This is a genomic window from Pseudofrankia sp. DC12 (assembly GCF_000966285.1).
Classification (GTDB): Bacteria; Actinomycetota; Actinomycetes; order Frankiales; family Frankiaceae; genus Pseudofrankia.
Genome location: NZ_KQ031391.1, coordinates 5,717,032 through 5,774,702, shown reverse-complemented (window position 1 = coordinate 5,774,702; position 57,671 = coordinate 5,717,032). Strand labels below are relative to the sequence as shown.

Annotated in this window: 50 protein-coding genes (2 of these 50 only partly in view); 17 read left to right on the top strand and 33 right to left on the bottom strand. The window is 73.1% G+C overall.

Annotated features, from left to right (window positions below):
• Together FRADC12_RS23265 and FRADC12_RS23260 are read left to right on the top strand one after the other, a co-directional pair.
• On the top strand, positions 1-185 hold the end of the coding sequence (locus FRADC12_RS23265) for a heparinase II/III family protein (RefSeq protein WP_045878223.1). It extends 1,852 nt beyond the left edge of the window; 185 of the gene's 2,037 nt are visible here — the last part of the coding sequence; its start codon lies off the left edge, out of view; it ends in the stop codon at positions 183-185.
• 46 nt (positions 186-231) lie between these two features.
• Positions 232-1,335, top strand: coding sequence for an FkbM family methyltransferase (locus tag FRADC12_RS23260; protein WP_232303992.1), 1,104 nt, complete (start codon positions 232-234; stop codon positions 1,333-1,335).
• Positions 1,336-1,389: 54 nt separating this feature from the next.
• Here the strand turns inward: FRADC12_RS23260 and FRADC12_RS23255 are convergent, their stop codons facing one another.
• Entirely contained in the window at positions 1,390-2,316 is a 927-nt protein-coding gene (locus tag FRADC12_RS23255; protein WP_232303991.1) for an FkbM family methyltransferase, read from the bottom strand.
• Between the two features lie 202 nt (positions 2,317-2,518).
• Between FRADC12_RS23255 and FRADC12_RS23250 the strand changes: the two genes are divergently transcribed.
• Both FRADC12_RS23250 and FRADC12_RS23245 read left to right on the top strand, forming a co-directional pair.
• Positions 2,519-4,264, top strand: coding sequence for a class I adenylate-forming enzyme family protein (locus tag FRADC12_RS23250; protein WP_045878221.1), 1,746 nt, complete (start codon positions 2,519-2,521; stop codon positions 4,262-4,264).
• Between the two features lie 244 nt (positions 4,265-4,508).
• Positions 4,509-6,038: a glycosyltransferase gene (locus tag FRADC12_RS23245; RefSeq protein WP_045878220.1), complete on the top strand. Its 1,530-nt coding sequence runs from the start codon at positions 4,509-4,511 to the stop codon at positions 6,036-6,038.
• Positions 6,039-6,063: 25 nt separating this feature from the next.
• Here the strand turns inward: FRADC12_RS23245 and FRADC12_RS23240 are convergent, their stop codons facing one another.
• The 3 genes from FRADC12_RS23240 to FRADC12_RS23235 form a co-directional block, all read right to left on the bottom strand.
• Positions 6,064-8,736, bottom strand: coding sequence for a putative bifunctional diguanylate cyclase/phosphodiesterase (locus tag FRADC12_RS23240; protein ID WP_045878219.1), 2,673 nt, complete (start codon positions 8,734-8,736; stop codon positions 6,064-6,066).
• 591 nt (positions 8,737-9,327) lie between these two features.
• Positions 9,328-9,486 carry a hypothetical protein gene (locus tag FRADC12_RS32490; protein WP_198153015.1) on the bottom strand — a complete coding sequence of 53 codons (159 nt, stop codon included), beginning with the start codon at positions 9,484-9,486 and terminating at the stop codon, positions 9,328-9,330.
• Between the two features lie 3 nt (positions 9,487-9,489).
• Positions 9,490-10,464, bottom strand: a complete 975-nt coding sequence (locus tag FRADC12_RS23235; RefSeq protein ID WP_052711110.1) for a class E sortase — start codon at positions 10,462-10,464, stop codon at positions 9,490-9,492.
• 262 nt (positions 10,465-10,726) lie between these two features.
• On the opposite strand from FRADC12_RS23235, the gene FRADC12_RS23230 reads away from it, so the two are divergent.
• Positions 10,727-12,058, top strand: coding sequence for a glycosyltransferase family 4 protein (locus FRADC12_RS23230; protein ID WP_045878218.1), 1,332 nt, complete (start codon positions 10,727-10,729; stop codon positions 12,056-12,058).
• Positions 12,059-12,217: 159 nt separating this feature from the next.
• Here FRADC12_RS23230 and FRADC12_RS23225 read toward each other — a convergent pair whose 3' ends face one another.
• From FRADC12_RS23225 to FRADC12_RS23215, 3 genes are all read right to left on the bottom strand, one after another.
• On the bottom strand, positions 12,218-13,399 hold the full coding sequence (locus FRADC12_RS23225) for an RNA polymerase sigma factor (RefSeq protein WP_045878217.1): 1,182 nt from the start codon (positions 13,397-13,399) through the stop codon (positions 12,218-12,220).
• A 73-nt stretch (positions 13,400-13,472) separates the two neighbouring features.
• On the bottom strand, positions 13,473-15,401 hold the full coding sequence (dnaG, locus tag FRADC12_RS23220) for a DNA primase (RefSeq protein WP_045878216.1): 1,929 nt from the start codon (positions 15,399-15,401) through the stop codon (positions 13,473-13,475).
• 384 nt (positions 15,402-15,785) lie between these two features.
• Positions 15,786-17,099, bottom strand: coding sequence for a deoxyguanosinetriphosphate triphosphohydrolase (locus tag FRADC12_RS23215; protein ID WP_045880099.1), 1,314 nt, complete (start codon positions 17,097-17,099; stop codon positions 15,786-15,788).
• Positions 17,100-17,208: 109 nt separating this feature from the next.
• Between FRADC12_RS23215 and FRADC12_RS32485 the strand changes: the two genes are divergently transcribed.
• Together FRADC12_RS32485 and FRADC12_RS23210 are read left to right on the top strand one after the other, a co-directional pair.
• The gene (locus FRADC12_RS32485) at positions 17,209-17,364 is read left to right on the top strand and encodes a hypothetical protein (RefSeq protein ID WP_013423378.1); all 156 of its coding nucleotides are present in this window, start codon (positions 17,209-17,211) and stop codon (positions 17,362-17,364) included.
• 40 nt (positions 17,365-17,404) lie between these two features.
• A complete protein-coding gene (locus FRADC12_RS23210; protein WP_013423377.1) occupies positions 17,405-17,941 on the top strand; it encodes a PH domain-containing protein in 537 nt (178 codons plus the stop codon).
• A gap of 716 nt (positions 17,942-18,657) precedes the next feature.
• On the opposite strand, the gene FRADC12_RS23205 is transcribed toward FRADC12_RS23210, so the two are convergent.
• Positions 18,658-20,529: a transketolase gene (locus tag FRADC12_RS23205; RefSeq protein WP_045880098.1), complete on the bottom strand. Its 1,872-nt coding sequence runs from the start codon at positions 20,527-20,529 to the stop codon at positions 18,658-18,660.
• 367 nt (positions 20,530-20,896) lie between these two features.
• Complete coding sequence (locus tag FRADC12_RS23200) at positions 20,897-21,514, bottom strand: YdcF family protein (protein ID WP_084011408.1); 618 nt, start codon at positions 21,512-21,514, stop codon at positions 20,897-20,899.
• 546 nt (positions 21,515-22,060) lie between these two features.
• Between FRADC12_RS23200 and FRADC12_RS23195 the strand changes: the two genes are divergently transcribed.
• From FRADC12_RS23195 to FRADC12_RS23185, 3 genes are read left to right on the top strand one after another with little or no spacing between them, the layout of a single operon-like run.
• Positions 22,061-23,197, top strand: coding sequence for a hypothetical protein (locus tag FRADC12_RS23195; RefSeq protein ID WP_052711109.1), 1,137 nt, complete (start codon positions 22,061-22,063; stop codon positions 23,195-23,197).
• Positions 23,194-24,882 (top strand): substrate-binding domain-containing protein, encoded by a 1,689-nt coding sequence (locus FRADC12_RS23190; protein ID WP_045878214.1) that lies wholly within the window; start codon positions 23,194-23,196, stop codon positions 24,880-24,882. Before FRADC12_RS23195 ends, FRADC12_RS23190 begins: the two co-directional genes overlap by 4 nt.
• A complete protein-coding gene (locus tag FRADC12_RS23185) occupies positions 24,869-25,630 on the top strand; it encodes a hypothetical protein (RefSeq protein ID WP_045878213.1) in 762 nt (253 codons plus the stop codon). Before FRADC12_RS23190 ends, FRADC12_RS23185 begins: the two co-directional genes overlap by 14 nt.
• A gap of 184 nt (positions 25,631-25,814) precedes the next feature.
• On the opposite strand, the gene FRADC12_RS23180 is transcribed toward FRADC12_RS23185, so the two are convergent.
• From FRADC12_RS23180 to hemW, 15 genes are all read right to left on the bottom strand, one after another.
• On the bottom strand, positions 25,815-27,200 hold the full coding sequence (locus FRADC12_RS23180; protein WP_045878212.1) for a glycine--tRNA ligase: 1,386 nt from the start codon (positions 27,198-27,200) through the stop codon (positions 25,815-25,817).
• An 84-nt stretch (positions 27,201-27,284) separates the two neighbouring features.
• Positions 27,285-27,839, bottom strand: coding sequence for an N-6 DNA methylase (locus FRADC12_RS33425; protein WP_232304191.1), 555 nt, complete (start codon positions 27,837-27,839; stop codon positions 27,285-27,287).
• 527 nt (positions 27,840-28,366) lie between these two features.
• Positions 28,367-29,719, bottom strand: a complete 1,353-nt coding sequence (locus FRADC12_RS23170; protein ID WP_045878211.1) for a restriction endonuclease — start codon at positions 29,717-29,719, stop codon at positions 28,367-28,369.
• Between the two features lie 246 nt (positions 29,720-29,965).
• Positions 29,966-30,385 (bottom strand): antibiotic biosynthesis monooxygenase family protein, encoded by a 420-nt coding sequence (locus FRADC12_RS23165; RefSeq protein WP_232303989.1) that lies wholly within the window; start codon positions 30,383-30,385, stop codon positions 29,966-29,968.
• A 4-nt stretch (positions 30,386-30,389) separates the two neighbouring features.
• Positions 30,390-31,184 carry an isoprenyl transferase gene (locus FRADC12_RS23160; protein ID WP_045880095.1) on the bottom strand — a complete coding sequence of 265 codons (795 nt, stop codon included), beginning with the start codon at positions 31,182-31,184 and terminating at the stop codon, positions 30,390-30,392.
• Positions 31,185-31,307: 123 nt separating this feature from the next.
• A complete protein-coding gene (gene recO / locus FRADC12_RS23155) occupies positions 31,308-32,039 on the bottom strand; it encodes a DNA repair protein RecO (protein ID WP_045878210.1) in 732 nt (243 codons plus the stop codon).
• A 78-nt stretch (positions 32,040-32,117) separates the two neighbouring features.
• Positions 32,118-33,146 carry a GTPase Era gene (era, locus tag FRADC12_RS23150; RefSeq protein ID WP_045878209.1) on the bottom strand — a complete coding sequence of 343 codons (1,029 nt, stop codon included), beginning with the start codon at positions 33,144-33,146 and terminating at the stop codon, positions 32,118-32,120.
• 1 nt (position 33,147) lies between these two features.
• Positions 33,148-33,597, bottom strand: a complete 450-nt coding sequence (locus FRADC12_RS23145) for a cytidine deaminase-like protein (RefSeq protein WP_232303988.1) — start codon at positions 33,595-33,597, stop codon at positions 33,148-33,150.
• Entirely contained in the window at positions 33,560-35,005 is a 1,446-nt protein-coding gene (locus tag FRADC12_RS23140; protein WP_045878208.1) for a hemolysin family protein, read from the bottom strand. Before FRADC12_RS23140 ends, FRADC12_RS23145 begins: the two co-directional genes overlap by 38 nt.
• Positions 35,006-35,028: 23 nt before the next feature.
• Positions 35,029-35,550, bottom strand: coding sequence for an rRNA maturation RNase YbeY (gene ybeY, locus FRADC12_RS23135; protein ID WP_045878207.1), 522 nt, complete (start codon positions 35,548-35,550; stop codon positions 35,029-35,031).
• Between the two features lie 46 nt (positions 35,551-35,596).
• Positions 35,597-36,700, bottom strand: coding sequence for a PhoH family protein (locus FRADC12_RS23130; RefSeq protein ID WP_232303987.1), 1,104 nt, complete (start codon positions 36,698-36,700; stop codon positions 35,597-35,599).
• Positions 36,701-36,887: 187 nt separating this feature from the next.
• Positions 36,888-37,643: a 16S rRNA (uracil(1498)-N(3))-methyltransferase gene (locus FRADC12_RS23125; protein WP_084011132.1), complete on the bottom strand. Its 756-nt coding sequence runs from the start codon at positions 37,641-37,643 to the stop codon at positions 36,888-36,890.
• A 10-nt stretch (positions 37,644-37,653) separates the two neighbouring features.
• On the bottom strand, positions 37,654-38,790 hold the full coding sequence (gene dnaJ / locus FRADC12_RS23120; RefSeq protein WP_045878206.1) for a molecular chaperone DnaJ: 1,137 nt from the start codon (positions 38,788-38,790) through the stop codon (positions 37,654-37,656).
• Positions 38,791-38,854: 64 nt separating this feature from the next.
• The gene (gene hrcA / locus FRADC12_RS23115; protein WP_045880091.1) at positions 38,855-39,874 is read right to left on the bottom strand and encodes a heat-inducible transcriptional repressor HrcA; all 1,020 of its coding nucleotides are present in this window, start codon (positions 39,872-39,874) and stop codon (positions 38,855-38,857) included.
• Between the two features lie 581 nt (positions 39,875-40,455).
• Positions 40,456-41,682 carry a radical SAM family heme chaperone HemW gene (hemW, locus tag FRADC12_RS23110; RefSeq protein ID WP_045880090.1) on the bottom strand — a complete coding sequence of 409 codons (1,227 nt, stop codon included), beginning with the start codon at positions 41,680-41,682 and terminating at the stop codon, positions 40,456-40,458.
• 273 nt (positions 41,683-41,955) lie between these two features.
• Between hemW and FRADC12_RS23105 the strand changes: the two genes are divergently transcribed.
• On the top strand, positions 41,956-42,171 hold the full coding sequence (locus FRADC12_RS23105) for a hypothetical protein (protein WP_045878205.1): 216 nt from the start codon (positions 41,956-41,958) through the stop codon (positions 42,169-42,171).
• Positions 42,172-42,361: 190 nt separating this feature from the next.
• Here the strand turns inward: FRADC12_RS23105 and rpsT are convergent, their stop codons facing one another.
• Positions 42,362-42,628 (bottom strand): 30S ribosomal protein S20, encoded by a 267-nt coding sequence (gene rpsT / locus FRADC12_RS23100; protein ID WP_045878204.1) that lies wholly within the window; start codon positions 42,626-42,628, stop codon positions 42,362-42,364.
• A gap of 352 nt (positions 42,629-42,980) precedes the next feature.
• On the opposite strand from rpsT, the gene lepA reads away from it, so the two are divergent.
• A complete protein-coding gene (gene lepA / locus FRADC12_RS23095; RefSeq protein WP_045878203.1) occupies positions 42,981-44,825 on the top strand; it encodes a translation elongation factor 4 in 1,845 nt (614 codons plus the stop codon).
• Positions 44,826-45,071: 246 nt separating this feature from the next.
• On the opposite strand, the gene FRADC12_RS23090 is transcribed toward lepA, so the two are convergent.
• The 4 genes from FRADC12_RS23090 to FRADC12_RS23075 form a co-directional block, all read right to left on the bottom strand.
• A complete protein-coding gene (locus FRADC12_RS23090; protein WP_045878202.1) occupies positions 45,072-45,407 on the bottom strand; it encodes a hypothetical protein in 336 nt (111 codons plus the stop codon).
• Entirely contained in the window at positions 45,404-46,408 is a 1,005-nt protein-coding gene (gene holA / locus FRADC12_RS23085) for a DNA polymerase III subunit delta (protein ID WP_045878201.1), read from the bottom strand. Before holA ends, FRADC12_RS23090 begins: the two co-directional genes overlap by 4 nt.
• 62 nt (positions 46,409-46,470) lie before the next feature.
• Positions 46,471-48,498 carry a ComEC/Rec2 family competence protein gene (locus FRADC12_RS23080; RefSeq protein WP_052711107.1) on the bottom strand — a complete coding sequence of 676 codons (2,028 nt, stop codon included), beginning with the start codon at positions 48,496-48,498 and terminating at the stop codon, positions 46,471-46,473.
• Positions 48,495-49,679, bottom strand: coding sequence for a ComEA family DNA-binding protein (locus FRADC12_RS23075; protein WP_084011407.1), 1,185 nt, complete (start codon positions 49,677-49,679; stop codon positions 48,495-48,497). Before FRADC12_RS23075 ends, FRADC12_RS23080 begins: the two co-directional genes overlap by 4 nt.
• Before the next feature lie 599 nt (positions 49,680-50,278).
• Here FRADC12_RS23075 and FRADC12_RS23070 point away from each other — a divergent pair.
• From FRADC12_RS23070 to FRADC12_RS23060, 3 genes are all read left to right on the top strand, one after another.
• Positions 50,279-50,842 (top strand): YceI family protein, encoded by a 564-nt coding sequence (locus tag FRADC12_RS23070; RefSeq protein WP_045878200.1) that lies wholly within the window; start codon positions 50,279-50,281, stop codon positions 50,840-50,842.
• Between the two features lie 205 nt (positions 50,843-51,047).
• A complete protein-coding gene (locus FRADC12_RS23065) occupies positions 51,048-51,956 on the top strand; it encodes an AEC family transporter (RefSeq protein ID WP_045878199.1) in 909 nt (302 codons plus the stop codon).
• Positions 51,957-52,136: 180 nt separating this feature from the next.
• Positions 52,137-53,012 carry a 5'/3'-nucleotidase SurE gene (locus tag FRADC12_RS23060; RefSeq protein WP_052711105.1) on the top strand — a complete coding sequence of 292 codons (876 nt, stop codon included), beginning with the start codon at positions 52,137-52,139 and terminating at the stop codon, positions 53,010-53,012.
• 33 nt (positions 53,013-53,045) lie between these two features.
• Here the strand turns inward: FRADC12_RS23060 and FRADC12_RS23055 are convergent, their stop codons facing one another.
• Positions 53,046-53,942: an SOS response-associated peptidase gene (locus FRADC12_RS23055; protein ID WP_045878198.1), complete on the bottom strand. Its 897-nt coding sequence runs from the start codon at positions 53,940-53,942 to the stop codon at positions 53,046-53,048.
• Positions 53,943-54,020: 78 nt separating this feature from the next.
• A complete protein-coding gene (locus FRADC12_RS23050) occupies positions 54,021-54,668 on the bottom strand; it encodes a M50 family metallopeptidase (protein WP_052711104.1) in 648 nt (215 codons plus the stop codon).
• Positions 54,669-55,036: 368 nt separating this feature from the next.
• Here FRADC12_RS23050 and FRADC12_RS23045 point away from each other — a divergent pair, with 368 nt between their 5' ends.
• Together FRADC12_RS23045 and add are read left to right on the top strand one after the other, a co-directional pair.
• Positions 55,037-55,873: a lysophospholipid acyltransferase family protein gene (locus FRADC12_RS23045; RefSeq protein ID WP_045878196.1), complete on the top strand. Its 837-nt coding sequence runs from the start codon at positions 55,037-55,039 to the stop codon at positions 55,871-55,873.
• 132 nt (positions 55,874-56,005) lie between these two features.
• The gene (gene add, locus FRADC12_RS23040; protein WP_198153014.1) at positions 56,006-57,118 is read left to right on the top strand and encodes an adenosine deaminase; all 1,113 of its coding nucleotides are present in this window, start codon (positions 56,006-56,008) and stop codon (positions 57,116-57,118) included.
• 51 nt (positions 57,119-57,169) lie between these two features.
• Here add and FRADC12_RS23035 read toward each other — a convergent pair whose 3' ends face one another.
• Both FRADC12_RS23035 and FRADC12_RS23030 read right to left on the bottom strand, forming a co-directional pair.
• A complete protein-coding gene (locus FRADC12_RS23035) occupies positions 57,170-57,469 on the bottom strand; it encodes a hypothetical protein (RefSeq protein WP_232303986.1) in 300 nt (99 codons plus the stop codon).
• Positions 57,470-57,550: 81 nt separating this feature from the next.
• Positions 57,551-57,671 carry the end of a potassium transporter Kup gene (locus FRADC12_RS23030; protein ID WP_232303985.1) on the bottom strand. It continues 1,775 nt past the right edge of the window, so the window shows 121 of its 1,896 coding nt (coding positions 1,776-1,896); its start codon lies beyond the right edge, outside the window — the gene reads right to left on this strand; it ends in the stop codon at positions 57,551-57,553.

Genomic DNA, 57,671 nt, shown 5'->3' with positions numbered 1-57,671 from the left:
CCGAGGGTGCCGACGCCTGGGCCGGCCCGGCGGCCGCCGCCTGGCAGATCGTCACCGCGGAGCGGGCCACCGGCTGGCGGCGGACGGTCCCGGCGGCGACGGCCCGCTTCCGGGTGCGGGCCCGGCTGCCACTGCGGGTGCGCACCGTCCTGACGGTCGTGCCTGGCGCCAGCCAGCCAGGCTGAGCCCGGCCGCCCACCCACCCAGCAGCCCCGAGGATGGAGCCGCGCCATGCCGATGACCGACCCAGCCCGCCCGCCCGACGACGCCCGCGCGGCCGCGGCGGCGGGCTTCGCGCGGGTCCTGCCCGGGCGGGTCGACAGCCGGGCCCGGCGCGGCTCGTTCCGAGACCGGCTCCGGGTCGTCACCCGGCTCGTCGAGCCGCTGGTGGCGGAGCTGCGCGCGCCGGTAGCGCTGGAGCTCGGCGTGGGCGTCGGTGGGCTCGGCGGGCTTTCCGTCAGTCCCGACGGGCGGGTGGCCGGCCTCGGCACGCCCGCGCCCAGCGCCATCCGGTCGGTCGCCGAGCGGGCCACCCAACGGCTCGTCGTGCAGCGGCGGCTGCCGGCGCCCTATCAGCGAACCCGGATCTACGTGTCCAGCGATGCCGGCCTGGAGTACCTGCGCCGCACGCTGACCCGGGTCGAGCCGGTGCCCACCGGCCTCATCCGCGAGACGGTCTGGCCCGGTGCCGTGGTGTGGGACGTCGGGGCCAACGCGGGCCTGTTCAGCTTCGCCGCGGCGACGGCGGCCGGCCCCGCCGGCCACGTGCTGGCGGTCGAGCCGGACGTCTGGCTGGTCGGCCTGCTGCGCCGCTCGGCGGCGCTGCCGGCCATCCGGGCGCCGGTGGAGGTGCTCGCGGCGGCGATCGGCGCCGCGACCGGCGTCAGCCGTCTCTGCGGGTCCACCCGGAACCGGGCGATCGGCCGCCGGGCCGGGTTCGGGCGCCGCGCGACGGTGCGGGCGGTGATGCCGATCCCGACCCTCACCCTCGACGACCTGCTGGCACACGCACCGGCACCGGACCTCCTGAGGATCGACGTCGGCGGCGCGGAGCGGCTGGTGCTGGAGGGCGGCCACCGGCTTCTCGCTCAGGCCAGGCCGACCGTCATCTGCGAGGTGGCCCGGGCGAACGCCCGCCCGGTGCGGGCCCTGCTCGCCGGGCACGGCTACCGGGTGCTCGACGGAGCGCTCGCGCCGGCCCAGCGCGTCCCACTTGCGGCGGCACCCTCGACCACCCTCGCGCTCCCGGTCGGTCCGCGCGCCGGGGTAGGCCAGCTGCGGCTGCCCGCCGCGGCCCGGACCGGCCAGCGGCTGGCCCGGTCGGGCGAGGTCTGAGCAGGGCGGGCGGGGGCTGAGCCGGGCGCGGCCGGGCCGGTGTCGCCGCCCGGGTCAGGTGCTCTGGTTACGCGCGAACGGGACGCGCGCCAGCGCGTCGACCACCTCGGTGAAACGGTCCGAGCGGGGGGCGAGCGCGAGGACGTTGGCCGTGTACGCGCCGCTCGGGGCGAGGCCTCGCGGGGTGAGGTTGAACAGCATGTAGCCAGCGTCGAGCAGCCGGCCGACGAACTCCTCCAGGCCCTGGCCGCCGCCGTGGCGGACCAGGTGGCTGGGCAGCATCTCCAGCAGCAGCGCCGGGGCATGGGCGGCGAGCAGTCCGACCGCCCCCCGCAGCACGTCGATCTCCGCACCCTCGACGTCGATCTTGACGAGGTCGGGCGGCCGGTGCCGGGCCACATAGGCGTCGAGGGTGTCGAGGCGGGCGAGATGGTCGGCGTGGCTCGGGTCGGCGACGGCGTGCGCGCGGCCGGAGGCGCCCTGGTAGCTGCGCAGGCCGGTCTGGCCCACCGTCGCCCCGATCGCGCTGGCGACCGGAACCACCTGGCCCAGGCCGTTGCGCAGGACCATCTCGCGCAGCACCGCCATGGTCGGCGGCACCGGCTCGAACGCGTGTACCTGCCCGGACGGGCCGACCAGGCCGGCGGCCCACAGGGTGTAGACGCCGATGTTCGCGCCGACGTCGTAGCAGGTGTCGCCAGGCCGCAGCACGGCCTCGAACACGGGGGCCAGCGCGGGCTCCCGGTACCGCAGCGCCGAGAGGGCCCGCGCCGAGCCGTCCCGGCAGCTGGCCAGGTCGAACGACATCCCGTTGGCGAGGCGGCCGGCCAGCGGGCCGCCGTAACGGTCCACGGGCCCGCGCACCCACCCGACGACCTGGTCGCGGCCCCACAGCTCGGGCAGCCGCGCGTCCAGCCGGCCGGCAACCCGCCACCGCATCGGTCCCCGCCGCCCGGCGAGCACAACCCCACCCTGCGCCATGCGGCCTTTTGTATCAGGCCAAGCACTCTCTGTAGCCATACCGAACGGCGAGACGGTCGCGCGGGTCAGCCCTGGCCCGCCGGCCAACGAATCGTTTGCCTGGATGTGCGTGCGGGACCACAATGGATTGGATCAAGTATCCATTTCGCGTCTTGGTTCGCGGTGCGCCGCGGGCCGGCCGGAACGGAGAAGGAGTCGCTCCATGCTGCGGTGGCCCGACGGTGACCTGCTCCCGGCGCCCGTCCGGGAGCGCCTGCTCGGCCCCGGGGCACCGTTCGAGCTGACCCGCGAGCAGGTCCGCGGCGTCGAGATGACGGTCTTCGCGCGCCGGGCGCCCCACCTGCCGGCGGTCCTCGCCAGCGCCTGCGCCCGCTTCCAGGACCGGCCTTACCTCATCTTCACCGGGCAGGACGGCGCGGACGCGGCCACTCTCACGTTCGCCGACGTCACGGCGTTGGCCGTCCGGGTCGCCGCAGTGCTGCGCGCCGAGTACGGGGTGAAGAAGGGCGACCGGGTCGGCTTCGTCGCCGCGAACAGCGCCGAGTACGCGGTGACGCTGTGGGCCGCGCTCTCGATCGGGGCGATCACCGTCGGGCTCAACGGCTGGTGGACCGGTCCTGAGCTCGCCCACGGGCTGCGGCTGACCGAGCCCGTCGCCGTGTTCGGGGACGACCGGCGGCTGGCCCGGCTCGACGGGCTCCATGAGGCCTCCGGCCAGCCGGTCGTCCGCTTCGCCGACCTGTTCGCCGCACTGGCCCTGGCCGAGCCGGCCGCCGACACCCCCCAGACCGCGGCGGCCGCACTGCTCGCGCTGTGCCCCGAGCTGGCCGAGGACGACCCGGTCACGATCCTGTTCACCAGCGGCACCACCGGGCGGCCGAAGGGCGCGCTGCTCCCCCACCGCGCGCTGGTCAACTTCAGCCCCGACGCCGCGTTGCGCGGCGCGGCGAGCGCGCTGATCGACCAGCTGGCGGCCAGTTCCGCCCCGGCCGCGCCCGCGCCGGCCACGCCGCCGGTGACGATCCTCTCCGGGCCCTTCTTCCACATCTCGGGCATCGGCCCGCTGCTGACCAACGCGCCGTTCACCGGCATGACCCTGGTCTTCGCGCCGCCCGGGAAGTGGGACCCGACGGTCCACCTCGACCTGACCGTCCGCTACGGCGTCACGAACTGGTCGGGCGTGCCGACCCAGCTCCTGCGCCTCGTCGAGCATCCGCGGCTGGCGGACTACGACCTGTCCCGGTTGCGCGGGCTCGGCGGCGGCGGCGCCGCGCTCGCCCCGGAGGTGCTCCGGATCATCGACCGGAACCTGCCCGGTCGCGGGATCGGCGGCGGGTACGGCATGACTGAGACCACCGGCATCGGCGCGACCACCGGTGGCCGCCGGCTGCGGGGCGCGCCCGGCTCGGTCGGCGTCGCGTCCCCGACCGCCGAGCTCAAGGTGGTCGGCCCGGATGGCGTCGAGCCGGCCGACGGCGAGGTCGGCGAGATCTGCGTACGCGGGCCGAGCGGCTTCCTGGGCTACTGGGCTGACGAGCACGCGACCGCCGCCGTCCTGGACGCCGACGGCTGGTACCGAACCGGCGACTACGGCCAGATCCGGGACGGCCTGCTCTACCTGGAGAGCCGGCTGCGCGATCTGATCATCCGCGGTGGCGAGAACATCTACCCGATCGAGATCGAGAACAGGCTGGCCGCGCATCCCGACCTCGCCGACGCGGCCGTCATCGGCGTCCCGCACCGGGAGCTCGGCCAGGAGGTGATGGCCGTCGTCGTGCCGCGCGACGGCGCCGCTGTCACGGCCGAGGACCTCCAGGGCTGGGTCGCCGCCGCCCTCGCGTCCTTCAAGGTCCCCGCCCACGTCCGCTTCGCCACCGAACTGCCGTACAACGCGACCGGGAAGCTCCTCAAGCGCGACCTCGAAGCCCAATACGCGACGGCGCCCTGAGCAGCCGCTGCCGGCCAGGCGACCACGGCGGCCGAAAAGATCAGTAGTCGCGCCGGGTACCGGCCTGTCACGATCAGCCCGTGACGTTGATTCTCGGCGTCGGGCTGGCGGGCCCGCACGCGAGCGGGCCGGCGCTCGCCGCCGCCCCGCCGCCCCGTCGCCCCGTGACACCTCGGTTTCTCCTCGCCCAGCTCGGGAGGCGGGGGCGACTCGGGCGGTGACTGTGGTGGGGGCGACTGACCGGATGCGGCCGGTCGGCCCGGTTCGGCCGGGGGATGCCGGCGCGCCGGGGCCGGGCTCCACCCTGCTTACGAACAGACACTTAGAGTCACCGTCCGTGCTCTCCACACATCGTCTCGATATCGGGGCCGAGACCGGGGCTCCGCGTGTGCTGCTGCTGGCCCCGTCGGGAGGTCTCGGCGGCGGCGTCGAACGCTACCTCGGCACTGTCGAGGAGCGGCTGCGCGCCGGCGGCGCCGAGGTGCACCGGCTGGACCTGTACGGGCCGACACGCCCGCGGGGCACCGGGTCCCGGCTGCGGTTCGGCGCCGCCACGCTGCGCGCCGCCCGCCGGCTGGCGCCGCTGGACGCGGTCCTCACCGGCCATCCGGACCTCATCCCGGTGGCCGCGGCGGCGCTCGCCGCGGGCCGCGCCGAGCGCGGGCCGGTGCTGTTCTACGGCACCGACCTCTGGCGGACCCGCCGGCTCGGCCGGGCGCTGCTCAACCGCCGCCCGGCGCTGTACCCGTTGACGATCAGCTCGTACAACGCCGGGGCGCTGGCCGAGCTGGGCGTGGCCCCCGTGCTGCGGCCCGGCCTCGCCGCCGCCTGGCGCGCGACGCTGCTGGCCGCGGGCGCCCGCGCCGCCCGGGCCAACGAGACGCGCCAGACGCAGACCCAGCCGACGACCGCCCCGCAGGGCGCCACAGCGCACGCAACCGTGGCGCAGCCACAGCCGCCGACGCTGCTGACCGTCTTCAGCCTGGCCGACGCCAACTGGGCCGGTAAGGGCCTGCCCGAGCTGATCGCCGCGCTGCCGTCAGTGCGGCGCGCCGTCGGCCCGGTGCGCCTCCTGGTCGCCGGCCGCGGGCCGGCCCCGGACGGGCTGCGCCGGGCGGTTGGCGCGGTGCCGGACGCCGAGCTGGTCGAGTCGCCGGACGACGCGGCACTCGCCGCCCTGTACGCGAGCGCCGACCTGTTCGTGCTGTGCACCAGGACCCACCCGGGCCGCAGCGGCGAGGGCTACGGCATCGTGCTGACCGAGGCCCAGCTCGCCGGCTGTCCCGTGGTCGGCCCCGTCTCCGGGGGCGCCCGGGACGCCTATCTCGACGGCGTGACCGGCGCGACGCCGGCCGACGAGTCGCCGGAGGCCCTCGCCGCGGTGCTCGCCGGCCTGCTCGCCGACCGGGCCCACCTCGCCCGGATGCGCCGCCGCGCCGCCGAGTGGGCCCGGATGGCGACCGAGCCGGCGGAGCACACCCGCGCGGTCTTCAGCGCGGTCCTCGGGCGAGCCCCGGTCAACCGGCCCACCGAGGTGTCGACGACCGGCTGGACCGCTCCCCCGCCACGGCCGTCCTGGCTGGCCACGACGGAGCCGCGGCTGACCGCGGCCGGCGCGCCTTCGCCCCGCCGCCCGGCCGCGCGGGTCTGGCCCGAACGGGCCGACCTGCCGGGCGCCGCCGACCAGGACGGCGACGACCTGACCAGCGACTACCTCGAGGCCAGCCGCGGCTGGAGCGACGACGTCGAGATCGACGACCTGGCCGGCAGATGACCGCCGCGGCGCCGGGCGGACCGGCTCATCCGCCCGGGCTGCGTGGGCTGACCCGCGGGCGGTGGCCCGGTGTGCGCACCGAACCGGCGGGGCGGGCGCCAGGCTGCGCCGGGACCAGGTTCGCGCCAGGTCGCGCGCCCGTCCGCAGCGTGGCCGCCTTCAGGTCGGGCCGCGCGGCACGGGTCTGCGCCGCCGGGTCGCCGTCCGCCGGACGGCGGTCTCCAACCGGCTGGCTCGGCACCGGCTCGGCCAGGCTCGCCGCGGCCTCGACGGCCGGATCCGCCTTGGCCAGGCCGGTCTTCGCCGCGCCGGACTTCGCCCCGCCAGCTCGCGGCTGACCTGGCTTGACCTGCTGCGGTCTCGCCTGCTGCGGCTTGGCCTCGGCTCCCTTGGTCGCGGCCGGCCGCGCCGGGGCCGCCGGACCTGGCAGGGACGGCTGGCTCTGGCTCTGCCGGGAGACACGCCGAGCCCAGTCCTCCAGCCAGGTGACGACCCGGCCGCCGGCCAGCGGCGGCGAGACGAAGTAGCCCTGCACCTCGTCGCACCGCCAGCCGGCCAGCGCCAGCCACGCCCCCTTGGTCTCCACGCCCTCGGCGACGATCTTCAGGTCGAGCGCGTGCGCCAGCGCCACCGTCGAACGCACGATCTCGGCGGCAGAGGGGTCTCGGTGCATGTCCCGCAGGAACATCTGGTCGAGCTTGACCTCGTCGGCCGGCAGCTCGCGCAGGTACGCCAGCGAGCAGAAGCCGGTGCCGTAGTCGTCCAGGCTGACCCGCACACCGAGCGCGCGCAGCTCGGCCAGCGTGCGCCGGGCCTGCTCCCGCACGGTGATCAGCGCCTCCTCGGTCACCTCGACGACCAGCACGCTCGGCTCCAGCCGGTGGCGGGACAGCGCGTCCTCGACGACCGCGGCGAAGCCGTTGTCGTCGATCACCAACGGTGGCACGTTGACCGAGACGGACAGGTCGGCCCCGGCCGCACGCCAGCTCGCGCAGTCCGCGAGAGCGAGCTCCAGCACGCGGCGGGTCAGCGCCGGCATGAGGCCGGCCTGCTCCATCTCCGGCAGGAACACCCCGGGGCCGCGCAGGCCCTCGCGCGGGTGCTGCCAGCGCACCAACGCCTCGACGCCGGTGACCCGGCCGGTGCGCGGGTCGGCCTTCGGCTGGTAGCGCAACTCGATCTGGTTGTCCTCCAGCGCGCTGCGCAGCTCCGCGCGCAGCCGCAGCCGGGCCCGCCCAGGCGCGGCCGGTGGGTGCCGGTTGCGCTGATAGGTGCTCTGGCCGACGCGGGTCAGCTTCGCCTCGTACATCGCGGCCTCCGCATGGCGCAGCAGCTCCGCGGCGCCCCGGCCGTGCGCGGGGGCGTAGGCGATCCCGACGCTCACCTCGGTCTGCACCGGCAGGTCGGCGAGCAGCACCGGCGCCCGCAGCGCGTCCCGCAGCCGGCTCGCGAGCAGCTCGGCCCGGCCTGGGCCGGCGTCGCGCAACAGCACGGCGAACTCGTCGCCGCCGATCCGGGCCAACAGGTCGGACGGGCGCAGCAGCTCCCGCAGCCGGCTCGCGACGACGACCAGCAGCCGGTCGCCGCTCTGGTGGCCGAGAACGCTGTTGATCTCCCGGAACCGGTCCAGGTTGACCAGGACGAGCGCGGCCGGCGAGACCTCACGCACCCGGTGCTCGCCGCCGCCCACCACCCTGGCCACGGCGTCGAGGAAGGCGCGCCGGCCGGCCAGGCCGGTCAGCTCGTCGCGGCCACGGAACCGGCCGCCCACTGGCCGGACCCGCGTCGACAGCAGACACAGGCCCGCCACCACCAGCACCGAGGCGACGAAGAGCCCGCCCCCGGTCCAGCCGGCGCCGAACCAGCCGATCACGGCCAGCCAGGCGAGCACGCCGAGCCCGCCCGCCAGCAGCGCGGCCGCCGTCACGGTCAGGGGCGCGGCCGGCCGGGTCCGGGCCGGCCCGGACGGAGTCGGCCAGTCCGCGGCCATCGGCCGGGGCAGTGGGACGGCCACCGGGCCAGCGACCGCGCCCGGGTCCGGCGCAGCCGTCGGAGTCGAGCCAACCGACGGGATCGAGCCAACCGACGCGTTCGGGACCGCCGCCGTTGGCGGGGCAGAACTCGGCGCCACGCCTAGTGGGGCAGGGCGGTGCGGGCTCGGCCGGGTCGGCCCGTCGGCACGGAACGCCAAGCCTTCGCGCACGGCGCCGGTCGCCAGGTCGTCCGGACTCGCCGGTGAACCTGGCCAGGGCACGGCACCCGCGTCTGTCGGGTGTAGCGGTCGGCCCGCGTCGACACCGTCGCGGCGCGGGCGGCGACGCACGGTACGGCGTACGTCCGCGACCAGCCAGCCCGGCGCGAGCAGGCTGGGCAGCCGCGGCTGGCGGACCAGCCCACCGGCGCTCGCCCCGACCGGGCTCGGTACCGGATAGGCCGGGTTCACGGCCGGCCGGGGCCGGCTGCGCGGCATCGGCGCCGTCGGGCTGTCGCTCTCACGCGAAGTCACCGCGGCCACCGCCGGCGCGGTACCGGGCCCCCCGGCCGCCACCGCCCCCGCGGACGGATCCGTGATGGCCATCGGGTGGGTGGCGGGCTCCCGGACGGTCGCCCCGTCGGCACCGGGCGCCGGCCTGGCTGGCTGCGCGGACGCGCCGACGTCGCGCGGGCCGCTCCCGCCGCTCCCGATGGCGGTCACCATCGGGCCCCTCCGCACTCACCCGACGCCGTGCGAGCGCACGGCGCCGTCGTCCAGATTCGCCCCTGCATCAGTCCCCCAACGATGATGCTCACCTGCCTGCGCGCCAAAGAGGTCGCGGTTCGCGACCATTTCGGATGTTTGACCCGCCGCCCCAACATCGGTGAGCACCGCTCGCCAGCGACACTCCCGAATTGCGGCGGCACGAACCCCGAGGCCCGGACCGTTCGGACCACTGGTGGATACGTTGACGCACGGCCGGCTCGCCGTCCCTGGATCGGGCGGTTCATACCGGACCGCGCCGTCCGACCACTCCGCGCATGGCTCGGGAGGCTATCCGAACCCAGGTGAAATCTGGAGGGGGAATTCTGCCTGGATGGGCACCGCTGCCCGCGACTCCGCAGGTTTTCGCTGGTAGGCGTGGCAAAACACGCACAAGCGTCCGCGGAGTGCCACGAAGTGGCCTCTTCGTCGCAGGCCTGGCGGGTCGGCGGGCGCCACCAATGCGGACAGTGCCCCAGCCAGGCTCGGTCGCGGGTGATCCGGAGCCCGCGTGGCCGAGCCGCTAGGCCGCCGCGACGGTGATGGTCACCCTCAGCGCTGGACCGTCACGTCGTTGAGTGGGACGAAAGGCTCGATCGCCGGGAAGACCACGAAGAGCAACAGACTTACGACCACGACCACCAGGAGCAGGGTCAACAGCGCCCGGACCGGTGTCGGTCCGGGCAGGTGGCGATAGATCCAGCCGTACACCGGTCAGCCCTCCCCTGGTTCGAACGGCACTCCCACGCCGGGAGCCTTCATGACAGTCTTGTCGAGCTTCGCGAACACGATCAGACGGGTTCTCGCGGAGTACTTCGGGTTACAGGTCGTCATCGTCATGACCGCCGCCGTCGGAGCCTTGCCAGCCTGTTCGGGAACTGGATAGGTGACATCCAGCCGGGTCGGCGCGACAACCTCGGACCTGGTCATCCGATAGACGTAGTAACGGTCGGATACCTCGACTACCACCGGGTCTCCGGGGCGCAGCTCGTCCAGCTCGTTGAATGGCTTTCCATAGGTGGTTCGGTGCCCCGATACGACGAAGTTACCGATTTCCCCGGGCATCGCGGTTCCCGGATAATGTCCGGGGCCTTCCTGTAGCTGGGCCTCGCCGACACCTTCCACGATGACGGGCGCATAGCCGGCGCCGAGACGCGGGATGTGCAGCTCGGCGAAGCCGTCGCCGACCGCCGGGTGCAGCGGCGCGGCGGGCGGTGGCGGGGCCGGCGTGGCGGGCCGCGCCGGCGCCGCCCAGGTGGCGGCCAGCTTGTTGTGAAGCCTGCTCTGGGTCCGTGCCTGGAAGATGTCCGTGATCCACAGCTCGTAGGCCAGAAACAGCGCGACGACCAGCCCGAGCGTGATGAGCAGCTCTCCCACCCCACGCACGACGGCGCCGCCGGTCCTCGCGCCTCCCGGCCGCCCTCCCGGGGCCGGGGGCACCGGCGACGGCGACGGCGACGGCGACGGCGAGGTGGGCTGGTCCGAAGGGGCGGACGCCGCCGCCGGTCGGACGTCCCCGGCGGCGGCCGGGGCGGGCCAGCTCAGCTCGATGGCGCCTGATCCAGCCGGGGCAACCCGATCACCGTCGAGCGGGTCGGCCTGCCGGGGCACCCGACTGGCGAGCCCCGGTTCGGCCAGCCGACCGGCCGGGTGCTCGCCGATCTGGTCACCGTCCGCCGCTCCCGCCATGCAGCCACCATAAGTGATTGAGACATCGCTGTCGGCAAGCAAGCCTGACGGTCCCGACGGCGGCGGCCGCATCCCGCGGCGACCCGGGCCGACGACCGGCCCCACCAGCCGTCCGGGCGCGCCTCCCCTCCGGGCCCCGGCCCGGGTCGGGGGCGGATGCGACACGAAGGCAGGTCCGCCCACGACCGGCGGATCCAGAACTACAATCCGCGATGGTCAGATGACAGATTGTTCGGTCGGGTCGGACAAAGGATCCTCGTCGGTGCGCAGTCTGCGGTCAGTGTCCCCCTGGACCGGGGTGTCGGGGTCCCCGGACACCAGACGGCCAGGGGCGTCGAGCCCCCCGGGCACGGGAGGCTCCACCGGGCCGTCGGCCGCCGCGCCACGGGTGCTGCTGCTGGCCGCGCCCGCCGGTCCCGGTGGCGGGGTGGACCGGTACGTCTCCGCTGTCGAGGAGGCCCTGCTCGACGGCGGCGCCACGCTGACCCGGCTCAACCACCCGCCGGCCACCGACCCGGGCACGGGCGGCCAGCTCGCCGCCCGGGTCGACTTCGCCCGGCGGGCGGCCGGCACGGCCCGCCGGCTCGGCCGGCTCGACGCCCTCGTGGCAGGCCGTCCGGACCTGGTGAAACCCGCCGCCAGCGCAGCCTCCCTCAGCGGCGCGCGCCGCGTCCCGGTGCTGTGCTACGGCGCGGACATCTGGCGGATGCCACCGGCCGACCGGGCCCTGCTCACCCGCCACCCGCTGCTGTGCCCGGTGACGATCAGCTCGTTCAGCGCGGGCGCGCTCGCCGGCCTGGGACTTGCCCGGCTGCTGCCGCCCGGCGTGCCGTCCGCCTGGCGGACGGCACTGCTGGCCGAGGGAGCCCGCCGCCGCCCGCACACCCCGGTCCCGACGGTGCTGTCGGTGTTCCCACTGGCCGCCTGGGCGGACAAGGGGCTCGGGGCGCTGGTAGAGGCGCTGGCGGTGGTGCGGGCCGAGCTGGGCCCGGTGCGGCTGGTCGTCGCCGGCCACGGCCCGGCGCCTGGCGCGCTGCACGAACTGCTGTCCGCGACGCCCGACGCGGAGCTGCACGAGTCGCCGCCGGATGAGGCGCTCGCCAGGTTGTACGCGACCGCGGACCTGTTCGCCCTGTGCACCCGGACCAGGCCGACCGGGCCCCGGCCGTGCGGCGAGGGCTATGGCCTGGTGCTGCTGGAGGCCCAGCTGGCCGGCTGCGCGGTCGTCGGTCCGGCCTTCGGTGGCTCTCGCGACGCCTATCAGGAGGGGGTGACCGGGATGACGCCCGTCGACGAGTCGCCGGGAGCCCTGGCGGACATCCTCGTGGGGCTGCTGCGCGACCGGGCCCGGCTGACCAGGACCGGCCGGCGCGGCGCCGAGTGGGCCGAGTCGGTCACCCGGCCCGAGGACCACCGGAGGGCGGTCTTCCAGGTACTGCTCGACCGCCCGCCGGCCCCGCCGGATCCCGCCGCCCCGGCCAGCGGCGCAGCGCCGTCGTCCGGGTCGACGCCGCCCCCTCCCGAGCCGCGCCCAGCCCTGGACCGGCCGCGCACGCTCCCGGCAGCCTCCGGCGGCTGGCCCACGCGGGAGTAGCGCCGAGGGCTATCGGGGGTAGCCGACGAGTACCTCCCCGGGAGTAGCGGGGCTGGAGATCTTCCCCGCGCGGCCCATGGCCCGCGGCCGGGTGGGTCGCATACAACATCTTCGATCTTCGGCCGGCGGGCGCTCCGCGCCCGTTCCGGCCACGCCGCCTTATTCGAGGTAGTCCCGCAGTTTCTGCGACCGGGACGGATGACGCAGCTTCGACAACGTCTTCGACTCGATCTGCCGAATACGCTCCCGCGTCACCCCGAACTCCCGGCCAACCTCCTCCAACGTCCGCGGATGCCCATCCGTCAACCCGAACCGCAGCTGGATGACCTTCTTCTCCCGGTCCGACAACGTGTGCAACACCGAGTCCAACTGCTCCTGCAACAACAGGAAACTCGCCGCGTCCACCGGAACGACCGCGTCCGAGTCCTCAATGAAGTCACCGAGGTGGGAGTCCTCCTCCTCACCGATCGGCGTCTCCAGCGAGACCGGCTCCTGGGCGACCTTGAGGATCTCCCGGACCTTGTCCGGGGTCAGGTCCATCTCCTTCGCGATCTCCTCCGGCATGGGCTCACGGCCCAGGTCCTGGAGCAGCTGCCGCTGGATCCGGATCAGCTTGTTGATCGTCTCGACCATGTGGACCGGAATACGGATCGTCCGCGCCTGATCCGCGATCGCCCGCGTGATCGCCTGCCGAATCCACCACGTCGCATACGTCGAGAACTTGTAACCCTTGGTGTAGTCGAACTTCTCGACCGCCCGGATCAGACCCAGGTTCCCCTCCTGGATCAGATCCAGGAACAGCATCCCGCGACCGACGTAACGCTTGGCGATCGAGACGACCAGCCGCAGGTTCGCCTCGACCAGCTTGCGCTTCGCGACATCACCATCACGAGCGACGGCCTCCAGGTCGACCCGCACCGCGACCGTCAGCCGCCGGCCGCCGCCCAGCTTCTCGGCGGCGAACAGGCCGGCCTCGATCCGCTTGGCGAGGTCAACCTCCTCGGCCGCCGTCAGCAGCGGGACCTTGCCGATCTCCTTGAGGTACATCCGCACCGGGTCGGAGGTCGGCGCCTTCGCGTTCAGCGCCTCCTCCTCACGGCGCCGCCGGGCGAGCAGATCGGACGTGTCGGCGGACTCGGCCCGTGGGTCGAGCACCTCGATGCCCTCGTCGTTCAGCAGCGAAAGGACCTGCTCTGCCTGCTCCTGCGGCAGCTCCGCGGCCTGGATCGCCACCGTGATGTCGTCGGTGGTGAGAAAGCCAGCCTCTTTGCCCCGGGCGATGAGATCCTTGATCTCCTCGACCTGGGCTACGCGCGGCAGGACGGTGGTCTGGGTGCGCATGGGTGGAATCTCGTCACTTCCTTCTCGGCGGGATCGACCCTGTTTCGTGCTGGCCAACGGACTGCGGGCCGGTTCACGGGCCACCGAGGCCCCGTTCCCGGAGCTCGCGTTTGTGTTGCTCGAGCGCTATCAGCTCGCCGTAGTCACGGTTGAACGCCTCGGGGTCCGTCACCGGGTTGAGGCGCTGGACCCGCGACTTCAGCTCGGTGATGCGGCGGGTCACGGCCAGCTCCCGGACCCGGGCGATCTGGTTGCCGACGTACCGGTCATCCACCTCGTGGTCGACGAGCATCGGTGCGACGGCGAGCGCGTTGATCAGTTGCATGACGGGCTCGTGCGGGGTCGCGGCGACGACCCGGCCCACCCAGGCCGGCACGTCCCCGGCGGCGGCGAGCCCGGCTGACACGCCGCCGGCCGCCGCGATCGCCCCGAGCACCGCGCGGTGGTCCGCGAGGGTGAACACCTCCGGGTCGAGCTGGTCGAACATCGGGCCGGCCAGGCCCGGATGCTGCAGCGCGATCTTGAGGGTCTCCCGCTCGACGATCACGGCCGCGTCGTCCGGCGCTGCTCCAGCCGGCCCACGAGTCGCGGCCCGCGGCGGAGCGCCGCCAGCCGCAGGCGCGCCCCCGTCCCTGCCGGCCCGGCGGCCGGCGTCCTGGGCCGGCGCCGACGGGTGCTCGAAGACCCGGCGCAGCACGAACGCCTCGTCGTTGAAGCCGGTCCAGCGGTCGAGCTGGACGGCGTAGCGCTGCCGCAGCGACCAGTCCTTGATCTGGTTAACGATCGGCGCGGCCGCGTCGAGCGCGGCGATCCTGCCCTCGACGCTGTTGAGGTCGTGACGGGTGACCACGCCGCGCAGCGCGAACTCCAGCAGCGGCACCCGGGCCGCGACCAGCTCCCGCACCGCCGCGTCGCCGCGGCTCAGCCGCAGGTCGCACGGGTCCAGCCCGGCCGCCTCGACGGCGACGAAGGTCTGGGTGACGAACCGTTCCTCGTGCTCGAAGGCCTTCATGGCGGCCTTCTGCCCGGCGGCGTCACCGTCGAAGGTGAAGATCACCTCGCCGCGCTGCGCGTCGGAGTCCCACAGCAGCCGGCGGATCACTCCCACGTGGTCGGAGCCGAAGGCCGTCCCGCAGGTCGCGACCGCGGTGGCGACGCCGGCGACGTGGCAGGCCATCACGTCGGTGTAGCCCTCGACCACGACCACCTGGTAGCGCCGGGCAATCTCGCGGCGGGCGAGGTCCGCGCCGTAGAGCAGGGTCGCCTTCTTGAACAGCGGCGTCTCGGGGCTGTTGAGGTACTTGGGGCCGGACTTGTCGTCGTCGGCGAGGCGGCGCCCGCCGAATCCGACGACGTCGCCGGACAGATCGCGGATCGGCCACAGCAGCCGGTGGCGGAAGCGGTCGACCAGCCCACCGCGGACGCCCTGCTTGGCCAGGCCGCCGAGCACCAGTTCCTCGGCGGTGAACCGGCGGGCGAGCAGATGGCGGGACAGCTCGTCCCAGCCCTGCGGGGCGTAGCCGACGCCGAAGTGGCCGGCGGCCTGCGCGTCGAACCCGCGGGCGGCGAGAAAGTCCCAGCCGGCCCGCGCGGACGGCGCCGTCGACAGCTGCTCGGTGTAGAACTCGGCCGCGGCCCGGTGCGCGTCGAGCAGCCGCTGGCGCTGGCTGGTCACCGACCGGTTGGTCGTCCCGCCGCCCTCGTAGGTGAGGGCCACCCCGGCCTTGCGGGCGAGGCGTTCGATCGCCTCGGGGAAGCTCAGCCCGTCGATGGCCCGGACGAAACCGATGACGTCGCCGCCCTGCTGGCAGCCGAAGCAGTAGTAGACGCCGGTGGAGGGCTTGACGTTGAAGGAGGGGGTCTTCTCCTCGTGGAACGGGCAGAGGCCACGCAGGTTGCCGCCGCCGGCCGGGCGCAGCTGTACGTGCTCCCCGATGATGTCCTCGATGCGGGCCCGCTCGCGGACGAGGGCGATGTCCGCGTCGCGGATGAGTCCGGCCACCGATCCCTCCCGCGCACACGGCACGGACCCCCGCCGGGGTCGCGTTCACCCCGATCGAGGGCCGGCCAGTCCTCGTCCCAGTCGCGCAACAGGTCCCGTTGCGGCACGGCTGGCGCGGGGCCCGTGGGCGACAGCACCGCGCGGCACCGGCCCGGCACTGTTTCACAGAACCGCGCCACCGCGCACGTGTCGCTCACCCAAGCACGACCCACGCAAGCCCTACAGGCCGATGGTACTTGTCAGCATCGCGACAGTACCGATCATGCCAGATCGATCGTGGCGACGGAGGGTCATCGCCCTCGCCGTCCCGATATCCCGACACAGCTGAACGGCCCGACCAGCGGGGCTGACGGCCCCGGAGGCCGCCCCAGGGCGCAACCGCGGCTACAGAGCACGTGGAACCGGGCGGCCGAGCAGGGCGGCGTGCTTGCGGGTCGCGCTCGCGTCCGTGTAGCGCGCCACCTGGTCGATCACTATACGCAGCCGGGCCGCGTCGTCAGTCGCAACGCGCCACGCGGGCCGCAGCAACGGCTCCAGGGAGTCCGGCGCGCCCGCCACAGTCAGCTCCACCAGTTCGGCGATCACCTCACGCTGGCGGGCCCGCCGCGCGTCACCGGAGCGCAGGCCGATCACGAAGTACCAGGCGACGCCCTTGAGCGCGACGCACTCGGCCCGCACCGCCGCGGGAACGACCAGGTCAGCCTCGTACCGGCGCAGCGGGCCGGGTCCGAACCGCTCCAGGGTGGCCGTCCGGGCCGCCGCGCTGAACCGGGCCACCAGCTCGCTGGTCATCCGGCGCAGCGCCACCAGACCCTGGACCGACGCGGCGCTCGGCGCGCCCCACCACGGCTGCGCCGCGAGGCGGGCCAGGGCCGCGGCGATCTCGGCGGTGTCCGCCGCGTACACACCGGCGGTGTACTCGGCGAGCTCGGCCCGGCCGCCCGGCGACTGGATGGCCGCCAGGTCGACGAGCCCGCCGACGACGCCGTCCTCGAGGTCGTGCACCGAGTAGGCCACGTCGTCCGCCCAGTCCATGACCTGTGCTTCCAGGCAGCGCCGCCCGTCGGGCGCGCCCTCGCGCACCCAGGCGAACGTGACGGCGTCGTCGTCGTAGACGCCGTACTTGCGCGCCGCCAGATCCGGCCCGGAACAGCCGGACGCCGTGGTCGCCCCGACGGGCACGCCGGTCGGCGCGGTCACGCCGCTCCCCCACCGGGTCCACGGGTACTTCAGGGTCGCGTCCAGGGTCGCCCGGGTCAGGTTGAGCCCACCGGAGCTGCCCGCGTCGTCGATGGTCTTGGCCTCCAGCCTGGTCAGCTCGCGGAAGCTCTGCGCGTTGCCCTCGAAACCGCCGCAGGCCGCCGCGGCGACGTTCAGGGCGCGTTCTCCGTTGTGCCCGAACGGTGGGTGGCCAAGGTCATGCGCCAGGCAAGCGGCATCCACCAGGTCGGGATCTGCGCCAAGAGCGGACGCGAGTTCGCGCCCTATCTGCGCGGTCTCCAGCGAATGCGTCAGCCTCGTGCGCGGAAAGTCGTCGTCGAGCGGGCCCATGACCTGCGTCTTTGCCGCAAGGCGGCGTAGTGCGCTGGAATGGAGCACGCGGGCCCGATCTCGGGCGAACCAGCCGCGGCCGTCAGGTGTAGCCTTCGGACGCTCGCTCAGCCGGCGTTGGCCATCAGCGTCGCCGTACCAGGTCATCGGGGACCGCACCACGAGGCCGAGCGTATGGGGCGATTGGCCTCCCCAGGGGCCTCGCAACGACGATACTTTGTGCCGCAACCTTTACATCTCGGCCCGGAGGCCCGCCGTGAACAACATCGTCAAGTATCTGATCATCGCGTTCGTGCTTTTCTTCGTGGTGACCCAGCCTGACAGCGCGGCCAGCATCATCACCAAGGGCATCGACGGCCTTCAGTCCATCGGTAACGGAGTGTCCAACTTCGTCACCCAGACGGCGCTCTAGTCCCGCGCCGAGCCCTCGACCGGTCTGGGAGACTGTTGACGTGGTGAGACTCCGGCTTCCTGACCCGGCCAACCGCGACATGAAGTACCTGGCGTCCCAGGAGCAGCTCGTGTCGATGGTGCGGCTGCACTGGGCCGTCCTGCTGCGCGTCGTCGCCGAGACAGTCGGCGCGGTCGTCCTCGCGCTGGCGGTCAACATCTTCCTGTCGGTGCGAGGTGACGGTGCCTCGCTGGTGACCACGCTGCTTTGGTACATCGCGCTGTTCATGATCCTGCGCGCGCTCTGGCGGATCACCGAGTGGCACATGGACCACCTGATGATCACCGACAAGCGGCTGGTCAAGGTGTCCGGCGTGTTCGTGCGCCAGGCGAAGACCATGCCGCTCAAGGCGATCACCGACATGACCTACACCCGGGACCCGCTGGGCCGGGTCCTCGGCTACGGCGAGTTCAACGTCGAGTCGGCCGGCCAGGACCAGGCGCTGAAGAAGCTGCCCTACATCCCGAAGCCGGACCAGGTCTACATCACCCTGCTGGACATGACCTTCATGGAGTCCCCCAAGCCGGCCGACGGTTAAGCGTCCCGAATGGGCGCGGAGCGCCCGCGGGACGGTTTGACCGGGTCGGGGGCGGTCGGCCGGAACCGGGCGCGGAGCGCCCTTCGGCCGACCGCCGGGTCGGGCGCTTAGCGCCCTCCCCAACGTGGTTCGGGGCGGGGAGAAGTGCGGCGGCGGGTGCCTGTCCAGGGTCGGGATCTCTGGGCGCGTGCCGCTGGAGGGGCTTCCCCAACGAGTCCTACCTGGTGGTAGCGGATCGGACCCTTGGCCGGCCGGCCCTGATCGCCCTTCCGGCCGTCGACTGGTCACGGACAGCACTGATCACAACCCACCGAGAGCCAACGTCTCGACCAGGGTCCGACACGCGGGGTCGCGGCGGTCGCTCGGCCCACCAAGTCCCCTGCGCAGCCAGTGATCAAGACGCCCTCACGCCCCATCAAGAAGCCTTGATCACTGGCTGCGCAGGCAAAACGGCGTTGCATACCCAAATTTGTCCACTTTTCCCTGCGCAGTTCTCGATCAAGGGGTAGCAGCTCGCCCAGCCCGCCGGATGATCGGCGTCTGCGCAGGGGAAGCCGGCGCCCCGGGAAGATCATTGCCGAGCTGTCCTGGCAGGGCTCGTCCGACGATGGCCGTCGCGGTTCGCCTGACGGCTCGACTTCGCCGAGTCATACCTGGTGGCCTCGGGCAAAGCCCGCGGTCAGCCACCAGGTAGGTCTCGTCCGAGCTGGGCTGGGTCAGGCGAGCAGGGAGCGGGCGGCGGCGGCGATGTGCTTGGCGGAGATGCCGGCGAAGTCGAGGAGCTCCTCCGGGGTGCCCGAGCCGGGCAGCTCGGTGACCGCCAGGTGGCGCAGCTTCAGCGGCACACTGCCGTCGGCGAGCGCCTCGGCCACCGCGCCGCCGACGCCACCCTGCGGCCAGTGGTCCTCCGCGACGACGATCCGCCCGGCGGTCGCCCGCGCGGCCTCGGCCAGCGTGGCGGTGTCGATCGGCTTGAGCGAGTAGAGGTCGATCACTCGCGCCGAGATGCCGTCCGCGGCGAGCACGTCGGCCGCCGCCAGCGCCTCGTGCAGGGTGACGCCCGCGCCGATCAGCGTGACGACGTCGGAGTCCGAGCGCCGTAGCACCTTCGAGCCACCAGGCGCGAACTGCTCGTCCGGGCCGTAGAGCACCGGGTAGGCGCCGCGGGTGGTGCGCAGGTAGCTGATCCCCGGCAGGTCAGCCATCGCTGCGACGAGCTTCGCCGTGCTTGGCCCGTCGCTCGGGTAGAGCACGGTCGAGCCGTGGACCGCGCGCAGCGACGCCAGATCCTCCAGCGCCATCTGCGACGGGCCGTCGGGACCGATCTCCACACCGGCGTGCGAGCCGGACAGCCGGATGTTCGCATGCGAGATCGCCGACATCCGGATGAAGTCGTACGCCCGGGACAGGAACGCGGCGAAGGTCGACGCGAACGGGACGTAGCCCCGCACGCCGAGACCGACCGCCGCGGCGACCAGCTGCTGCTCGGCGATGTACATCTCGAAGAACCGCTCGGGAGCGACCTTCTTGAAGTCCTCGGCGTGCGTCGAGTTGCTCACCTCGGCGTCCAGGACGACGACGTCGCCGCGCGCGGCCAAGGCGGCGAGCGCCTCGCCATAGGCCTTTCGGGTAGCCACCTTGGTGCCGACTTCCCAGGTCGGCAGGGTGACCGTTCCCAGGACCGGCGCGGCCGGGCGGGGCAGCGACGGGCCGGGCACCGGGCCGCGGACGCGCAGGCTGCGCTCGCCACCGAGCTCGGCGATGGCACGCTCGGCCATGTCGGCTGGCAGCGGCTTGCCGTGCCAGCCCTCATGGTCGGCGACCTCGCTGAACCCATCGCCCTTGATCGTCTTGGCGAGGATGACCACCGGGCCGTCGAAGCCGTCAGCCTCGGTGAAGGCGGCGTCGATCGCGTCGACGTCATGACCGTCGATCTCGATCGTGTGCGCCCCGAAGGCCGCCGCGCGCCGGGCGTAGGTGTCCAGGTCCCAGCCGAGCTCGGTCGGGCCGCGCTGGCCGAGCCGGTTGACGTCGACGATCGCGACCAGGTTCGACAGGCCGTACACGTGCGCCTTGTCGAGGGCCTCCCACATCGAGCCCTCGGCCATCTCGCTGTCGCCGCACAGCACCCACACCCGGTACGGGCTCTTGTCCAGGTACTTGCCGGCGATCGCGACGCCCACGCCGTAGGGCAGGCCCTGGCCGAGCGAACCGGTCGCCACGTCCACCCAGGGCAGGACGGGCGTCGGGTGGCCCTGCAGCCGCTGGCCGAACCGGCGGTAGCCGGTCATCAGCTCCTCGTCGCTGACCACGCCGACCGCCTTGTACACGGAGTACAGCAGCGGGGAGGCGTGCCCCTTCGAGAAGATCAGATGGTCGTTGGCCGGGTCCTTGGGGTTGTCCCAGTCGTAGCGCAGGTGACGGGCGACCAGGACGGCCAGCAGGTCCGCGGCGGACATCGACGACGTCGGGTGCCCGGAGCCGGCCGACGTGCTGGACCGGATCGAGTCGACCCTCAGCTGCGCCGCGAGCTCGCGGACCGTCTCCAGATCGGCGATGCCCGCCGCTTCGGACACGGGACTTGCCACGCCTGCCTCCTCCACCGCGACCGCGCGACGGGTCCTCGGTGGCCCGGCGTCGGCCGTCGTAACCGTCCGGCCTCTTGCGATCTGTTCTTGGTGATCTGTTCTGGCGATTCCGAACCGTACCAGCGTGGCGATCGGCTCCCGGCCCACCGAGACGACGGGTCTACGTCACACCCCGCTCCGGCACGGCGGGCTCCCTCGGCCGGGGACGCGCTCGACCGGCGCCGTCAGCGCGGAATCCGCGTCCCGGCCTCCGACACGCGTCCCGCGTACCGTGACCAGCGAACCACAACCTGATGCCGGGGCAACAGTCCCCGAGAACGCTTTGTTGCGGCCGACACCAAATCGCCCCGCCGGGTTTCACCGACGGTCAGACCGCGGGACGGCTGGCGCCGGATGGCGTCGCCCGATGGAACATCTCGTAGAAGCGGTAGCCGATCGCCTCCCGGATGACGTAACGCGCCTGCGTCTGGAAGCCCCGGTTGGCGGGGCCCCTGACGGTCGGCGAGCAGTGCGCGGTCAGCCCCAGGTCACGGGCCATGGCGACCGAGCGCAGCGCGTGCCAGCGGTCGGTCACAATCACGGTGCGCCGCAGGCCGCGGGTGTTCATCTCCCCCGCGACCGCCACCAGCGACTCCAGTGTGTCCCGCCCCTCCGGCACGGCGAGCACCGCGCTTGCCGGCACTCCCTGCTTTTCCAGATATGTCGCGCCTACACCGGCCTCGGTGTACTTGTCGCCGGGAATCTTGCCGCCAACGGTGATCACCAGCGGTGCCACGCCGGACCGGTACAGCTCCGCCGCGTGGTCGAGCCGCGCCTGGAAGACCTCCGACGGGCGGCCGTTGTACTGCGACGCGCCCAGCACCACCAACGCGTCCGACCGCGGCCGCTGGTCCTGCATGCCAGCCCACCACACCTCACCGATGGTCACCAGCGAGACGATGACGAACGCCGCCACGACGGCCAGCCCGGCGCGGGCCACCCACATCCACCAGGGCGCGCGCAGGCCGCGCAGGAGCCTCGGCCGGCGTCGGCGCTCAGGTGGGGTGCCGCCGGGCGGGTCCGCGACGGCGGCCGACACGGTGGTGGCTGACCCGGTGGTGGCTGACCCGGTGGTGGCTGACCCGGCGGTGGACGAGGTGCCGGAGGCGCGCGGGACACGGCCGCCGAGTGCACGGAATGCTGGGCTCATTCGCAACGGACCTCATCGAGCTGGAAGAACCATCCAGGACTGGCACACCCGGCTCTCGCCGCTGGCGAGCGAGCCGCCAGACTGCGTCGGATGGTCCACATGCCCGAGCATTCCCCACTCACCATCGCCTCATCCCAGGCCGATCGGACATCCTGCCGCCGGCCCGCGCGGGCGATTACATGAACTTCCGGTGACAACGCCCAACGGAGTCGTCTCCCGGACATCCCGGCCGGCGCGTTGTCTGGCACGATCCGCCTCAAATGATCGAGCAGACGTCAGTGGGCGCGACAGCGTCCCGGGAAGGGCCGAGCCCTTCCCCACAGCAGACAAGGGGGCGGCCGGGTGGCTACGAGTCGCCGTAGCGGCCGCGTGGTGGGGCCGGTGCTCGCCGTGGTGCTGGTGCTCGGGGTGATCGGCCTCGCCGTCGTCCCACGGCTGGTCGGCGGCGGGTCCGGCTCCGGCGGGTCGCACAAGATCACCACGGTGCGGGTGCTGGCCGGGTCCGAGACCGCGCCCTACCTCAACGACCCGAAGGTCGCAGCCCGGCTGGCGACCGAGGGCTACAAGCTGGTCGTCGACACCGCCGGGTCCCGGGAGATCGCCAAGCGGAAGCTGACCAACTACGACATCGCCTTCCCGTCGAACGCGACCCAGGCCGAGCAGATCCGCAAGAACAACCACGTGACCCGCCCCAGCTACACCCCGTTCTTCACTCCGATGGCGATCGCGACCTTCACGCCGATCGAGCAGCTGCTGGCCACCGCCAAGGTCACCCACACCGACAGGAGCGGCACGGCCTTCCTCGACATGGCGGCCTATCTCGGCCGCGTGGACCAGGGGACCCGGTGGTCGGATCTGCAGGGTAGTAACCAGAGCTACGACACCAAGAAGTCGGTCCTGATCAGCTCCACGGACGTGCGGACGTCCAACTCGGCCGCGCTCTACCTCGCGCTGGCGTCCTATGTGGCCAACGACAACAACGTGGTCGCGGACCCCGCGAGAGCGACGGCACTCGCCGACACCCTCGCGCCATTGTTCCTGCGCCAAGGCTTCCTCGACTCTACGACCCAGGAGCCGTACGACGACTACCTGTCGATCGGGATGAGCAAGACGCCGATGGTCATGATCTACGAGTCCCAGTTCCGGGCCAGTGAGTTCACCAAGGACGGGTCGATCACCCCGGACCGGGTACTGATGTACCCCAGCCCGACGATCTACGCCAAGCACACGGTCGTCCCGCTGACCGCTGCCGGCAACGCCGTCGGCCGGTTGCTGACGACGGACACCGAGCTTCAGGATCGGGCCGCGTTCTTCGGCTTCCGCACGGCGGATGTGGCTCGGATGACCAGCAGCTCCAAGCAGGCGGCGATCACCGTGCCGCCCGAGCTGGTCAACGTCGTCGACCCGCCGACTCAGGACATCTCAGAGACGATGATCAACCGCATCAGCCGGGATTACCAGCAGGGGACAGGCGGATGAGCCAGCCATCGCGCCCGGCCGGCGCCGACCAGCCGGCGCGGCGCGGACGACCCGCACCCTGGTCGGGAACGCGCACCGCCCGGGCCGTGGGAGCGGTGACGATCCTGCTGGCCATGGCGCTCGCCGCCTGCACCCAGGGTTCGAGCGGCGCCCAGGGAACCAGCACGACCAGCCCACCGCCGAGCACGCCGGGGACGCTGCGCATCCTCGCCGGGTCGGAGCTGTCCGACCTCGAGCCGCTGCTGCCGGACCTCAAGGAGGCCACGGGCATCACCGTGACCCTGAGCTACACCGGGACCCTTGATGGCGCCGACCGCATCCTGCACGGCACCGCCGACGCCGACGCGGCCTGGTTCTCCTCGGACCGCTACCTGCGGCTGCTGCCCGGCGGCTCGGCCAAGGAGCTGGCCCGCACCCCGGTGATGCTCTCCCCCGTGGTCCTCGGGGTGCGCACGCCGCTGGCAGCGCAGTTCGGCTGGACCGGCGACACGAAGGTGACCTGGGCCGACATCGCCGCGAAGGTGGCCTCCGGCCAGCTCACGTACGCGATGACGAACCCGGCCGCGTCCAACTCCGGCTTCTCCGCGCTCGTCGGGGTGGCCGCGGCGTTCGCCGGCACGGCCGACGCGCTACAGGCCTCCGACATCCGCCCGGACGCGCTGAAGAGCTTCTTCTCCGGCCAGGTGCTCACCGCGGGCAGCTCGGGCTGGCTGACGGACGCCTTCGTCAAGGCCGCGCCGGCCAGCGTCGGCGCGATGATCAACTACGAGTCGGTGCTGCTCTCGTTGCAACACTCGGGCACCGCCGGGCCACTGACGCTCATCCGGCCGAGCGACGGGGTGATCACCGCCGACTACCCGATGGCGCTGCTGGCCGACAACCGCCGCGACGAGTACGCGCGAGTGGTGGGCTGGCTGCGCTCGCCGCAGGCACAGCGCCGCATCCAGGACCAGACCAGCCGCCGCCCGGCGGTGCCCAGTGTGCCCCTGGACCCCCGGTTCGGTACCCGCGCGCTGGCCGAGCTGCCGTTCCCCGCCACCGAGCAGGTCGCCGACCAGCTGCTGGCCGCCTACCTCGACCAGTACCGCCGGCCCACCCGCGCGACCTACGTCCTGGACACGTCGGGCTCGATGGAGGGCCCCCGGCTGGCGGCCCTGCAACAGGCGCTGACCGGTCTGACCGGGGCGGACGACAGCCTCTCCGGGCGGTTCGCCAGGTTCCGCGCCCGCGAACAGGTCACGATCATCACGTTCAACGACAAGGTCACCGCCACCAGGCAGTTCACCGTGAGTGACCCCACCCCGGGATCGGCCGACCTCAGGGCGATCTCCGACTATGGCGCCGCGCTGCGGGCCGGCGGCAACACGGCGATCTACTCCGCGCTGGACGCCGCCTACACGACGGCCGCCGCCGGGATCAAGGCCGACCCGAGCGCGCTGACCTCGATCGTGCTGATGACCGACGGCGAGAACAACCGCGGTCTGGACTCGGCCGGCTTCCTGGCCCGCTACAACACCCGGGCGCCGGACGTCCGGGGCGTGCGTACGTTCGCGGTCGACTTCGGCGACGCCGACCGGGCCGCGCTCACCCAGATCGCGACCAGCACCGGCGGGGCGGTGTTCGACGCCACGGCGCCGGGTGTCTCCCTCTCCGACGTGTTCCGGGAGATCCGTGGCTACCAGTAGGCACCGCGACCGGGACCAGCCGGGCGGGGGCGGGCAGCCGGACGGCAGCGGCCGGCGCAACCCGCTGGTCCGCTGGCTGACCTCGGGGCGCAACGCCGCCGGCAGCCTGGCCGGCATCGTCGGGGTGACGCTCGGCGTGACCGGCGTGGTGCCGGCACCGTGGTGGCCGCTCGGCGTCGGCGCGCTGTACGCCGCCGGGGCGCTCGCGTTCCCGAGCCGGAGCGCCGCGGCACCCGACGTGGAGCCGTACGACGACCGGGTCGACGTCGCCCGGCTGCGCGCGGCCGTCGACGCCCGCCGGCACGCCCTGATCGGCCGGGCTCCGTCGGATGTGATCAAGGAGGTCGACCGGCTCGCGACCACGCTGGGCGAGCTGTTCGACCGCCCGGACCTGCTGCGCCGCGGCTCTCCGGAGGCCTTCGTGATCGAGCGGCTGGTCGACGACTACCTGCCGACGGCGCTGGAGGCCTATCTGCGCCTGCCGCGGGCGTTCGCCGGCAGCCATCGGCTGCCCGACGGCCGTACCCCGCGGCAGGTCCTGCTCGACCAGCTCACGCTGCTCGAACAGGTGGCTCGGGAGGCGACGGAGGCCGCGAGCCAGGACGAAGCCGACCGGCTGCTGGCCCACGAGCGCTTCCTCGCGGACCGGTTCGGCCCGCACGCCCTGGACCTGTCGGTCCCCTACGCGGACGCCCCCGAACCACCGGCGCAGGGTGGGACCGTCGCGCAGGGTGGCCAGCCGTGCTGATCAGCACCGGGAAAGCCGACCGGGAAAATGAAGACGACGCCGTCCGCGGAACTCGGGGGGTGTTCCTGGGCGACGTCGTCTTCCCAAGAGTAGCAAACAGTCCCCCGGGCGGCCCGAAGTATGTCGCCCGAACGGCGGACACCGTTCTGCCCCCCCGGGCACGGTCCTTCGGCCTCCTGGTCGGCTAGAGCGGGCCTAGCTGCGCGTTCAGGTAGGTCGAGACCTTGTCGATGGCGATGCGCTGCTGCGCCATCGAGTCACGCTCTCGGATTGTCACCGACTGGTCGTTGAGCGTGTCGAAGTCGACGGTGACGCAGTACGGTGTGCCGATCTCGTCCTGGCGGCGGTAGCGGCGCCCGATAGCCTGCGAGTCGTCGTACTCGACGTTCCAGTGCCGGCGCAGGTCCGCGGCCAGGTCCCGGGCCACCGGGGACAGGTCCGCGTGCCGGGACAGCGGCAGCACCGCCGCCTTCACCGGGGCCAGCCGAGGGTCGAGGCGCAGCACGATCCGCCGGTCCACACCGCCCTTGGTGTTCGGCGCCTCGTCCTCGTCGTAGGCGTCCAGCAGGAAGGTGAGCGTCGCCCGGTCGACACCGGCCGCCGGCTCGATGACGAACGGCGTGTACCGGGTGTTGGCTGCCTGGTCAAAGAACGACAGGTCGACGCCGGAACCCTTCGAGTGCGCGGTCAGGTCGTAGTCGGTCCGATTGGCGATGCCTTCGAGCTCACCCCAGGGAAGGCCCGCGAAGTTGAACCGGTACTCGATGTCAACGGTGCGCTTCGAGTAATGGGAGAGCTTCTCCTTGGGGTGTTCGTAGTGGCGCAGGTTGTCCGGCTTGATGCCGAGCTCGGTGTACCACTTGGTCCGCTCGGTGATCCAGTAGTCGTGCCACTGCTCGTCCTCACCCGGCGGGACGAAGAACTCCATCTCCATCTGCTCGAACTCGCGGGTGCGGAAGATGAAGTTGCCCGGGGTGATCTCGTTGCGGAACGACTTGCCGATCTGCCCGATGCCGAACGGCGGCTTGCGCCGGGCGGTGGACTGCACGTTCGCGTAATTGATGAAGATGCCCTGCGCCGTCTCCGGCCGCAGGTAGGCGAGGCCCGACGCGTCCTCGACCGGGCCGAGGTAGGTCTTGAGCAGGCCGTTGAACATCTTCGGCTCGGTGAACGCGCCTCGGGTCCCGCAGTTGGTGCAGACGATCTCGGCCAGCCCGGACGGGGCCCGGCCGTGCTTGGCCTCGAAGGCCTCCTCCAGGTGGTCCGCCCGGTAGCGCTTGTGGCAGTTCGTGCACTCCGTCAGCGGGTCGACGAACACCTCGACGTGCCCGGAGGTCTCCCAGACCTCGCGGGCGAGGATGACGCACGAGTCGAGGCCGACCACGTCGTCGCGGCCCTGCACGACCGCCTTCCACCAGGCCCGCTTGACGTTGTTCTTCAGCTCGACGCCGAGTGGCCCGTAGTCCCAGGAAGCCCGCAGCCCGCCGTAGATCTCGCTGGACGGGAAGACGAACCCCCGCCGCTTGGCGAGGCTGACGATGGTGTCCATCAGGTCGGATGTGCCTGCCACGGACCTTGCTCCTTAGGAATCACGTCTCGGCGTCGAGGCGAGGTGCGACCTACCAGCCTACGGACTTCGCCGGTCCTGTTGCTGTCACCAGCGCCCGCCCGGCGGCCCACGGCGGCCCCGCGCCCGGCGGTTCTCCCCGTTGACGACGAGCACCTGACGGCGGGCCGCCTCGGGCTTCGCCCGGCGCAGGACGAGCACGCAGGCGGCCAGTCCGGTGCCGTAGAACAGGTTGGGGGCCAGCCCGATCACGGCCTCGGCCATCCTGCGGACGATCTCGTTTGCGATCGCGTTGACCAGCCAGGGCTGGCCCGCGGTCAGCGCGAACACCTGCTCGACGGCGCCGGGGGCGAACACCTGGCCCGTTCCGGCGGTGTGCTGGCCGTACAGGGAGCGAATCTCGTCGAGCGTGAAATCCCCGAGGCGCAGCGACTCGACCGCGATGTTGAACGGGCTCGCGCCACCGAGCCGTGTCGGGTCCCCGCCAGACGCCGCCTTATAGTCACGGAGGTCCCGAAGGCCGCAAAGCGCGACAGAGCCCGGGAAGGTCACGGGACGATTTCGGCTGCCGCTGCGCAGCTGGCTGAGCACGCTGATCAACGTCCTGCCTTGGAGGGCGTCGATCTCGTCGAAGAACAGCACCAAGGGCCGTGGGCATGCCTTCGCCCAGGCCCGCAGCGAGGCCCGGAAAGCGCGCCCTCCGACGCCTCGGGCCAGCTCGGCGGCCAGAGTTCCTCCGGCAGCGCGTCCTCCGCATCGTTTCGGAGCTGATCCAGGCTCGCCCTGGTTGCCGCTCCGACGTCGTCGCCCCAGGCCTTCCCGGACTCACACGACGTCAGCAGCGCCGCGTAGTGACCACCCGTGGCCAGCTCCCGAGCCATCGCGTCCAGCGTGGTCGTCTTCCCGGTCTGCCGCGGCGCGGGCACCACGAAGTAGCCCTTCCGCTCGACCAGGAGCGGAATCTCGGGTAGGCGCGCTGACGCCGGGATCATGTAGTGATCCTCGGGGACGCATGGCCCGGCCGTGTTGAACCAGCGAGTCACCACCCACCACCTCCACCGACCAGCGGGACGCTCGCCGACCATCGCAACTCTACGGACCGGCGGCCCGGGCCCCGTCCACGCCTCCGACGCACTGGTGTGCGCCAGGTCAGCGAGCCTGCGGCGTGGTCAGACCGTGTCGAGGTGGAGGTACTCGGCGAGCCAGCCGCGCAGCCGCTCGCCGTCGACCAGCTCGAGGCGGTTCTTCGCGGCGAACTCGACCGAGGACGGGCCGAACCCCGAGGTGGTGACGAGGATGCCCTTGATCGCGTCTCGGTCGGCGACCGTGCCGGCGAGCTCGCGGACGTAGTGCGCGCCGACGGTCCGCCGGTACCGCTTCACCGAGATGACGATCAGCCCGGACCCCAGCGGGTCGTCCGAGTAGACCTCGACGTCGACGCCCCCGTCGCCCGACCGGCCGACCCGCCTGGTGTCGTAGCCCATCTTCGCCAGCAGGTCGGCGACCAGCTGCTCGAAGTCGTATGGGTCCATCTCCAGCAGGTCCAGCGGAGCCCGCCGCCCGGCCCGGGCGACGGGCTGGACCCGCAGGTGCCGGGTGCCACCGGCCGCCCCGTGGCCACCGCCGCCGACGTCCACCGGCGCGGCGTCGGCCCCACCATCTGGCCGTCGCCACACGGGCCACGCGCCCGTCGGAGAGGCGACGATCTCGGTCGGCGCGTCGGACGGATCGGTCCCGCGCACGCCCCAAGGGGCCGGCGGAAACGGCCGGGTGGGCGAGAGCGGCCCCGGCCGCGCGCGGGGCCCGGTCTGCGTCCGGGGCCCGGCCTGCGTCCAACGCTCGGCCTGGACGAGGGGCCGCGCCGGCGCGAGGGGAGGGGCCGGTGGGCAAGGGCGGTCCGGTGCGAGGGGCCGAGGCGACGGGATCGGCACCTCGGGCAGCGTCGGCGGGAGGGTGAGAGGGGGCGCTTCGGCGTCCGGCCCGGCGAGGTCCTGTTCGACGTGCACACCGTGCTCGGTGAGCAGCGCGACCGTCCCGGAGGTCCAGCCCTGCGAGACGGCGCGCACCTTCCAGCCGCCATCGCGCCGGTACAGCTCGACGAGCACGACGCAGCGCTCGCCGCCCTCGGCCTCGACCCGGTGGCTCACGGCCCAGGCACCGTCGTCGTCCGGGCCGTCCCAGGCCGACTCGCCGGCCTCCTCGACCTGGACGCGTGTCTCCGGGTCGTCGGCCAGGGTGCCGGGCCAGTCGTCGGCGAGGCCGGCGGCGACCACCACCGTCTCGACCTCGCCGGGCACCTCGTCCAGGGCGATCCGAACGCATCGCTCGTTGACCAGCCACAGGCAGCCGTCCGCCGAGCGCCGCTGGTTGTAGAAGACCAGGTCACCGTCGTCGCGGACCCGGCGGGGCGCGGCCAGCTCGAGGGCGAAAAGGTCGACGGCCCCAGCCGGGAGCCTCGACGTGAGCGACACCCGTGCGACCGGAACCCGCACCGGCGCGTTCGCGCCCTTCGCCAGCTCCACCCGACTCCCCAGTCCCCGCGCCAGCGCGCACAGTCACCGCGCACAGTCACCGCCGGATCGAGGCGACAACTCCATCCAGACCGATCTTATTGGGTCATACCTGGTGGCGGTGGAGCTGGCGCCTTGCCGGCCACCAGGTAGGACTGGCCATCGGTCAGGCGCCAGGGCCGGCGGCGGCGACGCGTCCCAGGTCCGAAGGGGCCTGCCGGCCTGCGGCGGTCGCGGGCCAGCACGGCGCCAGGTTGATCAGCGACCGGGGGCGGCGGTGGCGGCGTCGGGGGCGAGGGACGATTCGTGGCGGCGGACCGCGTCGCCCGGGCCGCCCCGGTCGACGAGGATCTCGAAGGCGCCCGGGGCGTCGAGCGCCCAGCCGAGCAGCGGCGCGAGCAGCTGGCGGACCTCGAAGCCGCCGAGCGCGCGCCGCCAGGCGCCCGGGCCATCCCACTGCGTCACCAGCACCCAGGCGTCCGGGTCATCGACGGCCCGGGCCAGCCGGCCGCCCTGGAAGCCCCGCGCCTGGGCGAGCGCGGCGAGCGTAGCCTCGGCGCCGCCGGCGAACACGCCGAACGAGGCGTCCGGCACCTGGAAACGCACCATCGCCAGCACGGGAGCCGCCGGCAAGGCGTGGAAACGGTCGGGAACCGCGGGCGCGGCCGGGTCGGTCACGCGGCTATGCTCGCGCGATGACGCCGCCGTAGCGGCGGTCGCGGCGGGCGTACTCCTCGCACGCGGCCCACAGGTCGCGCCGGTCGAAGTCCGGCCAGAGCGTGTCGACGAACGCGAACTCCGCGTAGGCGGCCTGCCAGAGCAGGAAGTTCGACAGCCGCTGCTCCCCGGAGGTCCGGATCAGCAGGTCCACGTCGGGCATGTCCGGCTCGTCGAGGTAACGGGCGAAGGCCCGCTCGTCGATCTTGTCGGGCTTCAGCCGGCCGTCCCGGACGTCCTGGGCCATCGCGGCGGCGGCGTCGGCGATCTCAGCGCGGCCGCCGTAGTTGATGCACATCGCCAGGGTGATCCGGTCGTTGTTCTTGGTGCGCTCCTCGGCCTTCTCCAGCCGGCGGATGACGCTGTTCCACAGGCGGGGCCGGCGCCCGGCCCAGCGGACGTTCACGCCGAGGGAGTCCATGTCGTCGATCCGCCGGCCGAACACGCCGTCGACGAAGCGCATCAGGAAGGCCACCTCGTCCGGCGCGCGCTTCCAGTTCTCCGTCGAGAACGCGTACACCGAGATCCAGCGGATGCCGAGCTCGATGGCGCCCTCGACGCAGTCGAACAGCGCGTCCTCGCCCGCCTCGTGACCCTTTGTGCGCGGCAGTCCACGCAACGTCGCCCACCGGCCGTTGCCGTCCATGACGATGGCGACGTGCTGGGGCACCAGCTCCGCCGGAATCGCCGGGGGGCGGGCCCCGGACGGGTGCGGATGCGGGTCCCGGTGCGGCCTAACCCCACCATCCTGCAGGCTCACCGGAAGTCCACCTCCCCGCTGCTCCGGCGCGACGCCGACGCGCATTGCCTCTCCCATGTTCGTGCCTGGTTCCTGTCTCTTCACGGCCGGGTTCCCGCGACGCCGCGGACCGGGCGCCGGCTGTCACGCCCGCTCGAGGTGTGGCAGCGCCCGAAGCCCCCGTTCCAGGTGCCACTGCAGATACGCGGCGACGATGCCGGCCGCCTCCCGCCTGGTGCGCGCATCGGTAGCCTCCGCCTCGGCCCAGTCGCCGTGCAGCAGATCAGCCAGCAGCTGGACGGCGATGACCGACACCGACGCCGCGCCGTGCGGTCGACACCGCGGGCAGACTACGCCTCCGCCGGCGACCGACACCGACGGGTGGGGCCCCGGCTCCCCGCAGCGGGCACAGTCGTCCAGCGCCATCCCGTACCCGCTGACCGAGAGCGCCCGCAGCAGGAAGGCGTCCATCACCAGCCCGGGCGGATGCTCACCGGACGCGAGCGTGCGCAGCCCACCGACGAGCAGCAGGAACAGCCGCAGCGCCGGCTCGCGCTCCTCGCTGGTCAGCCGCTCGGCGGTCTCCAGCATCACCGCGGCCGCCGTGTGCCGTGCATAGTCGACGGCGAGGACCGCGCCGTAGGATCCGAGCAGGTCGGCCTGGGTGACGGTGTCCAGCGAGCGGCCCTGATGCAGCTGCAGGTCGACGTACATCGCCGGCTCCAGCCGGGCGCCGAACCGCGACGACGTCCGGCGCACGCCCTTCGCGACGGCCCGGACCCGCCCGTTGCGCCGGGTGAACAGCGTGATGATCCGGTCGGCCTCGCCGAGCGGCATCGTGCGCAGCACGACCCCCTCATCGCGGTAGACCGGCATGTACCCATGGTCGCACGCACCAGCGACACGCCGCGCGGCCAGCCTGGTCAGGTCGCCACCCAGGCCACCAGAGGGCGGTCAGAAGCCGAGGCGGCGCAGCTGCTTCGGGTCGCGCTGCCAGTCCTTGGCGACCTTGACGTGCAGATCGAGGAAGACCGGGGTGCCCAACAGTGCCTCGATCTGGGCTCGGGCCGTGGTCCCGACGTTCTTGAGCCGGGAGCCGCCGGCGCCGATCACGATCGCCTTCTGGCTGGGCCGCTCGACGAACACGTTGACGTGCACGTCCAGCAGCGGCCGGTCCGCCGGCCGGTCCTCGCGGGGCAGCATCTCCTCGACGACCACGGCGAGCGAGTGCGGCAGCTCGTCGCGGACGCCCTCCAGCGCCGCCTCCCGGACCAGCTCGGCGACCATCACCCGTTCCGGCTCGTCAGTCAGCTCGCCGTCCAGGTACAGCGGCGGCCCCAGCGGCAGCCGCGCGACCAGCAGGTCCGCCAGGACGTCGAGCTGGTGGCCGGCGACGTGATCCCGGTCGCCGGTCGGGGCCTCCCCCCGCACCGGCACCGGCACGGCGCTCACCGGCACGATCTCGGCGAAGTCCGCGAGCTGGGACAGCTCCAGCAGCCGGGCGCCGATCCGGTCCGGGTCCCTGACCAGGTCGGTCTTGGTCAGGATCGCGATGACCGGGGTCCGCCCGGGCAGCCGGGCCAGCTCCTCGGCGATGTACCGGTCACCGCGGCCGACCGGCTCGTCGGCGGGCGCGCAGAAGCCGACGACGTCGACCTCGGAGAGGGTCGCGCGGACCACATCGTTGAGGCGCTCGCCGAGCAGCGTGCGCGGCCGGTGCAGACCCGGGGTGTCGACGAGCACCAGTTGGGCGTCGGGCCGGTGCACGATGCCGCGCACGGCGTGCCGGGTCGTCTGCGGCCGGCCGCTCGTGATCGCGATCTTCGTCCCGACCAGGGCGTTGGTCAGCGTCGACTTGCCGGCGTTCGGCCGGCCGACGAAACAGGCGAACCCGGACCGGAACGTGGCCGGCTGGGTGGCGTCGGGCGCTCCCGAGCGCTCGGGAGCGCCCGACGCCGGCGCCTGGGTGGGGTGTCGTGCCATGTCAGACCACCGTCCGGTTGCGGGGAACGCCGTCGGGGCCGGCGAGGAGGACGGGGACGCCGGCGCCGAACTCGGCCAGCACCGCGAGGTCGTCGGCAGCGGGCGCCGCGTTCTCGGTGACCATGGCGGCGGCCTCGAACCGGCGGGCGCCGCTGGCGGCGGCTGCCACCACGGCGGCCCGCAACGCGCTGGTCACCAGCTCGGGACGGGCATGCCCGACGGTGGCGGCGGCGTAGGTCCGGCCGTCGGTGTCGCGGACGGCCGCGCCCTCGGCCAGCTCGCCGTGCGGGGTGTAGGCCCGCAGCCGCGCGGACCGGGCGAGCACGACCAGCTTGGCGTCCTCGGCGGCCAGCTCACCGGTCACCGGCTCGCCCCGCCGGGCCTCGGCACCCGGTCGCCCGGCGTCCCGCGGCTCAGCGGCCAGCTGGGTCTCGTTGGCCTCGCTGCCCATCGCGCTCCTCACCCTTCTGACTGCCACCCCGGCTGGCCTCACCCCTGCCGGCGGACCTACCGTTCTCGCCCCTGCCGTCCCGGCGCGAGTCGGCCTCGGCTGAGAACGGGTCGCCCGGGTCACCGCCGGCGACCGTCTCGGTGCCGAGGCGGTGCACGACGACGGTACCTATCTGGTTGCGCCGGCCGGCCGCCCGTTCGGCCGTCAGCGACAGCCCGCCGACCGAGGCGGTCGCACCCGGGATCGGGACCCGGCCCAGCGCGCTGGCCAACAGCCCGCCGACCGTCTCGACCCCGTCCGCGCCCGGCAGGTCGTCCTCGCTGACGCCGAACAGCTCCGCGAGGTCCTCGACCTCCAGCCGGGCGGTCACCCTGGCGGTCTCGTCGTCCAGCCACTCGACCCGCGGTACCGCGCTGTCGTACTCGTCGACGATCTCGCCGACGATCTCCTCGAGGATGTCCTCGATCGTCACCAGACCGGCGGTGCCACCGTACTCGTCGATGACGAGGGCCATGTGGGTGCGCGACGCCTGCATCTCGCGGAGCAGGTCGTCGGCGGGCTTGCTCTCCGGTACCAGGACCGGCGGGCGCATCACCGACTCGACCGACCCGTCGCCGCCGCCCTCACGCTCGCGGCCGACCAGGTCCTTGAGGAAGACGATGCCGACGATGTCGTCGACGCTCTCCCCGACGACGGGGATTCGCGAGAAGCCGCCCCGCAGCGCGAGCGAGATCGCCGCGTCGACGGTCTTGGTGGACTCGATGAAGACCATGTCCGGCCGGGGCACCATCACCTCGCGGACCAGGGTGTCGCCGAGCTCGAAGACCGACGCGATCATGTCGCGTTCCTCCGGCTCGATGACCTCGTTCTCCTCGGCGAGGTCGACCAGGTCGCGCAGCTCGGCCTCGGAGGCGAACGGGCCGTCCCGGTAGCCCTTGCCCGGGGTGACCGCGTTGCCGAGAGCGATCAGCAGCCGGGGCAGCGGCCCGAGCAGCCGGGCCAGGCTGAGGGTCAGGCCCGCGCCCGCCAGCGCGACCGACGGCGCGTGCTGGCGCCCGAGCGTCCGGAACATCACCCCGACGAGCACGTAGGCGACCAGCGTCGCGATCGCCGCGCCGAGGAACACCGCGGCGAAGCCGGTCCCGTACGCGTGCGCGGCGACGATCGTGATGCACGCGGCGGCGACCATCTCGCCCATGATCCGCAACAGCAGCAGCAGCGCCAGGTAGCGACCCGGATCGGCGACGACGATCGCCAGCCGGCGCGCGCCGGGCCGGCCCTGGCGGACGAACTCCTCGACGGTGACCCGGGAGACCCGGGTCAGCGCGGCGTCGACCCCGCCGAGCGCGGCGGCCACCAGCGAGGCCGCGACTGCCAACAGGATGAGCGGCGTATCTCCAGACCCCATTACGTCGTCCCGTTACCGGCGGCTCAGCCGGCGCTGGCCGGGCCGGCCGGGGCGCCAGCCGAGCCCGCGCCAGCCTCGAGGGCGACGGCGGCCTCCCAGCGGACCAGCAGGTCCTCCTGGAGGCGGAACATCTCGCGCTCCTCAGCCTGCTCGGCGTGGTCGTAGCCGAGCAGGTGCAGGATGCCGTGGGTGCACAGCAGGTGCAGCTCCCGCTGGGTGGTGTGGCCCGCGGTGACGGCCTGCTCGCGGGCCACCTCGGGGCACAGCACGACGTCGCCGAGCAGCGTGGCCGGGTCGTTGTCGGCCGAGTCGGCGTAGCTCGACTCGAACGCCTCGTCCTGCGGGAAGGCCAGCACGTCGGTCGGGCCGTCCTCGCCCATGTAGCGCACGTGCAGGTCCGTCATGGCCGCCGTCTCGACGATCATGATGGACAGCTCGGCGAGCGGGTTCACCTTCATCGCGTCGAGCACGAAGCGGGCCAGCCCGGCCAGCGTCACCTCGTCGACGTCGGACTCGCCCGTCTCGTTGGCGATGAACACGGACATCAGGGTCTCCCTGCCGGCAGACTGGCCGTGACCGCCGCGCGCGCCGTCACCGTCGTTCCCGGCGGGCGGGCCGGGCGGCGGCCGGCCGTGGCGCGCCCGGGCCGGCCGCGGGCGTCGCGCCGTCGATCGCGTCCCAGCGTGAGTAGGCGTCGACGATCTCGCTGACGAGCCGGTGGCGGACCACGTCGGTACTGGTCAGGTTCGCGAAGTGCACGTCCTCGATGCCGTCCAGGATCTCCCGGACGACCCGCAGGCCGCTGCGGGTGCCGGACGGCAGGTCCACCTGCGTGATGTCGCCGGTGACGACGATCTTCGCGCCGAAGCCGAGCCGGGTCAGGAACATCTTCATCTGCTCGGGCGAGGTGTTCTGCGCCTCGTCGAGGATGATGAAAGCGTCGTTGAGCGTCCGGCCGCGCATGTAGGCCAGCGGGGCGACCTCGATGGTGCCGCTCTGGATCAGCCGTGGGATCGAGTCCGGGTCGACCATGTCGTGCAGCGCGTCGTACAGCGGGCGCAGGTACGGGTCGATCTTCTCGAACAGGGTGCCCGGCAGGAAGCCGAGCCGCTCCCCCGCCTCGACGGCCGGCCGGGTCAGGATGATCCGGTTGACCTTCTTGGCCTGTAGGTACTGCACCGCCTTGGCCATCGCGAGGTACGTCTTGCCGGTGCCGGCCGGGCCGATCCCGAACACGATCGTGTGCGTGTCGATCGCGTCGACGTAGCGCTTCTGGTTCAGCGTCTTCGGCCGGATCGTCCGGCCGCGGCTGGACAGGATGTTGAGGGTGAGCACCTCGGCGGGCCGCTCGGTGCCACCGCCGCGCAGCATCGCGAGGGAATGCTCGATGTGCTGCGCGGACAACACCGTCCCGGCGTCCAGCAGCGCGGACAGCTCGGTGAACAGCCGGACGGCCAGGTCGTTCTCGGCCGGCTCCCCGGTGATCGTGATCTCGTTGCCGCGGACGTGGATGTCGGAGTGCAGGGCCTGCTCGATGACCCGGAGCAGCTCGTCCTGCTGGCCGAGAAGACTGACCATGCTGTGCGGGCCGGGCACCACGAAACAGGTGACCGTCGGCGGGGCTGGAGCGGTGATGGCGCGCGTGGCGCCACCCTGGGCAGTGGCGGTGCCGTGGGGCGTGGCGGATTCGGGCATGAGGACGGCCGCGGGTGGGCCGAGACACCTCTCGTCTGTATCAGGGCAGGAATCTTCCAGCGGCGATCCGCACAGCTCGATCCTCGAAAACGAGCCCCGAGAACCCAGCTCCCGAGAACCCTGCTCCCGAAAAATCTCGCTCCCGAAATATCTCGGCGCGGAATGCCACACGAACTACCGGTTCAGTCTAGCCGTCCCACCGGCCGATGGCCGCGAGCAGCACGGCCGCCGCGGCGACGCCGGCCGTCGAGGTACGCAGCACCGTGGGGCCGAGCCGCACGGCGACCGCGCCCGCCTTCCCGAAGCCGGCGAGCTCCTCATCCGCTATCCCGCCTTCGGGTCCGACCACGAGCACGATCTCCCCCGTCGGTGGCCAGCCGCCCGCCCGGCCCGCCGCCAGGCTGGCCAGCGGCTCGGCGGCGCTCTCGTGCAGGACCAGCCCCAGGCTGGCGGCACCAAGCCGGTCGCGCACCGTACTCGTGCTGGCCAGCTCGCCGACGACCGGCCAGCGCGCTCGACGGGCCTGCTTCGCCGCCTCGGCCGCGCTCGCCACCCAGCGCGCCCGGGAGCGCGCGCCGCGCTCACCGTCCCAGCGGGCGACGCTGCGCGCCGCCGACCACGGCACGATCTCGTCGACGCCGACCTCGGTCAGCATCTCGACCGCGAGCTCGCCCCGGTCGCCCTTCGCCAGCGCCTGCACGACGACGAGACGCGGTGCGGGCGCTGGGGTGTGCGCCCGGTCCAGGACCCGGCAGTCCAGCTCGTCCCGGCGCACCGCGGCGACCTCGCAGCGCAGCGCGGACCCGGCCCCGTCGGTGACGTCGAGGCGCTCCCCGACCCGCAGCCGGCGCACGGTGGCCGCGTGCCGCCCCTCCGGCCCGGCGAGCGTGAAGACGTCGGCGGTGGGCAGCGGCGCCAGGTGGAAGACGGGGGTCGTCACCACCGGTGCGGGCCTACTTCTTCCGGCCGCCGCGGCGGCGGCTGAACAGGCCGGTGTTCGCGGTCGCGGCGCTGACGACCGCCGGCGCCTCCTCGTCACGCAGCCGGGCCAGCTCGCGCAGCAACCGCTCCTGCTCGGCGTCGAGCTTCGTCGGCGTCTCCACCGACACGTGGATGTGCAGGTGGCCACGGCCCACCGCGCGTAGGTGCGGCACGCCCCGGCCGGCCAGCCGGATCACCTCGGCCGGCTGGGTACCCGGCTTGACCGTGATCGTCTCGGTGCCGTCAAGCGTGTCGAGCGTGGCGGTGGTGCCCAGCGACGCGGCGGTCATCGGCAGCCGCAGGTCGCAGTGCAGGTCGTCGCCCTCCCGGCTGAAGATCGGGTGCGCCTTCTCCGAGACCTCGACGTAAAGATCGCCGGCCGGCCCGCCGCCAGGCCCGACCTCGCCCTCGCCGGACAGCCGGATGCGCATCCCGTCCTCGATCCCGGCCGGGATCTTCACGGTCAGGGTGCGCCGCTTGCGGACCCGGCCGTCGCCGGCGCACTCGCGGCACGGGTGCTCGATGACGGTCCCGGTGCCCTGGCAGCGGGTACACGGACGCGAGGTCACCATCTGGCCGAGGAACGACCGGGTGACCTGCTGGATCTCACCGCGACCGCTGCAGGTCGGGCAGGTGCTCGCAGAGGTGCCGGGGGACGCGCCCGAACCGGTGCACAGGTCGCAGACTACGGCCGTGTCGACGGTGATGTCCCGGTTGGCGCCGAAGGCCGTCTCGGCGAGGTCCAGCTCGATGCGCAGCAGCGCGTCGTTGCCCCGCCGCACCCGGGACCGCGGCCCGCGGCTCGCGCCGCCCCCGAAGAAGGCGTCCATGATGTCGCCGAGGCCGCCGAAGCCGCCGCCCCCGAAGGGCGAGCCACCACCGCCACCGCCCGGCGCGAGCGGGTCGCCGCCGAGGTCGACGATCTGGCGCTTCTCCGGGTCGGAGAGCACCTCGTAGGCCGCCGTCACGGTCTTGAACCGCTGCTGCGCCTCCGGGTCCGGGTTGATGTCAGGGTGCAGCTCCCGGGCGAGCCTGCGGTAGGCCCGCTTGATCTCGTCTCCGGTCGCCTCACGGCCGACACCGAGCACGGCGTAGTAGTCCACTGCCATTTAGAAGTCCACTGCCATTCGGAAGACCACGGCCCTCAGCTGATCCGCTCGTGGCTGGTGGCCGTCATCCGGCGCCCAGCACTTCACCCACATAGTTCGCCACGGCCCACACGGCGGACATTGTTCCCGGATAGTCCATCCGCTTGGGGCCGACCACCCCCATGCCGCCCAGAGCGGCCGCGCCTCGGCCGTAGCCGGTCGCGACGACCGCGGTGGACCGCAACGCATCGACGTCCGTCTCGCGACCAATGCGCACGGTCACGGTACCTGGCTCCCGCGCCCAGCCGATGAGCTTGAGGAGCACCACCTGTTCCTCCAGCGCCTCAAGGATCAAGCGCAGCGAGTCGGAGAAGTCCACGGCCGAGCGGGTCAGGTTCGCGGTGCCGGCGAGCGCGATCCGCTCCTCCTGCCGCTCGACCAGCGTCTCGATCAGGACCGTCGCCAGCACGGTGAGCTGGGTGCGCAGCCCCGGCCCGGCCTCCTCGGGCAGCGACGCGGCCGCGGCGGCCGCATCCGACAGGCGCCGGCCGCCGAGCGCGCGGTTGAGGATCATCCGCAGCTCGGCCACCGTCTCCTCGTCGACCGGCTCGCCGACGTCGACGATCCGCTGCTCGACCCGGGCGGCGTCGGTGATCAGCACGATCAGCAGCCGGCCGGCGCTGATCTGGACGACCTCGATGTGCCGGACCCGGCTGGAGGTGAGCGACGGGTACTGGACGACGGCGACCTGCCGGGTCAGCTGGGCGAGCAGCCGGACCGAGCGGCGGACCACGTCGTCGAGGTCGAGGGCGCCCTCGAGGAAGTTCTGGATGGCCCGCCGCTCCGCCCTCGACAGCGGCTTGACCCCGGACAGGCGGTCGACGAAGAGCCGGTAGCCCTTGTCCGTCGGGATGCGTCCCGCACTGGTGTGCGGCTGGGTGATGTAGCCCTCGTCCTCCAGCGCGGCCATGTCGTTGCGGACGGTGGCCGGCGAGACCCCGAGCGCGTGCCGCTCGGCCAGCGCCTTCGAGCCGACCGGCTCGTTGCTGGTCACGAAGTCCTCGACGATCGCCCGCAGCACTTCCAGGCGGCGTTCCTCCAGCACGTCACGCACCCCCTCGGCGACCACACGGCCGCGCCTGTCGGGGCCGGCGCCCAGCTGACCAGCCTGACTCACCGGGCCACGGCCGTCGAGGGACTCCGCCCAGCCGTGCCGGCCCAGAGCGCAGGATCATCAACGCGCCTCCTCCACTGCCGGACGATCGCCGCCAGTCCGCCGTCGCGTCACGTCGGGTGTGACGCGCCTCGGGGTGACGAGATCATTCCAGCCTGGCACTCCGCAGCCGTGAGTGCCAAGTCTAGCTTCCTCCCCCCTCGCCCTGCCTCGCCATCGGCCGGTCTCCGGTGGCGTTCGGCCAGAGACGGCGCTTCGCGCCTCTGGCCGCCCTGCCTGACTCGGGCGCTTGGCGCCCTCGCCAATCTGGTGCTGTGTAGGGGCAGAAAGTCTTGGGCAGCGCCTATCCAGGGTTGGGACTTCTGGTCACGTACCGTGTTGGGATCCTTGGTCGCGTCCCGCGTCCCGCGTCCCGCGTCCCGCGTCCCGACGTCTTGACGCCTTCCGCGTTCGCCGTGTGGTCGCGTTCCGCGGTGGGACTTCTGGCGGCGTTCGGCTGGGTCGATTTCGGGCTATGAGTCGGGTAGGAGGGCTCGGACCACCGTGTCGGTCAGGAGGCGGCCCTCGCGGGTCAGCTTGATCCGGCCTTCGGCGCGGGCCGGGCCGTCGATCAGGCCGGTCGCGGTCAGCTCGTCGAGGGAGGAACGGGCGGATTCGGTGAGGGCGGACAGCGGGAGGCCGTCGGACATGCGGACGGCGAGCATGACCCGCTCGACGTGGCGGGCGTCGGCGTCCAGGGTCTCGCGGGCCTGCGCGGGGCTGCGGGCGGAGCGCAGCCGTTCGGTGTACTCGGTCGGGTGGCGCATGTTCCACCAACGGACCCCGCCCACGTGGCTGTGCGCGCCCGGGCCGATCCCCCACCAGCTGTCGCCCCGCCAGTAGCCCAGGTTGTGCCGGCACCAGGCGGCCGGCCCGCTGGCCCAGTTGCTGACCTCGTAGTTGGTCAGGCCCGCCGCGGCGAACGTCTCGTCGGCCTGGACATAGCGGTCGGCGAGCAGGTCGTCGTCGGGTTCGAGCAGCTCGCCCCGGCGGACCCGGCGAAACAGCCGGGTACCGTCCTCGACGGTGAGCGCGTAGGCGCTGACGTGGTCGGGGGCGAGCTCGATGGCGGCGGCCAGGCTCGCGGCCCAGTCCGGCTCCGACTCACCCGGCGCGCCGTAGATCAGGTCGACGCTGACCTGCTCGAATCCCGCCTTGCGGGCCCAGCAGACGACGTCGGGCAGCCGGCCGGGGGTGTGCCGGCGGTCGAGCGTGGCCAGCACGTGCGGCCGGGCGCTCTGCATCCCGAACGAGATCCGGGTGAAACCGGCGGCCCGGAGCTGTTCGAGCGCGACCGCGTCCACGGACTCGGGGTTCGCCTCGGTGGTCACCTCGGCGCCCGGGCGCAGCCCGAACGTGTCGTCGACGGCGGCGAGCAGGGCGCCGAGGTCCGCCGGCGGGAGCAGCGTGGGGGTGCCCCCACCGAAGAACACCGTGTCCACCGGCGGGGCTCCGTCGCCGAGAACCCGCGCGGCGAGTGCGAGCTCGGCGATGGCGGTCGTGGCGTAGCTCGCGGCGCTCGCGCCGCCGCCGAGCTCGGCGGCCGTGTAGGTGTTGAAGTCGCAGTACCCGCACCGGGCCGCGCAGTAGGGGACGTGGATGTAGATGCCGAACGCGCGCCGGGGAAGCTCGACGAGGGCCGCGGCGGGCAGCCCGCCGTCCAGAGGCGGGGACTCGCCCTCGGGAGGCTTGGGGGACATGTACTCCAGTGTGCTCCCGTCGCGTACTGACACGACGACACACAGTTCGGCGGAACTCGCCACCCCGACCGCGGACGACGCCCGGACCACCTGCCACGCCGGCCGGGCGTGCAGGTTCGGCTTGCCCGGCCACCGCGCCGAGCACTCGCCGGCCCGCTCGACCAGCGGCCGGCCGCCGCCCGCGACCCGGACCGGTTGGATTCGCGGGCCGGCGGCCCGGCGGCTGGCGTGTCGTGGTGGCTATGTCGCCGTCAGTACGAAAAGATTGGACATATGGACGACGACGTCGCGGATCTGCTTACAGCAGACGATTTCCTCATTCAGGCGGCCCTCCTCAAGGAGGGGCTCGCGCTGCTGCCGCCGCGCACGACCGAGTACCGCTCCGGCACCGTTCGCTACCCGTGGAGCGAGCGCGAGGAGCCGGCCACCCAGCCCATTCCCGTCGTCCACCCGCCGCTCCCGGGCCCCGCCACGAGCACGCAGGGCTGAGCCGGCCGGACAAGCCCACCCGCCGCAGGCATACGAAAAGCCGGAACGTCACGGAACGTTCCGGCTTTCGCGCTTTCTGGCAGCGAGCGCCGGCACTACCCCGGCGACGGGGGCGCCACCTGCGTGGCCACCCCCGCCAGGTGGCTCCCGCGCGACCGCCGCAGGGGCGGCCGAACGCGGCAGCCGCCTGCTAGGCGGTCAGGTCAGCGTGCTGCTTAGCCATGGCCGACTTCTTGTTGGCGGCCTGGTTGGCGTGGATGACACCCTTGCTGACGGCCTTGTCGAGCTTCTTCGAGGCAGCCTGCAGCGACGCGGTGGCGGTCTCGACGTCACCGGCGGTGGCGGCCTCGCGGAAACGGCGCACGAGGGTCTTCAGCTCGGACTTCACGGCCTTGTTGCGCAGCCGGGCGCGCTCGTTGGTGCGGTTGCGCTTGATCTGCGACTTGATGTTGGCCACGCGGGGAAACCTCGTCGTCGAGTTGGGGACTAGGACTTCGGTCTGGGTGCCACACCCTGGGGTGCCAGGCCCGCGGGCGCCGAGCCTCCCAGGCTCGTCATTCGCGGACCGTCAACCGCGGGTCGTCACGCGGGGACCCGATGCGGCGCGGCTAACCCTACAGTACCTAGAACGAACAGCGGTCCGCGGCTGGCGCCGACGGACCCGGTGATCCTAGCCGACCCGGCGCGAGCGCGCCCCCGCGCGCCGCGCGGACCTGGCTCGCCGGGAATGCTGGCACGATGGAGGGCAGGTTCGCATCCGCGGACCCCCGCCCCGCGCATGCCACCATCGAGAAACGAGACTCCCCCGCGTGTCCCCAGCCGTCGAGGCGCCCGGTGCCGACCAGGCGTTGATCCGCAACTTCTGCATCATCGCGCACATCGACCATGGCAAGTCGACGCTCGCCGACCGCATGCTCGGCGTGACGGGCGTGGTCGAGGCGCGCAACATGCGCGCGCAGTACCTCGACCGGATGGACATCGAGCGCGAGCGCGGGATCACGATCAAGGCACAGAACGTCCGGCTGCCCTGGAATGCCGACGACGGCCGGGACTACGTCCTGCATCTGATCGACACCCCCGGGCACGTCGACTTCACCTACGAGGTGAGCCGTTCGCTGGCCGCCTGTGAGGGCGCGATCCTGCTGGTCGACGCCGCGCAGGGCATTGAGGCGCAGACGCTGGCGAACCTGTACCTCGCGATCGAGAACGACCTGACGATCATCCCGGTGCTGAACAAGATCGACCTGCCGGCCGCGCAGCCGGAGAAATACGCCGAGGAGATCGCGCAGATCATCGGCTGCGAGCCCACGGACGTGCTCCGGGTCTCCGGCAAGACCGGGGTCGGCGTGCCCGAGCTGCTCAACGAGGTCTGCCGCCGGATTCCGCCGCCCGCAGGCGACCCGAACGCCCCCGCCCGGGCGATGATCTTCGACAGCGTCTACGACATCTACCGGGGCGTGATCACCTACGTCCGGGTCGTCGACGGCTCGCTGAGCACCCGCGACCGCTGCCTGATGATGTCCACCGGCGCCAGCCACGAGACCCTCGAGGTCGGCGTCATCTCGCCCGATCCGGTGCCGCGGCCCTCGCTGTCGGCCGGCGAGGTCGGCTACGTCATCCCTGGAGTCAAGGACGTCCGCCAGGCCAGGGTCGGCGACACGATGACCTCGGCCCGTCGCCCCGCGACCGAGGCGCTCGGCGGCTACCGCGACCCGCTGCCGATGGTGTACTCCGGCCTCTACCCGATGGACGGCTCCGAGTACCCGGCGCTGCGCGAGGCGCTGGACAAGCTGCAGCTCAACGACGCGGCGCTCACCTACGAGCCGGAGACCTCGGCCGCGCTCGGGTTCGGCTTCCGCTGTGGCTTCCTCGGGCTGCTGCACCTGGAGATCGTCCGCGAGCGCCTGGAGCGCGAGTTCGGCCTGACGCTGATCTCCACGGCCCCGAACGTCGTCTACCGGGTCGTCATGGAGGACACCTCCGAGCACACCGTCACCAACCCGAGCGACTGGCCTGGCGGCAAGATCTCCGAGGTCTACGAGCCGGTTGTCGACGCGATGGTGCTGTTGCCGACCGACTTCGTCGGCGCCGTCATGGAGCTGTGCCAGTCGCGCCGGGGCGTGCTCAAGGGGATGGACTACCTGTCCGCCGACCGGGTCGAGCTGAAGTACACGATGCCACTGGGCGAGATCATCTTCGACTTCTTCGACGCGCTGAAGTCACGCACCCGCGGCTACGCGAGCCTCGACTACGAACCGGCCGGCGAGTCGCTGTCGGACCTGGTGAAGGTCGACATCCTGCTGCAGGGCGAGGCGGTCGACGCCTTCTCCGCGATCGTGCACAAGGACAAGGCCTACGCCTATGGCGTCTCGATGACGGGCAAGCTGCGTGAGCTGATCCCCCGCCAGCAGTTCGAGGTGCCGATCCAGGCCGCCATCGGCAGCCGGATCATCGCCCGGGAGAACATCCGGGCGATCCGCAAGGACGTCCTCGCCAAGTGCTACGGCGGCGACATCACCCGTAAGCGCAAGCTGCTGGAGAAGCAGAAGGAGGGCAAGAAGCGGATGAAGACCATCGGACGGGTCGAGGTCCCGCAGGAGGCCTTCATCGCCGCCCTCTCCAACGACGCCTCCAAGAGCAACCGCCCCGGTTAGCCCGTCTCCGCCGCCGTGACGCGGGCCCCGCGGTCGAACGGCCGCAGGGTATGTCCGTCTCGGCGGGACCACGCGCCGAGGACGTTGTCGATCGTGGTCGCTCCACCGCCCGGTCGAACCAGACGTCCGGCTGGTCCAGATCCGCACAGACCAGGTTCCGCTCGCGGGCGCCATCAGGCACGGGCACGTCAAGGGAGCCGGGGAGGCGCACCACCGCACGGGCCTCGCCGTGGGCGGGACAGCTCGCTACTCGTACGGCGTGCTGGGGCGGGTGATGCGGTCGAGGGTCTCCAGGTACGCGACGGCCAGGGCGACGCTGGCGGGGAGTGCCAGCAGGACCCAGGCGCTGGTGAGGTCGGACAAGGCGAGGACGACCGTCAGCACCGCCGTGGCGGTGAACAGCAGACCGCGCATCCAGCCCGCGGGCAGGATGCGGAAGCCGAAGCCAGCCCGCTCCTCCTCCAGCTCCAGATCCTCGCCTGGTAGGTCACCGGGCCTGGGGGCATGGCCGGGCCTGGGCGGGCGACCAGGGCTCGGCGCGCCTTCGGGTCTGGGCCCGCCGGCCTCATGGCGGCCAGTCATCGGGCACCGACGCCGGTCGCGGCGCGTCCGGAACGGCCGCGGGACTCGACAACGGTGTGGATCAGGGTCTCCAGGGCGTAGGCGGGATCCGCGGCACCGCCCTTGACGCCGGCGTCGGCGGTCGCCGCGGCGCGCAGCGCGCGAGCGAGGCCGTCGTCGGACCAGGAACGAGCGGAGCGCTGGGCCTTCTCGACCTTCCAGTCCGGCATGCCGAGCGCGCGTGCCAGGTCGAACTTCGAGCCACCCCCAGCGCCCGCGACCCTGGCGAGATCACGCAGCCCACCGGTGATCGCACTGCTGATGAGCACGGCGGCGGTGCCCGACTCCAACGCCTGGCGCAGCAGGGTGAGCGCGGCCGCGAGGTCGCCGCCGATCGCCGCGTCGGCGACGGCGAAGCCACTGGCCTCGGCGCGGCCGCGGTGGAAGCGGTGCACGGCGGCCTCGTCGAGCGGACCGCCGGTGTCGGCGACCAGCTGCTCACAGACGGAGGCGAGCTCGCGCAGGTCGCTGCCGACCGCGTCCAGCAGCGCCGCCACCGCGGAGTCCGCGATCCTCCCCCCCGCCCGGCGCACCTCCGCGACGACGAAGTCGTACCGTTCGCGCGGCCGGGTGATCTTCGCAACGGTGACGGACCGGGCGCCGGCGGCCTTCATCGCATCGACGATCTTGCGATTGCGGACCGCGCCGTTATGGACGACGACGAGCACCACGTCATCCATCGGATGGGCGATGTAGGCGATCAGCGCGTCCCGCAGCTCGTCGGTGAGCTCCTGGGCCGCGCGGATCACGACGGCGCGCAGCCCGCCGAACAGCGATGATGCGCCGAGGTCGACGACGTCGGAGTCCGTGAACTCGCCGGCGGCCCGGTCGACGACCTCCAGCTCCGGATCGACGGCGCGGGCAGCGTCGAGGGCGTCCCGCACGGCGCGGGCGACCAACAGCTCCTCATCCCCCTGGATGACGAGCAACGGCGGGATGGATGGCGGCACGAGACCGAGCATGGCATATCTGCCCGGCCGGCCACGATCACTGCCCGCGCGCGTCGACCGTTCCCGCGCCGCGGTCACGATCTCGCCCCGGCGGGAGGTGGACGTGCGGCCTGGCCGGGAGCGAGTGGCTGACGCGCGTACTCCTGCGTGGCGGCCCAGGTCGCCTGGGCAGCACGCCCACCCACACCCCAGGAGATCTGGATGGTTGGCCGGTCGCCGTTCGGAAGGCCTGGCGCGCCCCGTCCAGACGTGGGCTGGAGGCGCTTTGCCGGATGGTAGAACCCGGCGACCGGCGACGCCGGCGCCGGCGCCTGGGAGGCCAGAGCCCGAGCGGTGAGCAGGCCTGAAAGCAGCGCCACGCAGGCCAGTCGCCCCCACCGCCGGCGCAGCAGGCCGTAGCCGGCCGGCAGCGCGGCGGCGGCCGCGAGCGCGCCGACCGGGCCGCCCGGCCAGCCCATCGTCGCGCCGGGCAGGTGCGCCGCCGTGTGGGCGACCAGGACCAGCCACCGGCACGGCCAGCCGGCCAGCCAGGCGACCCACCGGGCGAGCCGCCCACTGACCGGCCCGGCGGCCAACGCGGCAAGCCCGAGGACCGTAACCGGCGCGACCGCCACCTCGGCGGCCACGTTGGCCGGTATCGCGACCAGGCTCACCCCACCGCCGATCCAGGCAATCACCGGCGTGCAGGCCACCTGCGCGGCGGCGGCGACCGCGACGCCCTCGGCCAGCCGGCCGAGCCGACCAGGCAGCCGCCGGGCCAGCCGGTCCCGCCAGGCCGGCGCGAGAACCACGATCCCGGCCGTGGCCAGCACCGACAGCGCGAACCCGGCGGACAGCGCCAGCTCAGGACGGGCGAGGAGAAGCACCGCGACCGAGCCGGCCAGCGCGGGCAGCACCGAGGAGCCGCGGCCGGTGCCGGTCGCCACCACACCGAGCAGGCCCATCGCGGCCGCCCTCAGCACGCTGGCCGACGGCCGCGCGACGACGACGAACCCGACGATCGTGCCGGCCGCCCACAGCGCTCGCGACCGGACCCCGGTCCTCGTGCGGCGCAGCGCCGCCAGCACCGCCCCAATCGTGATCATGACGTTGCCGCCGCTCACCGCGGTCAGGTGGGTCAGCCCGGCGGCGCGGAAGTCGTCCCGCAGCGCGGGGTCGAGGCCGCTCACATCGCCGTCGACCAGTCCAGGGAACAGACCGCGGGCCGGCTGGGGCAGGCCGCTCGCCGCGGATCGCAGGTCGGCCCGCAGGCGACCGGCCAACCGCTGGTACCAGACCGGCCCCCGGACTTGCCTGGGCCGGCCACGAACCAACAGCACGGCGCCGATCTGGTCGCCCGGCTGTGGCGACCCCAGCCGTCCGGTCACCGCGACGCGGGTGCTGGGCAGTAGCCCGGACCACCGGTCGTCGCCGCCGACGACCGCCAGCACAAGCACCGGCACGTCCAGCCGCGCGGCTACGTCGCCGGTCGGGGCCGCGCCGGCCGAGACCGTCCGCATGCCGGGAAGGCCGACGCTGGCCTGGCCGCTGTCCAGTCCAACTTCGGCAGCAGTCGCTCTCCGCGCCGAGAAGCGGGCCGGGGCCGCGCCCCCGGCTCGGCCGGTAGCGAGGCGGACGATCCTGGCCGGAACCAGGATCGTCCGAGTGCCGCCAGCCGAGCCGGCCGCGCTTCGAGCGCTCGGGCGTGGGTCGTCGGTGACGACGAGCTCGGCGCTGATCGTCGCCGATCGGCTGGCAAGCTCGGCGAGCACGCCCGTCCGGCGGTCCTGGCCGCCCACACCCGCGATGAGGACGCCCGCCGCGACCGCTGCTGTCACGGCGACGGCGATCGACGCACGGCGACGGCGGCCCGGTCGCTCGCGCGGGGCGCGAGAACCGCGGACCCGGCCCCCGACGTCCGCCCCTGCGCCGTTTCGGGCGTGGTCCCGAGCCCAGAGCGCGACGCCCGCCAGCACGGCGAGCCCACCCACACCCGCGACCGCGGCCAGACCGGCGGGCGGTGGCACCCACCGGCCGGCCAGCGCCGCACCCGCCCACAGGGCCGCCGTGGGGGTCGCCAGCCGCAGATCCAGCGACGGCCCGGCCTCTTCACTCGGCCTCACAGCGTGATCAAGGGAAGGAGCTCCTGCAGGCGCCGGTCACCGACCCCGGGTACCTCGCCCAACTGGTCCGGCGAGGTAAACGGGCCGTTGGCGTCCCGCCACTGGACGATCCGCTGGGCGAGGACGGGACCGACGCCGGGCAGCGTGTCCAACTGGTCCACCGTCGCCGAGTTCAGGTGCACCGGGCCAGCCGAGGCGCTCGCACCCGCGCCACCGGCGGCAGCGACGCCTGCTGGTCCGGCCGGCGCGGGTCCTGGCTTGCCGTCCACGAGGATCTGTTCGCCGTCGACGAGTGGACGGGCCAGAGCCAGGTCGGTGGTGTCGGTGCCCGGGAGCACTCCCCCGGCCTTCTCGATCGCGTCGGTGACCCGGGATCCGGCGGGCAGGCTCACCACTCCCGGCTGGCGTACCCGACCCGCCACGTCCACGACAACCTCGGTCGCCGTACTCGGGGCCGAGCTTGGGGTCGGCGGGCTGGTGGTCCACGCGGACGCGGGGCCGACCCAGCTGCCCGTCGTGAAGCCGCCGCTGGGTTCGCCTGACGGATTCGGGGTCGCGACAGCATCGATGCGGGCTGGCCTCGCGTGCCAGGCGAAGCCGGCGGCGACCGCCGCCGCGACGAGGGCGGTCAGGGCGAGCAGCACCGCACCGCGCGTGGCCGGGTCCCAGATCGCGCCGCGCAGGACGGCCGGCAACCGCCCGGCGGGGCCCCGGCGCGGGCCGGACCCGGGCCGCCAGCCGTGGTCTCGGCCGCCCGGACTGTCGTGGTCAGCTGGTGCCGGGGGCTCGTCCGGCCCAGCGCGCTCGTCCGGTGGGTCGTCATAGTCAACGAACAGGTCGTTGTCATCGAACAGGTCACTCAGGCCGTCGGCGTCACTGCCGGCCCGGTTCTCCCGGGGCCACGGAGAGCCGTCGCCCGAGTCGAGATCGCCGCCGGGTCCAGAGCGGAGCCGAGCGGCCGGGCCGCCGTCGGACCTGGCGGGCTCTCCCAAGGGCTGGGCGTCGTCGGCGGAGGGAGCCAGGCGCCGGATGGGCTGCGATCCCGCGACGAGGGCAGCGTGCGCCGCGTCGAACGGATCCAGGCCGAGCGGGCCGGTGTCCGGCGTCTCCGTCGGAGATACGTCGGCCCAGCCGCGCCGGGCGGCGCGCCCGGCGCGGTCAAGGCGGTCGTGACGGGTCATGAGGCGGACCGTAGGGCCGCGCGCGGCGCCGGGGGGCCGCTGACCACGGCCCGTGGACAGCGCCTGGTCCTGCACAGGCCTGCCCATCGATCGGGACCCCCGCGCGGGACCCACCCCCACTGGCGATGACCGTCGAGGCACGGGTTCGCGGCCATTTCAGCCCGTCGCCCGTCCCGCCCGGCCGCAGGCCCACCAGCACTGCCGCAGCGGGCCAGTCCTACCTCATGGTGAGAGAAGGGCTTTGAGCACGACGACCAGGTAGGACGCAACCCAGACAGCTAGGGCCAGCTACAGGACGCGGCCCACCCTCGTCGGGCTGCTGGCCCAGGCCGCGCTACTGGAGCGGACGGGTCCTACCTCGTGGTGGCAAAAGGGACAAGAGAACGACCACCAGGTATGACCCATCCAGGCACAGCAGGCAGCGGGAGTGCGGCCCGGGCCCGGCTGGCGCAGGGGGCATGGCACGCATCACGGGAGATCCGGAATACCGGTCCCGCTCGATATGGTTGTTCAGGCAACGATCGGGCGCGGACTTGCGACCCGGTCCACGCGCCCACCGCCATCGGCGGCGGTGGGCCTCGTCCACCAGGAGGTTCCAGATGTCCGAAGCCACCGCCACGACCGACCTGTCCGCGCTCACCGGTACCTGGACGATCGACGCGGCCCACTCCCGCCTCGGCTTCTCGGCCAAGCACGCGATGGTAACCACGGTCCGCGGCTCCTTCAAGGACTTCGAGGGCACCCTCGTCCTCGACGGTTCCGACCCGTCCCAGTCGAGCGCGACCGTGACCATCCAGACCGCCAGCTTCGACAGCGGCGTCGCCGACCGCGACGGCCACGTCCGCGGCTCGGACTTCCTCGACGTCGAGAAGTTCCCCACGCTGACCTTCAGCAGCACGAAGGTCGTCCAGGACGGCGACGAGTACGTCGTGACCGGCGACCTCACCATCAAGGACGTCACCCGCGCCGTGGACCTGAAGCTGGAGTTCGAGGGCAGCCAGAAGGACCCGTGGGGCAACGACCGGTCCGGCTTCAGCGGCGAGACCACCATCAGCCGCAAGGACTTCGGCCTGACCTGGAACGTCGCGCTCGACAAGGGCGGCGTCCTGGTCAGCGACAAGATCAAGATCCAGCTCGACGTCTCCGCCATCAAGACCGCCTGACAGCGAAGGCCACCAACCCAGCAGGACCACCAACCCAGCAGGACCGCGAGCTCTCAGCCGCGCCGGGGACACCTCGGCGCGGCTGAGACGTCTCTGGCACGCGCCGATCACCGATCGCCGCGGGCGAGCCGCGCAGATGGGTGAGTCCACCCACATTGCCCCTCTTGCCCGGTCAGCCCCGATTTCGGCTGGGAGATTCGGGCGGGTGTCGGCCCTCGTCGTGCTGCTGGTAGGCCTCGCCGCCGGCGCCGCCTTCCGACGAGGCGGAAAGATCGGGACGGAGGCCCAGCACGCCGTCGGCTTCTGGGTGCTCAACGTCGCGCTGCCGGCGCTCGCGCTGCGGGTGATGCATGAGGCCAGTTTCCCGGGCTCGATCCTCGCCGTCGTCGCCGTCCCGTACCTGCTGTTCGCCGTCACCTGCGTGCTCTGTCTCGCGCTCGCCCGGCCGCTGAAGCTGTCGCGGGAGGCCCTCGCCGCGCTGGTCGCGACGACCGCCTGCGCCAACACGTCCTTCGTCGGCATCCCGATGGTCACCGCGTTCTTCGGCGCGGACCAGGTGCCGATCGCCGTCCTGGTCGACCAGCTCGGGTCGTTCGTACTGCTCAGCACGGTGGTCGCCACGCTGGTCGCGACCACCGCCGAGGACAGCGGCCGGGCCACGCCGCGGGAGATCGGCCGGCGGATCGTCACCGCTCCGCCGCTGCTCGCGCTGCTGACCGGCCTCGCGCTGCGGCCGGTCGGCTACCCAGGCTGGCTGACCGAGGTGCTGACCCAGCTCGGCAACACGCTCAGCCCCCTGGCACTGTTCGCGATCGGCCTCCAGCTGGAGGTAGCAGCGGTAGGGCGGTGGCGACGCGAGCTCACCGTCGGGCTCGCGGTGAAGCTGCTCGTCGCGCCGGCTCTGGTCATCGGGGGCTACGCCCTGTTCGGGTCACTGGACGACCGCGCGATCCAGGTGGCCCTCTTCGAGGCGACGATGCCGCCGATGGTCGCGGGCGCGCTGATGGCCTCCCGCCGCGACCTGGCGACGCCGCTGCCCAGCATGCTGGTCGGCCTCGGCGTCCCGCTGTCGCTCGTCACCTGCGCTGCCTGGTCATTCGTCCTGCACCGCTGAACGCCCCGCCCGCGGCCTAATAGCTGGCGAGCAAGAGGTGAACCCTTCGCGGGGGGCTACCCGCCGGTGCCAGGGCCGGGTAAAAAGGGCGACCACTCCGCGCGCGGCACCCGCCGGCCGGATGCGACCGATGGTCCGGCCGGCCTCGCTGCCGGACGCCCAGCTTCAGGAGGTTCGACGATGGGTGCAGTGCGGCAGCCCGCGTGGGCAGCGCGGACGAGGCTGGCCGTCATGGCGGTCGGCGCGACGGCCGCGCTCGTCACCGGGGTGACGGCCTGCGGCGGCTCGTCCGACGGCGGCCCGGCGACCGCGCCGACGACGACGGCGGCGGCGGGCACCTCGGCGGCACCCCGGCCGCTCACGATCCTGGTCAGCAATGACGACGGTGTCGGAGCCGCCGGCATCGACGCCGTCGTGACCGCCCTGCGGGCCCTTCCCGCGGTGACCGTCGACGTCGTCGCCCCCGACACGAACCAGAGCGGGACAGGCGGCAAGACCTCCCCGGCGACGCCGGCGCACCACGACGCGACCACGGCCAGCGGCGTCGCCGCGACCTCCGTCGACGGCTTCCCAGCCGACGCCGTCAACGCGGCTCTGGGCGTCCTAGGGCTCAAGCCGAACCTCGTCGTCACGGGCATCAACCAGGGCCAGAACCTCGGGCCGTTCGTCGACCTGTCCGGTACGGTCGGCGCCGCCCGGGCCGCGGCCGCCCATGGGATTCCCGCGCTCGCGGCGAGCATGGGCCTCGGGCCGACCTTCGACTACTCGCAGGGCGCCGGGCTCGTCACCGCCTGGGTGACGGCGCACCGCGCGACGTTCACGGGAACCGGCGGCGCCCCGCTGAGCACCGTCACCAACCTGAACATCCCGAACTGCGGCGCGGCCAAGATCCGCGGGGAGCGCGAGCTGCCCACCGAGCCGACCGTGACCGACATGGGCACCGCGATCACCAACGGCCAGGACTGCTCCTCGACCGCGACCCCGGCCGACGAGGTCGGCGCCTTCAACGCCGGCTTCGCGACCCTCACCACCATCCCCGCCAGGCCGGCCAAGTAGCGGCGGCCCCGAGGCCGGGCCGGCGCGGCCCGGTCAGCGGGCGTCGTCGAACAGCGTCAGGTCCAGAGGCCCGGCGGCGCCCGCCCAGGCCTGGCCGGCCGCTGCCGACGGGTCGTCGGCGGCGGCCGGTTCGCCGGCGACCGGGGCTGACCCGGCCGGAGCCGCGGCGCGCGGGCCGGGGGCGCCCGCCGGCAGCTCGAAGCGCTCGACGAGCGTCGGACCCTGGTTGCGGACGTCGCCGACCTCGGGCCCGACCGGATAGAGCTCGAGGACGCCGGCCGGGGCCGGGGCGAGCAGCGGCGCCAGGGCATCGGTGTCCGCGTAGTCCGGGTCGAGCCAGCGGTCCCAGACCGACGCCGGGAGGACGACCGGCGACCGGTCGTGCAGGAGCTCCAGGCCCACCGCCGGACCGGTCGTAATGATCGTGTAGGTGACGAGGGGCTGTTCCCCGCCGCGCCAGACCTCGTAGAGGCCGGCGAAGGCAAGCAGCGGGCCGGCGGGGCCGACCCCGGGATGATCGCCACGGTGGATGAAGTACGGCTGGCCCGGCTTCTTGCCGCCGGGCCGGTGCCACTCGTAGAAACCGGTGACCGGAACGAGGCAGCGCCGGGCCGCGAACGCCTTGCGGAACATGGGCTTCTCGGCCAGCGTCTCCGACCTGGCATTGATCATGCGTGACCCGATCGAGACGTCCTTCGCCCAGGACGGCACCAGCCCCCAGCGGGCCAGCCGCAGCACCCGGCCGCCGGCTTCGGGCGCGCCGGCCGGCGCGGCCGTGTCGCCCGCCGGGCGCCGCGCCGTCACGATCGGCTGCGTCGTCGTCGGGGCGACGTTGTAGCGCTCGCGCACCTCACCGCCGGTGTCGTCCTGGGCGGACATCGCGGTCGCGAGATCGTCCGCGTTCAGCGTCTGGGTGTACCGGCCACACATGCGTTCAGAGTAGAGCGGCCCTACGACGTTCCGAGTCCGTGATCGCCGCGAGGCACACCGAGCGAGCCGAGCCGCCGGCTACCAGACGCCGGTGAGCAGGGCGGTGCCGCCTGCCAGGCAGGCAAGCGCCACAGTGCCGAAGATGGTGACCCACAGGCCACCGGGCAGGCCGGTGAGCCGGGCGAGCTGGTCGGGGTCGGAAAGGCCGTCGCGGCGGCGCCGGCGGGTCCTGGACACCTCGTAGACCGGCCGCACCCCGCCGATGAGCAGGAACCAGGTGACGTAGGCGGCGAACCCGGCCCGCAGCGTCGCCGGGGCCAGGATCGACACCGCGAGAACGACGACCATGCTGACGACGACCGACAGCAGGCCGAACCCGTTGCGGATGACGACCAGCACGCCGACGAGCAGCACCACGAACAGCTGGAGCAGCAGGGCGGTCCGCCCGGTCGAGAGCAGCCCAGCGGCGGCGAGGCCGAGCACTGCCGGGGCCGGGTAGCCGGCGGCGACGGTGAACACCACGCCGGGACCGGTCGGGCGCCCGGAGGAGACCGTGACCCCGGAGGTGTCGTGGTGCAGGCGGATCCCGGCCAGCCGGCGGCCGGCGCACAGGGCGACGACGGCATGCCCCGCCTCGTGCACGATGGTCACGACGTGCCGAGCCTGCGGCCAGGCCCGGTCGCTGACCACCGTGCCCAGCGCGAGCAGGCCGGCGACGACGAGCACCCAGCGTGTCGGCGCGGGCTGGACGACCAGCGCCCGGTGCAGCAGGTCGGACAGGGGGACCCCCTAGGTCATGGGCTGGCTGTCGGGAGACGCGAGCCGTTGGCGGGCCCGCCTCAATGGCCGCGGTGACGAACAGGACGCCGTCAACCGGGCAAGCAGTCAAGATCGCACGATTGTCCATCAGGCGTCCGTTTACCGCACCCTTCATACCGGTTGTCAACGGAACAGCGGCGGCCACCGCTCCCCAGGGGCCCCCGAGCGGCCGCCGTGGGCCGAACGTGTCCGGCCGTGGCGGTAATGTTGGCCCGCCGGCGAGCCACCCAGCCGCCGGCCGCTGGACGCTCGGGGCAGGACGGGAGGACGAAGAGGTGGCGGAGTACGTCTACCGGCCGGTGATCAGCGTCGCGCTGGGCCTGTTCCGCGGGCTGGACCTGAAGATCGACGTTCGGGGGCAGGAGAACGTCCCCGCGACCGGCGGCGCCGTGGTGCTGATCAACCACGTCTCCTACCTCGACTTCGCGCTGGCCGGGGTGCCGTTCTGGCAGGCGCAGAGGCGCTACGTCCGCTTCATGGCGAAGAAGTCGACCTTCGAGAGCAAGCTCACCGGTCCGCTGATGCGCGGCATGCACCACATCTCGGTCGACCGGTCCGCCGGCGCAGGCTCGCTGCGGACCGCCGTCGAGGCGCTACGGTCGGGCGAGCTGGTCGGGGTCTTCCCCGAGGCGACGATCCACCCGCACTACTGCCTGGCCCCGTTCAAGTCCGGCGCCGCGCGGATGGCCGCCGCGGCGGGCGTCCCGGTCATCCCGATGGTCCTCTGGGGCAGCCAGCGGGTGCTCACCAAGGGCCAGCCCCGCAACCTGCGCAAGGCCCGCCACACGCCGATCCTGATGTCGCTCGGCGCCCCCGTCCCGCCCGAGGAACTGGCGGACACGGCCGCCGGCACCGCGCTGCTGTACGACGTCATGGGCAAGCTGCTCGACGACGCGCAGCACCGTTACCCGGCGCCCGCCCCCGGCGAGCCGGACTGGTGGCAGCCCGCGCACCTGGGCGGCTCCGCTCCGCCGCGCCCCGACGAACCGGCCGACCCGCCCCCGGCGGACAGCGCCGCCCGCGTCGAGGAGCCCCCCGCGCAGCGTTCCGACGACGTCGCGCCGGCCGGCAGTCCGGCGCTGGTCAAGGAGGCCGAGCCGCCGGCGGTCTGACCGGTTGTTGTCAGCCTCTTTGACGACGCACCGGCCGGACGCGGATCGTCCGACATGCCGGGCCGTGCCCGGCCTGCCGATGGCAGACAACGAGCGGCCGCGCGCCGCCCGGCAGTGGAGGTACCTGGCCCGATGACCGAGACGGAGACCGGCCCGGCGACGGCGGCGATCGGGGCGCTGGCCGAGGCCACGGTCGGCATCGTCGGTGACGAGGCGTTCGTCGACGCGCTGCCGAAGGTCGAGCTGCACGTCCATCTCGAAGGCTCCATGCTGCCCGGCACCGTGCTCGCGCTCGCGCGGCGTCACCAGGTCGAGGACATCCCGACCACCGAGACGGCCCTGGCGGACTGGTACGCGTTCAAGGACTTCGACCACTTCCTGCGGGTGTACCGGACGGCGGTGCAGGTGCTGCGGGACGAGGACGACTTCGCGCTGCTGGCCCGCGAGACGGCGCTGGGCCTGGCCGCGCAGAACGTCCGGTACGCGGAGATGTACTTCACCCCGTTCATCCACACTCGGCGCGGCATCCCGATCGAGGAGGTCTTCGCCGGCATCAACCGCGGCCGGCTGGAGGCCCAGGCGGCGACCGGGGTCGAGATCCGCTGGATCAGCGACATTCCCGGTGGGCTGCCCGACGTCGACATCGTGGCGGTCGCCGACCTGACCGTGCAGTACGCGGTCGAGAACGGCGGTGACAGCGTGATCGGCCTCGGCGTCGGAGGCGCCGAGGCCGGGGTGCCGCGCCCGCAGTTCGCCCGGGCGTTCGGGGCCGCCCGTGACGCCGGGCTGCGCAGCCTCCCACACGCCGGCGAGACCACCGGCCCGCGGACGATCTGGGACAGCATTGAGGAGCTGGGCGCCGACCGGATCGGTCACGGCATCCGCTGCCTGGACGACCGGGCGCTCGTCGCGCGGCTGCGCGCCGACCGCATCCCGCTGGACGTCTCGCCGACGTCGAACCTGCGGACCGGCGTCGTCGCCGACTACCCGAGCCACCCGCTGCCGACACTGATCGCCGAGGGCCTCGCGGTGACCATCAACAGCGACGACCCGCCGATGTTCGGCACCACGCTGCGGGACGAGTACCTGCACGCCCTGCGCGACCTGGGCCTGAGCCGGGCCGCCGTGGCCGGGCTCGCCGCCGCGGGCGTCCGGCATTCCTTCCTGCCCGAGGACCGCAAGCAGGCCCTGCTCGCCGAGCAGTCCGCCGCCGTCACCGCGCTGGCCGGCGGCTGCGCCGCCTGACCGATGGCCGCCGGGGAGCGGGCGGACGGCGACTGGCGGGCCAGTTCGCGGTCAGCGGCCGGTGGCACCGCGGATCATGCGGCGGCGAAAGAGCCGGCTGACCCCCAGGTGTGCTGCGAAGAGCGCACCGGCCAGCCAGTAGTTGCCCAGGCCGAACGCGCGCCGGCCCGGTAGGGGCAGCAGCGTGTACGTGATCAGCACCAGGGCGGTGGCGTAGAAGAGGCCGATCGAGATCCTGATGGCCGGGCCGTGGCGCCCCAGCACCGCCCGGCGCCGGGACGCCGAACACCAGGCGATGGTCGACGCCGAGCTGGCCCGGCTCAGCACGCCTGCCGACGCCAGCCCCGACACCGTCGTGACGGACGCCCCCGACAGCGCGGAGGCGCCCGTCTGACCGTGACCGCTTCGCCTGGTAACACCGCTGGCTGACGACTACACCTCGATGTGCGAACCCATGATGACGGTGTGGTCGCGCGGGAGGCCGAAGTGCTGGGCGGCGTCGGCGGTGAGGTGGGAGGTGGCGATGAACAGCCGCTTGCGCCAGCGCGCCATG

Excerpts from the sequence above, each read along its gene's own strand:
- FRADC12_RS23235 (WP_052711110.1), bottom strand. The coding sequence starts at position 10,464 with ATGGCGGGAGCGGCGGACGGTGACCAGATCGGCGAGCACCCGGCCGGT.
- FRADC12_RS23105 (WP_045878205.1), top strand. The coding sequence starts at position 41,956 with ATGGACGACGACGTCGCGGATCTGCTTACAGCAGACGATTTCCTCATT.
- era (WP_045878209.1), bottom strand. The coding sequence starts at position 33,146 with ATGGCACGACACCCCACCCAGGCGCCGGCGTCGGGCGCTCCCGAGCGC.
- hemW (WP_045880090.1), bottom strand. The coding sequence starts at position 41,682 with ATGTCCCCCAAGCCTCCCGAGGGCGAGTCCCCGCCTCTGGACGGCGGG.
- add (WP_198153014.1), top strand. The coding sequence starts at position 56,006 with ATGACCGAGACGGAGACCGGCCCGGCGACGGCGGCGATCGGGGCGCTG.
- FRADC12_RS23055 (WP_045878198.1), bottom strand. The coding sequence starts at position 53,942 with ATGTGTGGCCGGTACACCCAGACGCTGAACGCGGACGATCTCGCGACC.
- FRADC12_RS23130 (WP_232303987.1), bottom strand. The coding sequence starts at position 36,700 with ATGCCCGAATCCGCCACGCCCCACGGCACCGCCACTGCCCAGGGTGGC.
- FRADC12_RS23225 (WP_045878217.1), bottom strand. The coding sequence starts at position 13,399 with ATGCGCACCCAGACCACCGTCCTGCCGCGCGTAGCCCAGGTCGAGGAG.
- FRADC12_RS23070 (WP_045878200.1), top strand. The coding sequence starts at position 50,279 with ATGTCCGAAGCCACCGCCACGACCGACCTGTCCGCGCTCACCGGTACC.
- FRADC12_RS23215 (WP_045880099.1), bottom strand. The coding sequence starts at position 17,099 with ATGACCTGGTACGGCGACGCTGATGGCCAACGCCGGCTGAGCGAGCGT.
- FRADC12_RS23240 (WP_045878219.1), bottom strand. The coding sequence starts at position 8,736 with ATGGTGACCGCCATCGGGAGCGGCGGGAGCGGCCCGCGCGACGTCGGC.
- FRADC12_RS23090 (WP_045878202.1), bottom strand. The coding sequence starts at position 45,407 with ATGACTGGCCGCCATGAGGCCGGCGGGCCCAGACCCGAAGGCGCGCCG.
- dnaJ (WP_045878206.1), bottom strand. The coding sequence starts at position 38,790 with ATGGCAGTGGACTACTACGCCGTGCTCGGTGTCGGCCGTGAGGCGACC.
- holA (WP_045878201.1), bottom strand. The coding sequence starts at position 46,408 with ATGCTCGGTCTCGTGCCGCCATCCATCCCGCCGTTGCTCGTCATCCAG.
- FRADC12_RS23255 (WP_232303991.1), bottom strand. The coding sequence starts at position 2,316 with ATGGCGCAGGGTGGGGTTGTGCTCGCCGGGCGGCGGGGACCGATGCGG.
- recO (WP_045878210.1), bottom strand. The coding sequence starts at position 32,039 with ATGCCGGTCTACCGCGATGAGGGGGTCGTGCTGCGCACGATGCCGCTC.
- FRADC12_RS23140 (WP_045878208.1), bottom strand. The coding sequence starts at position 35,005 with ATGGGGTCTGGAGATACGCCGCTCATCCTGTTGGCAGTCGCGGCCTCG.
- FRADC12_RS23200 (WP_084011408.1), bottom strand. The coding sequence starts at position 21,514 with ATGTGGGTGGCCCGCGCCGGGCTGGCCGTCGTGGCGGCGTTCGTCATC.
- FRADC12_RS23190 (WP_045878214.1), top strand. The coding sequence starts at position 23,194 with ATGAGCCAGCCATCGCGCCCGGCCGGCGCCGACCAGCCGGCGCGGCGC.
- ybeY (WP_045878207.1), bottom strand. The coding sequence starts at position 35,550 with ATGTCCGTGTTCATCGCCAACGAGACGGGCGAGTCCGACGTCGACGAG.
- FRADC12_RS23260 (WP_232303992.1), top strand. The coding sequence starts at position 232 with ATGCCGATGACCGACCCAGCCCGCCCGCCCGACGACGCCCGCGCGGCC.
- FRADC12_RS23075 (WP_084011407.1), bottom strand. The coding sequence starts at position 49,679 with ATGACCCGTCACGACCGCCTTGACCGCGCCGGGCGCGCCGCCCGGCGC.
- FRADC12_RS23245 (WP_045878220.1), top strand. The coding sequence starts at position 4,509 with ATGCGGCCGGTCGGCCCGGTTCGGCCGGGGGATGCCGGCGCGCCGGGG.
- FRADC12_RS23250 (WP_045878221.1), top strand. The coding sequence starts at position 2,519 with ATGCTGCGGTGGCCCGACGGTGACCTGCTCCCGGCGCCCGTCCGGGAG.
- FRADC12_RS23060 (WP_052711105.1), top strand. The coding sequence starts at position 52,137 with ATGGGTGCAGTGCGGCAGCCCGCGTGGGCAGCGCGGACGAGGCTGGCC.
- FRADC12_RS23145 (WP_232303988.1), bottom strand. The coding sequence starts at position 33,597 with ATGGGCAGCGAGGCCAACGAGACCCAGCTGGCCGCTGAGCCGCGGGAC.